Here is a 57,671-nt window from a genome sequence, read left to right as displayed (position 1 = left end):
GCTTTCTCATAGTCTCCTTGTTTGTAATAAGCATAGCCTAATTGATAGTAATCGGTATTGTTCCATTTGCCACGCTTCCCTCGGTATTCTTTCAAATACGGAATAGCTTGCTCGTATTGCTCTAAGTTGAAATAACTTTCTCCAATGATCTTATTTAATTCTGAACGCTCTAAAGCATTGGATTTATCAAGTTGTTCTTTCCCTAATTTAATAGCTTCTTCGAACTTGCCCAATTTAAAATTCATGTCTGCTTGAAAATAGGAAAGATTGCGGTTGTAACGGTTATTATCTTTTACCTCATCAAACATTTCATTGGCCTCTTCATAATCATCGCCTTCGTAAGCAATAAAACCTAAATAATATTTAGCTTGTGAACCGTATTCTTTAGAATCGCGAACACGGTTGAAGTATTTTTTAGCCTCATCTTTTCTTCCGGCTTTAAAAAATGCGTAGCCATTGTTAAAGTAAAACTCTTCGAGTTCCTTTCTGGATAAATTGCTTTGGTCTACTTCTTTGTACCATTTACGAGCATAGTTATAGTCACCGTTTTCAAAATAATAATTGGCCACGTTGATGTAAGCTGAATTGCGTTTGGTACTTGTTGGATAATTTTGCACAAAATCTTCCATCAATTCATCGGCATTCGATTGGTTTAAGCGTACGGCACAATTGGCAATGTAATAGGCACAATCTGATTCTAACGAAATAGTTTTCGCTTCATCTTGAACCTCCTTAAAAAGTTTTTGTGCGGCTTTGTATTGGTGGTTATTATATAAATCGATTGCTTTATTATACGCTGCGAAATCGTTGGTATAAACTGCCGATTGCTGTGCAGTACCCAAGAATCCCAGTAAAATAATAGCGAAGAAACCAAGAATTTGTTTATAATTCATTAGGACAATATTTTATAGCTAGTTGGTTCAAAGATAATTTAAACTACATTTTTAAAACGCATAAAAAATGCTTTAATTATGTTAATGTTAAAAAAGATGGAACTGAGCTTTATTCTACTAATTTCTAGTGCTAGCATACTTTTTTAAAAGAAAATGAGTTGTAATTCTAGAGAAAAATTTACCTTTAAAGCCTAAAGCAAAGTTTATGGCCGAGACTATTCTAGAACTTCGAAATGCTGCGATATACCAACGGGAAAATTTAATTTTATCGGAGGTTGATGTTGAAATTAACCAAGGTGATTTTGTGTATTTAATTGGTAAAACCGGAACCGGAAAAAGTAGTTTTATGAAAACGCTTTACGGTGATTTACCCTTAACAGAAGGAGAAGGAAGTATTGTAGGCTTTAATTTGCGTAAATTAAAACAAAAGCAAATTCCGTTTTTACGAAGAAAACTGGGCGTAGTTTTTCAGGATTTCAAATTATTGAATGACCGTACGATAAAAGACAACCTTCTTTTTGTTCTAAAAGCTACCGGTTGGAAAGAAAAACGGGCCATGGAAAGCAAGATTGATGAAGTGCTGGACAAAGTGGGAATGAAAACCAAAAACTTTAAATACCCCTATCAACTTTCTGGTGGGGAGCAACAACGTATAGCAATTGCCAGGGCATTATTAAATGATCCTGAATTAATCTTAGCCGATGAGCCTACGGGAAACTTAGACCCGCAAACTTCTGTAGAAGTCATGGAAGTTCTCAAAGACATTAATAAAAATGGTAGGACTATTTTAATGGCAACACACGATTATGCACTTCTCCTTAAATATCCATCTAAAACTTTAAAATGTGATGGACAAAAAGTGTTTGAAGTGGTACAGAAGAGTGCTTAAATTTTATCGAGAATAAATGATTTCAATATTAATCCCTACATACAATTGTATTGCTGTAAACTTAATTAAGGAGTTACATTCACAATGCCTCCAATTAGAAATAGATTTTGAAATTATTTGCTTAGATGATGCTTCTCATAAAACTGATACTATTATTGCCAATAGAGAAATAAACACTCTCCATTCTGTAGTTTTTGAAGAATTACCTCAAAATATAGGAAGAAGCGCCATAAGAAATAAACTTGCAGAAAAAGCTAAATATCCATGGCTTCTATACTTAGATGCAGATGTTATTCCTATACAGAAAAATTTTATTTCAAATTATAATCTAGCTATAAAAAATAATAACAACGTTAAAGTGGTTTACGGAGGCAGAAAACACTTACCTCGTCATAATTCGAATCAAAAACTTCGATGGAAATACGGCTTTTACAAAGAAGACAAAACAAAAGAAGAGAGAAATAGAAATCCTTATATATCGATTATCACAAATAATTTACTGGTTAAAAAAGATATTTTTCATAAAATTAAGTTCGACGAATCTTTAAAAAATTATGGACACGAAGACACTTTATTTTCTTATCACTTAAAAAAAGAAAACGTTGAAGTTTTGCATATTGATAATTATGTTAACCATCAAGAAATAGATTCTAATCAAGAATTTATAACTAAAACAGAGTTTGGATTACAAAATCTACATTACTTATGCAAAAATGGAAACTTACCTTATAAGTATGCAAAAATCACTTCTTATTATCAAGTAATTAGAAAGTTTCACTTAAATTATATTTTCATTTGGAGCTATAAAATTTTTATGTCGAAAATGAAAAAAAACTTACTTTCTAAATCCCCATCACTAAAAGTTTTTAATATCTATAAATTTTGCTATTTCTGTAACTTAAACCAACTATGAATACATTCTTTTCCGTTGTTATTCCCTTATATAATAAAGAAAACTATATTTCAAAAACTATAGAAAGTGTACTAGCTCAAAACTTTAATGAGTTTGAAATTATTATAGTAGATGATGGTTCTACAGATAACAGCTATAATAGAATTAAAAAGTATAAAAAAAACGAAAAACTCACTATTATTCAAAAAGAAAATGGCGGAGTATCATCTGCGAGAAATCTTGGGATAAATCAGGCTAAAGGAAAATATATTGCCTTAATTGATGCAGACGATTACTGGTACCCTAATCATTTAAATAATATTTATGAGACCATACAAAAATTCCCCAATGCAGGTGTGTATGGTACAGGCTATGAAATTTTAATTAATAATTCAAAAGTTGAAAAAGCGGTTTTTAAAAATTTTCAGCCTAATAAAATACAGCTAGTTCCTAATTATTTTGAAGCGAGTACAATTAACGCTGTTATTTGGACATCTGCTTCTGCATTTTCTAAAGAAAATTTTTATAAAATAGGAGAATTCAATTTGAAATTGAGAACCGCACAAGATCTAGATTTTTTTGTAAGAGCAGCTTTAAAATTCGATATTGCTATTCATCCTAATGTTACTATGCGTTACCATCAAAAAAGTGAAAACAATCTGGCCCTATCACATTATAATGAAGACAGAGAGTATTTTATAGATAAATTTAGTAAAGAAGAAAAAAACAATTTATCGTTAAAAAAATACTTGGATATTAATAGGTATGCATTAGTTATTCGATGCAAAATGATTGATGATCCTAGATGGAAAAGAATCATTAAAGCTATTGATATGAAAAATCTCACAGGCAAACAACGTTTTCTTATTGGTTTGCCAAAACATTTTTTAAAGGTCCTTAAAAAGTTACAATTATTTCTACTAAAACAAAATATATACTTAACCGCATTTAAAGGTTAAAATTATATATAAATCACTTTATAATGATAAAACTTCTTTCCATTGTTTTGCTATAAACCGCATACTTAGATGCTCAACACTACTACAAGCATTTTTCTTACATTTCGCATATAGTTCTTCATCTTCATACATTCTATTAAAAGCTAAAGCTAATTCAGAGGGATTATGATTCTCTACCAGTAAACCATTCTTTTCATGGTGAACTATTTCTGAAGGACCACTGTTACAATTTACAGAAACTACAGGAGTTCCTACTGAAAGTGATTCTATTAAAACCCTAGGAAAACCTTCATATCTGCTAGTTAAAACGGTAAATTTTGCCTGACTCAAAAAGTTTCCAACTTCAGGAGTATAGGGAATAAAACTCACATATTGTAAAAGGTTAATATTTTTCACTTTTTTCTTTAAAAATAAAATATCCGGACCAACACCTAAAATTTTCAAATGAATATTATATTTAGGTAAATTAGATTTCGCATAAGCTTCAATCAATAAACTGATATTTTTAACTTCGTCTACCAATCTTCCCAAAAACAAAATATATTTTTCTTTGAACTTTTCACTATTAACACTAAGCTCTTCAATTGGATTATAGATTGTATATACTTTACTTGAATTAAATTTTTTCTCTACTTTTTTTTGAATAAATTTTGAAACAGTTACAATTTTATGAACTCGCTCAATTATTCTCTTAGAGGTATATTTTGCTAGATAAGTATTTCTACCAGGAAAGTAATTTTCTAAATAAGCACTTCTTACTACATAAATAAGTTTTTGATTTTGATAAATATAATTAAGGTAAAAAAGTTCTTTTAATGAATTGTTTTTGACTCTGTTATCAATGATATAATCAAATTTATGTTGAACAATATATTTCTTAAACCTTCTAAACCTTAATAATCTACTAAAGAAAGTATTTGTCTCTCTTTTCTTTAAACCAAGATTAAATAAGGTGCCTTCATACCCATAAGAGATATCATCGGTTAAAATCACTAAATGAACTTGATAGCCCAAGCTATTTAACATTTGAGAAAGTAACGCCGTAGAGCGTTCTGCACCTCCTTTACCTAAAGAAATAGAAACAATACACACCTTTTTATCAAGCACTGAATATGCCATTAACTTTATGATATAATCTTTATCTTGCCAAAGATAAAATATTTATATGAGGATTTTATTAGTTGGTGAATATAGTAGGCTACACAACTCTTTAAAAGAAGGTTTACAGCAATTAGGTCATGAAGTTACAATTATTGCTACAGGGGATTATTTTAAAAATTTCCCAGCAGATATAAAATTAACAAGAAAATACGATCAGGGGATTCTAAGGAAATTTAAAATTACTATTTACTTAATTTTCAGAAAAGATATCACCCAAATAAGTATTACAAAACAATTTTTCAAACACAAAAAAAAATTAATGAACTATGATATTGTTCAACTTATTAATGAAAGACCTTTTTCTATCAAAGGAAAAAATGCGTTGAAAATTATAGATTTTTTAAAACAAAATAATAAGAAACTCCATCTTCTGGCTTGTGGTACTGATTATATTAGTGTAAAATATGCTGCCGATAAAAAATTCAGGTATTCAATTTTATCTCCACTTTTTGAAAAAAAAATCAATAAGAAAAAATACCTGCATATTATCGATTATATATCTAAGAGAAGTTATCAATATCATCAAAAAGTATTTAGAAAAATTAGCTCTATTTCCGCTTCTGATATAGATTACGTTTTACCATACCAAAACCACCCATATTTCAAAGGCTTAATTCCTAATCCTATCAATACTAAAAAGCTCACGTATCGAGAGTTTGAAAAATATAGTCCAATTGTTATTTTTCATGGTATTAATAAAACCAATTACTATAAAAAAGGAAATGATATTTTTGATGCCTCTTTAAAAATAATCCAAAAAAAATATAAAAATAAAGTTGATATAATTACGGTTAGCAATCTTCCGTACATAGAATATATCGAAAAATATAATTCTGCTCATATTTTACTAGATCAAATTTACGCGTACGATCAAGGTTATAATGCTTTAGAAGCAATGGCTAAAGGGAAAGTAGTATTTACAGGTGCCGAAAAAGAGTTTTTAGAATACTATAATTTACAAGAAGATGAAGTTTGTATCAATGCACTACCAGACGTCAATTATTTAGTAGAAAAATTATCTTGGTTAATTGAGAACCCTTCTAAAATTCAAGAGATAGGAAAAAATGCTAGAAGTTTTATTGAAGAACATCACGACTATAAAAAAGTTGCTCAAGAATATATAAAAGTATACGAAACAAATTAACTTTTAGAATTTAGAAAATCCTGATAATCTCGAATATAATCTTCTTCTTTATAAATATCTGAAACTATAGCCAAACAAACCGCTCCAGAAGAAAAATTTTCTAGTTCACGCCAAATTCCTTTAGGTATATAAAGAGCCTTATTCGGCTTATTTAAGGTTAATATTGTTCGATTCTTTCCATCATCCACCACTACATCAAAACTTCCGCTGAGCGCTATTAATGATTGCTGGAGTTGAATATGAGCGTGACCACCTCGAGTAGAATCACTAGGAACATCATACAAATAATAAATCCTTTCAACTTTATAAGGAAGTATATTTTTCTCAATCACAGAAAGATTACCTCTTCCATCAGGATCCGATATCTTTGGAATTTCTATGAAATGAATATCACTTAATTTTGAATCCATAAGCAAACCTTAACGTTAGATTTTAAAACAAACCTAATAATTTTATATAATTAATTGTATTCTTTCCTATTTAAATATCTCATCACCAAAAAGAAAACAACCAATCCGTAAATAATATACCTTACTAAATGTGCTATGACTACGCCTTTAATACCGAAAACAGGAATTAGATAAAATGAAAAACCATAAAAAAGAGCTAACGATAAAATTTCAGTCATTATAAAATTACTAACTTTCTCGCTAGAAACTGATGCGCCAAAACTATAGAAGCAAGCTTTACAAAATCACCTATTAATTGCCATTTAAAAAGCAGTGAAAGGCCTTCAAAATTTGGATAAATTAAATTTACGATCCACTCTCTACAAAAGTACACTAACAACATTCCTATTCCGAAAAGTGGCAATAAAGTCTTATAGATATATATTAACTCTTTTGTAAACTCTTTCTTTAGCTTTATGCGAGAAAATTTTGGTAAAACATACATCGAAAAAATAGCTTCAAAAAAAACCATGTAATTTTTAGATATATTAGTCATTGCAGTCCAAACTCCGGCATCATACTCTGAAATTTGTTTGAATAATGTTGATCTAATACTAATTTCAACATAATTCAATAGAATCGTAGAGCAAAACGACATCATGGTAAGAGCGAGTAAACTTATAGAAAAAAGAGTAATTAAATTTTAAGGAAGAAAACTTCATATATTCTTTTAAAACACCATCTAAATTGTACTTAAATAGAAAAACAAACTACTAACTCAATAACTTATTAGCTCAATTTTAGCCAATTTTTTGTAAGATGACAATCCATTTATTACGCCATTCAAAATTCGCTGAATACCTATAAAAGCGACACAGACGGAAAGCAATTTCATTAAATAATTAAAATCATCAGTAGCAAATAAATATTCACTTATGATTGATGCTCCGAAGAAAAGAACATACACTAACAACTAAAACGAATAAAAATGAAGTTGAAAATAAATTTTGAAGTTGTTTTTCATATTCTTTCTGATCTTGGTAATCAAGTGAACCCCATCCACAAAGATTTTTTTAAAGAGATCTTTGCCTATATACCCTTTGTTCCCATAGAGTTTGCCCATTATCTTCTTATGGAAATTATCACTTTTTAAATGTGCCCTTACATAGAAAAGGTAAAAGTGCTTCAGGTTTTTGAAATTCCCGAAATGGAAAAGTACCAGTAAGGTCATTACTTCACTATTGGAGAGCTTGGATTTCTATTCCTGCTTTTGATAGAGCAATCAGCTGATAGAGCAATCAGCTCCAAGAAGTAGTTTGCTGCGCTTGTTCAAATTCTTGATAAAATTCATCAAAAAAAGAAAACTTCAGTAATTTTATCGGTAGAAATGATAAGCAGAATATTAGTTAAATATTTGAACTTTATATAATTAAATACACTGATTTTCTGTTTTTTTCTTTGTTATCTACAATTCCTCTTTTTTTACTTTTCTTATATCGAACTCACGTTAAACCATATTTTTAAAACGCATAAAAAATGCTTTAATCATGTTAATGTTAAAAAGGAAACCGTTCAGCTTAATTCTACTAATTTCTAGTGTTTACATACTTTTTTAAGAGAAAATGAGTTATAATTCTAGAGAAAAATTTACCTTTAAAGCCTAAAGTAAAGTTTATGTCCGAGACTATTCTAGAGCTTCGAAATGCTGCGATTTACCAACGTTAAAATTTAATTTTATCGGGGGTTGATGTGGAAATCAACAAAGTTGATTTTGTCTATTTAATTGGTAAAACCGGAACGGGAAAAAGTAGTTATATGAAAACGCTTTATGGCGATTTACCTTTATCTGGAGGTGAAGAAAGTATTGTAGGCTTTAACTTACGTAAACTGAAACAAAAACAAATTCTGTTTTTACGAAGAAAACTGGGCGTAGTTTTTCAAGATTTTAAGTTATTGAATGACCGCACGATAAAAGATAATCTCCTTTTTGTGCTAAAAGCTACCAGTTGGAAAGAAAAACGAGTGATGGAAAGCAAGATTGATAAAGTATTGGATTAAAGTGGGTATGAAAACCAAAAACTTTAAATACCCTTATCAACTTTCAGGTGGAGAGCAACAACGGATAGCGATTGCTAGGGCTTTATTAAACGATCCTGAATTAATTTTAGCCGATGAGCCTACGGAAAACCTAGCCCCAAAAACTTCTGTGGAAGTCACGGAAGTATTGAAAGAAATTAATAAAAATGATCGTACTATTTTAATAGCCACACACGATTATGCGCTTTTACTTAAATATCCATCCAAAACTTTAAAATGCGACGGGCAAAAGGTATTTGAGGTGGTACAGAAGAGTGCTTAGATTTATGTACCTTTTTTTACAAATACAATGAGAATGCATCAAAAAGACTTAATTTATTTACAGGAAAACTCTTTTAAATACCTGTATTGGGTTTTACTTCTTTTCTACATTGTAATGTACACTACTTTTGGTTTTGAAGATGGGGATATGGGTACTATTTTCAGTATTTCTTGGAGTATGTACAATGGTTATTTCCCATATACAGATTTCACTTACATTAAACCTCCTTTTTCACCTTATTTCCACTCTTTATTTCTGTACATAACCGAAGATTACGCCTATCTAATCAATAGAGGCTTTTATTATATACAGGTTTTTTTGTACTCCTATTTTGCAGCAAAACTACTTTGCAAAATATTTAAAATAAACTCTAAAAACACTGTTTATTTTATTGCGATACTAGGTGCATTAATAAGTATACACAATTACCCCCCAATGCCTTGGAATACGGTAGACGGTATTTTCTTTTCTATTTTAGGTACCTATTTTTTGCTGCATAGAAAAGAAAAAATATGGCAAATTATTTTAGGGACTTTTTTAATCTCACTAGGTGTTTTATGCAAGCAATCTTTCTTCTTCTTTCCTGTATTTTTAACCGCTTATCTAATACTGCTAAAGAATTATAAAAAAGCTACTATTTTTGTAATTAGTGGATTAGTTACTGCCATACTATTCATTATTATTTTATTTTTAAATGATGCTTGGGATGCATTTTATAATCAAATTTTCAGCTTTACACCTGCCTCTAGTTTTATTAATACCGCAATAAAAGTATATTATTTAGCATTTAAGTTTAATTACTTATTAATAATAGGATTATTGTCAGTTTTCTTTTTAGTAAAAAAATACCTTCCTAATCATGTTACTTTTCTGTATGCAATTACAAGCATTGCGGTTCTATTTTTATACTTCTACTTGCACAAAGACAGTTACCATACAGTAAAAAATGCTTTAATGCAATCGCTACTAGTTATTTCAGCTTTATATGCATTATACTTCGCAAAGAAAGATAAAAGATATTGGTTTTTATTACTCCTTTTAAGTCTCAGTTGGTGTGCTGCTATTAGCAATGGTTTTAATACACCAATTCATTTTTCAACCCCAATTGTGTTTACTTTTTTTATAATGAGCTATGATTTAAAAACCTTTGCATTTTCAAAATTAGTCGGGTCAATAAGTGTTTTATGTTTTGTAATTGTTTTTTATGTAGGCTATCAAAACGTTTATATGGACTCCAATCGAAAAGAACTAACTTATAACATGGGAGCTATTTATCCGCAACTTAGTTGTATAAAAAGCGACAAACCTACTTACGAAAAGTATTTAGAGTTAAAAAAATTATCACAAAACTATACCAATTATACCATATTGCCCTCTGTAACCCTTGGACATTATTTAACCAAAACAAAAAACCCAATTGGTGTTGACTGGGTTTTTAACCATCACTTAGCCGATCAAATTCAACTATATATTGACAAGCTAGAGACTAAAAATGTAACCGTTTTTCTTGAAAATTTTGAAAATAACATCAATAATTATGAAGAAACTTCTTTACTCACAGTGTATGTGAAAAATAATTGGAAATTAGTTGAAAAGAGAAACTATTTTAGGGTTTATAAAAAATCCCAATAAAACATCATTTGCTTATGACTTCTTCAAGTTTTTTATCTATCATAATTCCAGTTTATAATGAGGATGAAAATGTTTTACCCTTAACAAAAAAAATTGAAACAGCATTAATCAACTATAAATTTGAAATCATATATATAGATGATTTTAGCACAGATAATACGGTAAAAAACATTAAGTCTTTACAAAATCCAAACATAAAATTAATTGAGTTAAAAAAAAATTACGGACAAAGTTTAGCTTTAGCCGCTGGGATTGACAATGCCTTGGGAGATTTTATTATTTCACTAGACGGAGATATGCAAAATGATCCAAATGATATCCCAAATATGCTTAAACTACTAATCGAAGAAGATATTGACCTTGTAACGGGTATAAGAGTCAATAGAAAAGACTCTTTCTTTAAAAAAATTCCTTCAAAAATAGCAAATTATATTATTCGAAAAACAACCAAATTAAACATTCAAGACCAAGGATGTGCCTTAAAAGTTTTTAGAAAAGAAACAGCTAAAGAACTGAATCTATATGGTGAAATGCATCGTTTTATAGCCCTTTTAGCCTTTTTAAATGGTACCAGAATTAAAGAAGTTCCCGTAAAGCACCACCCCAGAAAGTTTGGAAAATCTAAATATGGATTAGGGAGAACCTTTAAGGTTATAAATGACCTTTTGCTAATACTTTTTCAACGTAATTACCTACAAAAACCTTTGTATTTATTTGGAAATATTGGCCTGTTTTTTTTCTCTTTAGGATTACTCATTAACATATACCTTTTAATAGAAAAAATACTTGGATTTGACATTTGGGGAAGACCCATTTTAATTGTAGGGGTGTTATTTGTTCTGTTGGGTATTCAGCTTTTTACCATCGGTATTGTTATTGATTTACAAATGCGAACCTATTACGAATCGCAAGATAAACGCCCTTATATAATACGAAAAATAACCTTACCTACTGAAAAAGATAAAAAATAATTGATTATCCGCAATTAGTTATATCCTGCAATTCCTGCTATAACGAGACTATCGAAGAGCTTTTCTCCAAAATATCTCCTGTTGAGTTTATGGATAAATTCATTCAGGTATAGCCGTAGTTACTTTCCCTTGATCTTGTTATAGTTGCCCACGAAGTTCTTCTTCGCATTACTGATGGTAATGTGCACCCACCGCAATGTCTCTTTGCTAAGCCCTTCACTGGATTTTTCGAAGATATGTAGCTCCACATAGTCCGATATATCAACATATGACGTACTATCATCACTAAGGACATGATTTTTTTGTAAAGCGTTAGCTATACTTCAACAAAAATATAAAAGGAAAATAGAAGTTATTACTGTTGAAAACCTTCCTTACCAAGAATAAATCACCAAATACGACAGTACACATATTATTTTAGATATGGTTTTATGCACACGACCAAGGTTTTAACGCTTTGGAAGCGATGGCAAAAGAGAAAGTGGTTTTTACGGGAACCGAAAAGAATTTTTATACTATTATGGTTTAAAAGAAAATCAAGTTTGCGGAAATGCCTTACCCGATGTAAATTACTTAGTTAAAAAACTTTTGTAGCTCATAGATAACCCACAAAAAATTGAAGAAATAGGAAAAAATGCCCTCGATTTTGTAGAACAAGAACACGAATACCTTGCGATTGCTCAAAAATATATAACCACTTGAAAGTCTAATTTATAGAATTTGAAGCTTAAATAGTATTAGTTTTTCTTAAAGTAGTGTATTATTAAAAATAAAACCAATAAAAAATACAAACAATAACGAATTAAGTTGGCTATTACTACACCTTCTACCCCATAAATATCAGTTAGAAAATAAGCTAAACCGAAAAATAAAGCTAAAGAGACAATCTCTGAAAAAATAAAGCTTTTTACCATTTTTTTTGCTAAAAATTGATGAGCTAATATGATGGAAGCTAATTTCACAAAATCTGCCATTAATTGCCATTTGAATAATGGAGCAAGTCCTATAAAGTCTGGATATACAAGTTGTATTAATAAATTTCTAGCAAAATAAATAATAATCATTCCCAAGCCAAAAAGAGGTAATAAAGTAGTATATATTGAATATAATTCTTTTTTAAAATCTCTTATCTTGTGTATTCCTGCAAACTTAGGCAGCACATATAAAGAAAATAAAGCATTAGAAAAGACCATATAATTTTTGGAGATGTTTAACATAGCGGTCCATATTCCTGCATCAATTTCGGATATTTTTCTTATAAGCATAGACCGTATACCTATTTCTACGTAATTAAATAAAACAATAGAAAAAAAAGACATCAGCGAAAAAGTAAGTAAGTCTTTTGCAAATGGAATTTTGAATGATAATTCAGAAAAATGTATATACTCTTTTAGGGTTTTAATAAAAATAAATAACAAAATAAGCAATTGAATGACAGGTGTAACTGCTATGGCTATTAAGACGCCATCAATAGAATATTGAAAAAGAAAAAATATGGTCAGTGCCGAACTAACTAAATAACCTACTAAATCAATTAAAGCAAATTTCTTGTATTTAGATAACCCATTTACAACGGCATTAAATATTTGTTGAATAGCTATAAATGGAACTACTACAGCCATTAACTTTATAAGGTAGGCATATTCTGCAGTGCTAAATAAATAATGACTAACCTGTCTTGAAGCTAGCAATAGAAAAGTTGCCGTAGTGAATGAACCTATTAAAATAAAAACAAATGAGGTAGAAAAAAGCTTTTGTAACTGCTTTTCATCTTCTTTATATTGTGCAATATACTTTACAACACCACTAAAAATACCTAGTGAAGAAATCGATGTTAGTATTTGGGTAATGTTTCGTAATTGCCCAATTTTAGCTATTCCGGCTTCCCCAACCATTTCTGCCAAAATACGTTGTATAAACATTGATACACAAAGTCTAACGCTAATAGATAATGCGTTTAAAGAAGTTATCTTTAGCAATAAATTTTCGCGTACAAATTTAGGAGTTTTCAAATAGCTTGTATTTTATAACAATTTAATCATATAATGCCATATTCCTTAACATCTTTTTTCCCTCAATTATTTCGTATAAAAACTTATCTATCTATTTTCTTTAGTGTTTTATTTTAAAAGATATAAATTTTAATAAGCATTCAAAACCTGAATGACCCTAGAGACCTCATCTTCTTCCATTACCGGACTTAAGGGAATACTCACTACTTGCTGATGAATTTTTTCTGTAATTAGAAATGATAATTTAGAAAACTCTGAAAAAGCTGCTTGCTGATGTGGTGGCAGCGGATAATGAATAAGATAACCTACCTCGTTCTTTTCTAAAAACTCAGCAAACTTTTTTCTATTTTCTACTTGAACTACAAATAAATGAAAAACATGATTGGCACTTCCGTCCCAATAGGGAAGATTAATTTTCTCATTGTTGATTTCATTTAAATATCTTGAAGCTACTAGTTTCCTGTTACTATTAGCATCATCCAAATCTTTTAGCTTATCCAATAAAAAATAGGCTTGTAATTCGTCTAAACGAGAATTGAAACCAATATATTCATTGATATATTTTGACGAAGTTCCGTAATTTCTAAGTTGAGAAACAACCTTTGCTAAATCTTTATCACTTGTAGTCACAGCGCCTCCATCCCCTAACGCTCCCAAATTTTTACTGGGATAAAAACTAAAACCGGTAGCATCGGCTAAACTTCCAGCTTTATTTCCATTTTTATCTTCTGCTCCATGAGCTTGAGCTGCATCAGCAATTAATAGTAAATTATTTTCATTAGCTATTTTTTGTAAACTTTTCATATCGGATAATTGACCGTATAAATGTGTCACCAAAATAGCTTTGACAGATGTAGTTAAATATTCTTCAACCTCTAGCGGATCTAAATTAAAAGTTTCTTCATCCGGTTCTACCAATACTGGTTCCAGTCCAGCATGTTTAATGGCTAGGATAGTAGCTATATAGGTATTGGCGGCAACAATAACTTTATCTCCTTCTTGTAACTTTCCTAATTCTATATAAGCTTTTAAAATTAAAGTCAAGGCATCTAACCCATTTCCTACACCTATACAATGATTCACTCCGCAATACTTAGCAAAAGCTTTCTCAAATTCTTTTACAGCATTCCCCAATACATAGTAACCAGAATCTAAAAATCTTTGAAAACTTTCTTTAAAAGCTTTTTCGTAAGGTTGATTAATTTTCTTTAAATCTAAAAATGTTATCATTATATAAAAATATGATTTAAATCTTCATAAGTACCTGTCTTCAATCTATAGAATTCATGAGCTATACTTCTTGCTCCGAAGCACTCTTTCCAATATACTAAGCCTTTATTTAACTTTAAGCCATGTTGCTCATTAGAAGTACCAAAATCAAAATACTTTTTATGACTAAACTCACGTTCTATTAAATGCTGAAACAAAAAATCTAAGGTTCCTAATTGTTGTTTTTGATCATTTGCAGAAATATATTGAACATGCGCTACTGTTTCTGTTTCAAAAATCGTAGCTCCCCCTACAATTTCATTTTTCAAATAAACATTGAACTGATGAATTTGATTTGGAAATTTTTTTGCTAAAAACTCTATTTCTTTAACCGAGTGAACGGGCTTTGCGTTATGGGTTTGCTTTAAATTTGGCATTAAAATCTCTTGCCAAAAACTATAAAAATCATTTTCTTTTTTTATCTCTAAAAGCTTTTTATTTGCTTTTTTTACCCCTTCTAATCGATTTGACTGAATTTTTAAGGGATTATCCAAATGTATAGTAGCAGAAACATCACATCGAATTTTTTCAGCTTTTAATAAAAAAAGTAAATAATCTATTTCATCTGAAGGATAAGTATGGTAAATTTTAGGTACTAATTTTAATTGAAGTTTTAAAATATTTTTTTGCTTTAAATATTTAAGGCTCTCTTTTACCACTTCAAGAACTTTTTCAAACTTGATTTTTTTTGAAAGTATAACTCCGCCATAAGTCAGTCCTTGATGTGAAAAAATTTCATCTTCCACTCTATTTGCCGGTAAAACAGCAAGTAGTTTTTGTTTTTCGTATACCATTAACGAAAAGTCTTCAAACCGATCGCTATGGTATTCCATAAAATCACGGTAAAACAAAAAAGTTCCGTTTTTAGAATTCTTAATGAATTGATCCCAATCAGCTTTTAAAGAAGAATGGTAAGGTTTAACTTCTAACAAGTATTTCGTTTTTTAGTTGCTAAACGAAAATACAATTTTCTATCGATATTTCTTGTTGAAGCGATAGAAGTGGTATCCTTTTTTATTTATCAAGACTTCTCCGCTTTAGTTGATCTTCAAAGAAAAACAAAAGTTTAAAAGTGACAGACAAAAAAGACCTATGCCGACAGAAAGGTAGAAAGAATACTATGCTACACAAAGGACAACACCTTCAATAAAAAAACCCTTTATCTAGAAAGAAAAAGGGTTTTTATAATATATTATGTTATCTACTTCTTACATAATTTTATTTCGTTTACGCTCGTTTTCAGTTAAGAAAATTTTACGTAATCTTAAGTGGTTGGGGGTCACCTCAACATATTCATCCTTCTGAATATATTCTAAAGCTTCTTCCAAGCTAAACTTAATCGCAGGAACGATTTTCGCTTTTTCATCGGCTCCTGAAGAACGTACATTCGAAAGTTTTTTGGTTTTGGTGATATTTACAGTCATATCATCTTGACGTGAATTTTCTCCAATTACCTGACCTTCATAAATATCTTCTCCCGGATCTACAAAGAAACGACCTCTATCCTGAAGTTTATCGATAGAATAAGGAATAGCTGTTCCTTTTTCCATAGAAACCAATGAACCATTCAAACGCTCCGGAATACCTCCTTTTAACGGCTGATATTCTTTAAAACGGTGCGCCATAATCGCTTCACCAGCAGTTGCGGTTAACAATTGGTTACGTAAACCAATGATACCACGAGATGGAATCATAAATTCACAAACCATACGGTCACCTTTAGCTTCCATACTTAACATCTCACCTTTACGAAGGGTTACAAACTCTACCGCTTTTCCAGAAACAGATTCCGGTAAATCAATAGTTAACTCTTCTACCGGTTCACATTTCACACCATCAATTTCTTTGATGATAACTTGTGGCTGACCAATTTGTAACTCATAGCCTTCACGACGCATGGTTTCAATAAGAACTGATAAATGCAGAACTCCACGACCATACACCATAAACTTATCGGCACTATCGGTTTCTTGTACACGAAGAGCTAAGTTTTTCTCCAACTCTTTCATTAAACGATCCTTAATGTGTCTAGAAGTCACAAACTTTCCATCTTTTCCGAAGAAAGGAGAATCGTTAATGGTAAACAACATACTCATTGTTGGCTCATCAATAGCGATGGTTTTTAAGCCTTCAGGATTTTCAAGATCAGCAATGGTATCACCAATATCAAAACCTTCCAAACCAACTACAGCACAAATATCTCCCGCTACTACTTCTTCTATTTTTCTACGGCCTAAACCTTCAAACGTATGTAGTTCTTTTATTTTAGCTTTTTTAATGCTTCCATCACGCTTCACTAAAGAAACCTGCATTCCTTCTTTTAAAACACCACGTTGTAAACGTCCAATCGCAATTCTTCCGGTAAAAGAAGAGAAATCTAACGAAGTAATCAACATTTGTGGCGTTCCTTCTTTATCTACTTTTGGTCCAGGAATATGTTCCATAACCATATCTAATAAAGGTTCAATATTATCGGTTTCCTTTTTCCAGTCATCGCTCATCCAGTTATTCTTAGCAGAACCATAAACGGTAGGAAAATCTAATTGCCACTCTTCTGCACCCAATTCAAACATCAAATCGAACACTTTTTCGTGTACTTCGTCTGGGGTACAGTTTTCTTTATCTACCTTATTCACAACCACACAAGGTTTCAAACCAAGGTCAATTGCTTTTTGAAGTACAAAACGTGTTTGTGGCATTGGTCCTTCAAAAGCATCTACCAACAAAAGTACGCCATCTGCCATATTCAAGACACGCTCAACTTCACCACCAAAATCGGCGTGACCAGGGGTATCTATAATATTAATTTTGGTATCTTTATAAGTAACTGAAACGTTTTTAGAGGTAATGGTAATCCCACGTTCTCTTTCTAAATCGTTGTTATCTAAGATAAGATCACCTGTATTTTCATTTTCACGAAAAAGACTACAGTGATACATAATTTTATCAACCAAAGTAGTTTTACCGTGGTCAACGTGTGCAATAATTGCAATATTTCTAATTGCTGTCATAAAAGCCTCTTTTAAAAGGCTGCAAATGTAAACTTAATTTTCTGGAAATAAAGCAATAAACGTAAAATTATACAGCTATTTAATAGAATGTTGAAATTAGAGTCGCAAAGTCTTAACTTTGAAGCAAATCGATCTTTTACAATAGTAGTATTAAACCGGATTCAATACCTCTGAATTTAAACTTTAACTACTGAATAATTATTTACCTTTGCATTAAAATTCAGATAATGAAATTAGAGAACATTCCAAATATAAAACATACCGATAAAGACAACTTTTTCTTATTAGCTGGTCCTTGCGCAATTGAAGGCGAAGAAATGGCTTTACGTATTGCAGAAAAAGTAGTTCATATTACCGATAAATTAGGCATCCCTTATGTATTTAAAGGAAGTTTCAAAAAAGCTAACCGAAGTAGAATTGACAGCTTCACCGGAATTGGTGATGAAAAAGCTTTAAAAATTCTTCGTAAAGTTTCAGAGACTTTTAATGTTCCTACCGTTACCGATATTCACGAAATTACCGATGCTCAAAAAGCTGCTGAATATGTAGATGTTCTTCAAATTCCGGCATTTCTCGTACGTCAAACCGATTTGGTCGTTGCTGCAGCAGAAACCGGAAAAGTCGTCAACCTAAAGAAAGGACAGTTTATGAGTCCGGAAAGTATGCAACATGCCGTTACTAAAGTAAGTGATTGTAATAATGAGCAAGTAATGGTAACTGATCGCGGAACAATGTTTGGCTATCAGGATTTAATTGTTGATTTCCGTGGAATCCCAACCATGCGTAAATTTGCCCCTACCGTTTTAGACGTGACGCATTCCCTTCAGCAACCTAACCAAAGTAGTGGTGTGACCGGCGGAAGACCAGATATGATTGAAACAATCGCCCGGGCCGGAGTGGTTAACCATGTGGACGGACTTTTTATAGAAACGCATTTTGATCCTGCGAATGCAAAAAGTGATGGTGCCAATATGCTCGATCTTCAATACCTAGAACAACTATTATCAAATCTGGTTCAAATCAGACAAACCATCAATAAGTTTTAAAATATTATTAATATTCAGCTTTTCTGAAGAAGTTCTAGAATTTTCGTCTTAATTTCCCGAATTACCAATCTCAAAATTAAGTGTATTGAAGATTCTAAAACTTTCGTATTTCGTAAAGCTGTCTATTTTTTTAATATTACCCTTTTTATGTTTTGGCCAAGAAAAAGAACAAAAAGAAAAGCCAGAGCTTGACCTAGGCGGAGCTTTACGCTTCAACTATATTTATTCTTCCTGGAAAGAAGAACAAAAAACAAAAGGCGGTGAATTTGGTTATGATATGTTTCGTATTAATGCCAAAGCTTCCTACAAAGGTATTTTCCTTAACGCTGAATATCGATTATATTCTGAAGCTTTTGGAGGTGGTTTTCTTAAACAAGGCTGGATTGGTTACAAGTTCAACGAGAAAAACCAATTTCATGTAGGATTGGTTTACGTTCCCTTTGGTATTAAACAATATAATTCCCACAATTGGTTTTTCAACATCACCTATTATGTTGGTTTAGAGGACGATCATGATATGGGGTTCAAGTACCTTCATGAAGATGAAAAATGGGAATATGCTTTTGCTTTCTTAAAAAATGCTGAAGAATTGAATTTTGGCGGAGATACCGAGAACAATTCCAGCAGGTATTCTTATGATGTAGTGGGAAGAAACAAAGAAACCAATCAGTTTAATGCTAAAATTGTTCGTAAACTAGGCGATAGCATTCAACATCGAATAGGATTTTCAGGACAATATGGAAGTCTCTATAATATCGACACTAATAAAAATGGAAACCATTATGCACTGGCTCTCCATTATGAATTGAATTGGAACAAATGGAATCTTAAAACCGAAATAATCACTGTTTCCCATTCTCCCGAAAATAAAGAAGGACAATCTAATAAAATTATAAAAATGGGCGCTTATGGAGCTCCTTATGAAATTGCAGCCGATTTTAATATGTATACGATTGGGCTTTCTAAAAAAATTTCCGTAGCATGGGGACCAGTTTCAGAAATCGAAGTTTATAATGATTTCGGTTATATGCAGAAAAAGGAAAAAGAATTCACCGATTCTTTTATGAATGTAACCGGTTTACTCCTTACCGCAGGACAAGTTTATACCTATATTGACTATGCCGCAGGATATAATCATTCTTGGTTGGGCGGAAACTTTGAAGACGATTTTTCAACCGGAAATCCCGATGCAAATTGGGAAGCACGGTTTAACATTAATATTGGATACTACTTTTAATCAAAAAATAATTTATGGCTAAAAAAGTTACTCGAAGCGACGAAAAAAAATCAATTTTTGGACTGGACGTCAATGGTCCTGTTTTTTTCACTTCTTCCATTTTCATCATTATAAGTATTACACTCACTTTAATTTTTGAAAAGCAAGCAGAAAAAGCATTTAAGAATATCCAACATGCAGTAGCTGAAAATGCTGACTGGTTCTTCATATTATGCATTAATTTATTCTTGGTATTCTTAGTTTACCTCGCTGCAGGAAAATATGGAAAGCTGAGGATTGGTGGCCAAAAAGCCAAACCAGAATTTAAAACCATGTCTTGGTTTGCTATGCTCTTTAGTGCCGGAATGGGAATTGGACTACTCTTTTTTAGCGTTGCCGAACCCATAAAACACCTGATTAAACCGGCAACCGCTGAACCGAATACAATTGCTGCCGCTCAAGAAGCGATGAATTTCACTTTTTTGCATTGGGGTTTCCACGCTTGGGCCGTTTATGCGCTAGTAGGATTAGCGCTTTCTTATTTTACATATTCTAGAGGATTACCGCTTACCATTAGGTCTATTTTTTATCCATTTTTGGGTGACAAAATTCACGGTAGAATTGGAGATGCCATCGATATTTTTGCCGTGCTCGCAACGCTTTTTGGCTTAGCTACTTCTTTAGGGTTTGGGGTGCAACAAATTGCCAGCGGACTTAATCATGTTTTCGGGCTTCCTGATGGTATTCTTACCCAAGTGCTATTAATCGCAGGGATTACTTTAATAGCGACAACTTCGGTAGTATTAGGAGTTGATAAAGGTGTCAAATTTTTAAGTGAATGGAATATGCGGGTAGCCGTAGTGTTATTATTACTGGCATTAATTTTAGGCCCTACCCTATTTATTTTCCGTTCGTTTGTAGAAAACACCGGAAGTTATTTATTTAATTTCTTAAAAATTTCTACTTGGAGCGAAACCTATAGTGGAAAATCCTGGCAAAACGATTGGACCGTATTCTATTGGGGCTGGTGGATTGGTTGGTCTCCATTTGTAGGAATGTTTATCGCTAGAATTTCTAAAGGGCGAACCATTCGGGAGTTTATTTTAGGCGTTTTATTAGTTCCTTCCCTAGTAACCTTTTTCTGGATGTCGGCTTTTGGTAGTGTTTCTATTCAGCAAGCATTAAGTGGCGATAGCACTATTGTTACAGCAGTTGAAGACAATATTTCTACGGCTCTATTCGTGTTTTTTCAAGATTATCCATTTGCGATGGTCATTAATGTAGTAGCCGTGATTCTTATCGCCGGGTTCTTTATTACCTCATCAGATTCCGGTTCCTTAGTGGTTGATAGTTTAACTTCTGGAGGAAAAATTGACGCTCCGGTAGGACAGCGTATTTTCTGGGCTGTCACCGAAGGTTCCGTAGCCGCTGTTCTTTTAATTGGGGGTGGTTTAGAAGCTTTGCAAACCGCCACCATTGTTACAGGACTTCCCTTTGCCGTCATCTTGCTCATTATGTGCTATTCACTCTACAAGGGCTTGAAGGAAGACCTGCAAAAACTGGAAAAGAAAAAATCTGAAAAACAAATGGACGACTATGAAGAAGTCGTTAAAGAAATTGTAGAACGAAGAAATAAAAAAGACCAATAATAATGGAAACTGTAAAAAATATTTTAGTCGCCTTAGACCTCTCTTCAATAGATAATCACCTTATTGAATATAGCTCTTTTCTTGCTGAAAAATTAGAAGCTGAAAATGTTTATTTTGTTCATAACATCAAAAAATATGAGATTTCTGAACTTTTTGAAGAAGAACTCAACAAAATTAATTTAGATCAACTTATAGGTGATGAACTCAATGAAAAAATAGAACAAAGATTTACGGCAAAAGTGAATTGGGAAGTGCTCATTTCTGAAGATTCCAATACAGAATCCCTTATCGATTATGTAGCTAACAAATATAGGATTAACCTTACCATTGTTGGAAACAAAGAACCCAAAGCAGGTACTGGTGTGCTTACAGGAAAGTTGTTGCGACTTCTTAAATCCCATATAATTACTGTTCCTCAAACAGCAAGTATAAAACTAGATGAAGTATGGATAGGAACCGATTTTTCAGGGCCCTCAAAAAAGTCATTCCAATTTATAGAGCCCATTAGAAACAAAATTAAATTTCAATTAAACTCACTTCACATTTATCACGTGCCCATTCAGTTTTCGCCCTATGTTCCAAAAGATGATGCTGTAGGGAAAATAGAAAAGCACTTACAGCAAAAATCATCAAAGTTTTTCAAGAAATTTTTAATCAACACCCCAGATAAAAATGAAATGATTTATGCTAAAGATAAAAGTGTAAGTGAAAGATTTTTATTTGAAATTGAAAAACGTCATCCAGATTTAGTGGTACTTTCAGACAAAGGCGGAAATAATATCTCTTCGCTTCTTATAGGAAGTTTAACCGAAGAGTTATTCAATGAGAGTTTAAAAAGCCCCTTATTGATAGTTAAATAAATACTTTTTACGTCCATCTTTTTATATAACAAAAGCCTTCCATTGAAGGCTTTTGTTATTTTAGTAACCTAATTATTTAATGTATCTATTTACAAATTTATTTGAAATGAAAATCAATCCTATTTTTCAAGTCAAACTATTGTTTGTTTTTGTTTTATTTTTTAATTCAGCAACTTTTGGTCAAATTCCTTTATTAAACAAAAGCAATTCAAAAGAAACTATTGATGAACCTGTATTAAACGATCCTTGGGGAAGAAATACACCAAGAGGAAGTGTTAGAGGGTTTATTGAATCCATTGCTGCTAAAAACTATCAGAAAGCGTCTCATTACCTTCATTATCCATCAGACATCGATGAAGCAGAAGAAAGAGAAAACATTGTTCTTGTCTTAAAACATTTATTTGATAAGAAAGGAACAATCTTCCCTTATTCAAGCATTAGTAATCAACCCGAAGGGAAACTCGATGACAACCTTGCTCAAAATTTTGAAAAAGTTGGGATGATCAATACCGATGAAAAGGCGATAGATGTATTGCTTAATAGGGAAAAAACTGAAAATGAAGAGTTGATTTGGTTATTTTCAGAGGCTACCCTCGATGCTATACAAGAAGTAAGTTTAGAATATGATGCTTGGATAGATTATATAATTCCGCCAAAATTAAACCATTATTTATGGGCTGGTGTCCCTGCTGCACAGTGGATCATAGCGGTATTAATATTTGCTTTAAGTTTTGTAATTACGCACATCATTATCTTTTTACTTGTACAATTATTAAGGCTATTTTGGAAAAAATCTCGTCAAGAACCTATTTCTGGAATTATTGATGCCCTCAGATTACCGGCAAAACTTTACTTTTCTGTATTTCTTTTTATTGAATTTAGTCAAAGAGCAGGCCTTTCCATCATTTTACGCCAATATTTTAGTACGATTACATTAATTATTGGCATTACAGCTATTTTAATTTTACTATGGCGCCTTATTGATTATATCGGCGATTTTTCTAAAAAACAAATGGAATTAAGGAGTAACCCATCAGGATTATCAGTGATCTTATTTTTAGAAAGAGCAGCAAAAATAGCTTTAGTGATCTTTGGTATAATTGCGATTTTAAGCACCTTTGGAATCGATATCACCACCGGTCTTGCTGCTTTAGGAATAGGCGGTATTGCTTTGGCGCTAGGAGCTCAAAAAACAGTTGAAAACTTTGTAGGAAGTGTAACTCTTATTGCCGATCGTCCTATTCGAGTGGGTGATTTTTGCCGTGTAGGGCAAATTACAGGAACTATCGAAAAAATTGGAATTCGCTCTACCAATATTAGAACCCTAGACCGAACTTTGGTTACTATTCCTAACGGTTTATTTTCTTCAGAAACGATTGAAAATTTTGCATTTAGAGATAAGTTTAGAATGATATCAACCCTTAATTTCAGGTACGAGTCTTCCCCAGATCAAATTCGGTATTTATTAGCTGAGTTTCGTAAAATACTCTATTCTCACCCTAAAGTATACGAAGAACCTTCAAGAGTTCGCTTTGTGAATTTTGGAGCGCATTCGTTGGATATTGAAATTTTCGCTTATATCGTTGCTGATAATAACAATGAATTTTTAGAGATTCGAGAGGATATTATGCTTCGAATTATGGAAGTAGTGAAGCAAAGCGGAACCGGATTTGCTTTCCCTTCACAAACTCTCTATTTTGCAAAAGACGATGGTTTAGATAAAGAAAATTCTAAAAGTACAGACGAAACAGTAGAACAATGGAGAGTCAAAAAAGAAATGCCTCTCCCCCGTTTTACAGAAGAACAAATTGATAATCTCAAAAATAAAATAGACTACCCGCCCGAGGGGTCAAGCAGTAAATTATAAATCTTTTAAGCCTCTCTAATTTGGAGAGGCTTTTTTTATTTTTCATTTGCATAAATCAATTTTTTAATTTTACTTTGTTTTTCAAAGTACTTTAAATATGCAAAAAGATTATTTTAAAGACATTTCAGAAATTAAAGACTTAATGAATAAATCCTCAAGGTTTATCTCATTAAGTGGTCTTTCAGGAATTTTAGCCGGGTGTTATGCCCTTATAGGAGCGGCCATCGCTTACATCTATTTTCTTCCGAAACAGTTTGACTATTCATCTAAAAGTACTCTAAAACTTGAATATATCATTTTAGACCTGGTACTCATTGCGACTTTGAGTATCGTAACAGCCATTATCCTAACGATAAAAAAGGCCAAAAGCAACGGAGAAAAAATTTGGGATGCGACCACCCAACGATTATTAGTCAATTTTCTAATTCCATTGGTCGCTGGCGGAATTTATATTTTAATTCAGGCATACCAACAACACTATGGTATGGGAGCGTCACTAATGCTTATTTTTTATGGACTGGCTTTAATAAATGCTTCCAAATTCACCATTGGCAATGTAAAATATTTAGGTTGCGCTGAACTAATTTTAGGGCTCATTTGTGCTGCACTTCCGGGTTTTGGTTTATATTTTTGGGCTTTAGGTTTTGGCGTGCTTCACATCGTTTACGGGGCCTTAATGTTAAGAGAAGAAAAAAGACAGTAACTTGAGTATTATAGACAACATTAATAAACTTTTTGATCACCGAATTCGTTTGGGAATTATGTCGATTTTGATGGTGAATGAAAAAGTGAATTTTAAACGGTTAAAAGAATTGCTTGAAGTAACCGATGGTAATCTTGCCAGTCACATAAAAGCATTAGAAAAAGCCGAATATATTATCGTAGAAAAATCGTTTATCGATCGTAAACCCAATACGCAATACATTGCTACTAAATTGGGAAGAGCAGAGTTTAAAAAACATATTGAAGCTTTAGAAAAGATCATTAAAAAGCAAATGAAGTAAATCTATATTTTTTTACATATCTACTTTGAATTTCAAAGTGAAATAAAAATTACTTACTATGAAAACATACTTCGTCCAAAAAAATTCTATCGTACGGCAAATTTGGGGAAAAGCAGATACGGTGATGTTTATTTTTGCCGGAGCGGCTGCTGAATTTGCCTTAAATAAAGCAGTAGATTGGTTGTACTTTACCGGGAAATTGCCGGCAGATCCTCTAGGTAGGTTATTTTCTACTGTGAATTATGCCAAGCTAATTGTGTTTGCTGAAGAGGAAGCAGCTATCCAAGCCATCCAGCAGATGAATTATATTCACACAAAAGTTGAAGAAAAACGCGGTTTTAATATTCCCGATTGGGCCTATCGCGATGTATTATTTATGTTGATTGATTATTCGATTCGTGCTTACGAAAGTTTAGAACGAAAACTAACTTCTAAAGAAAAAAATGAAGCCTTTGAAGTTTTCAATCGTGTAGGAAAATTAATGCAAATTCCCGAATTACCAAATAGTTTTGGTGATTGGGAAGAACAGCGAAAACTTCAACTTCAAGAAAATTTTGCCTACAGTAAATATACGCAAGATTTATTCCTTCAGTATAAAAAGCACTTAGGTTATTTCCGCTATCAATTGGTATTGGAAGCACAAACCTTAATGGCTCCGCCCCCTATCAAAAAGCTGTTGAATTTCAGAAAGCATTCATTACTAAAACCAATTATCCCCATTTATAAATTAAGTCAATTGGTAAAAGCCGATGTTTTTCTTAAAGCACTTATTTTACCCAATGCCTATAAATCCGAAATCAAAGCCTTAGACCGTCAACCTAACTAATCTATTTTTTTACCTATAAACTTTGCGATTCAAAGTACTTTAAAATTAATCATTATGCGAAAAAAACTTGTCGTCTTTCTATTTGAAATTTCCAAAAGCCTTTACACTAAATTTTTCAAAAAGAACCATATTCCTTGGGAAGTCACTACAGAAGATCTACTACAATTTCCTACAGAAACTTTTGGCTTTCATTTAGGTGAATTCTTACAGAAGAACAATTTTCAGCTCATTCCAAAAGTTGAGCGTCACGACGCTTACCATACACTCACTAATTATGGAACTCGCGTAGAAGAAGAAATTGGTCTGCAATACTTGTGCATGGGCAATGGTAAAAAAAGTCCGTATATGTACGGAGCAATTTTGTTGGGGACACTCATTTTGCCGGAATATATTTCATTCTATCTACAATCTTATCAAATCGGGAAACAGGCTCATCCTTTTCATCATTTTGATTATGAACAGGTTTTACACCTTGATTATAAAGTATTTCAATCGATGGTTTTTAGCAAAGCCACTATTACAAATCAGCTTCAATTCAACATTAATATAAATCAATCATTATGGAAAATCAAAAAGGAAAATTTGGAAATTGGTTAAGAAACTCCATCACCGCCAAAATGCTCATTGTAGGTATTTTAGCCTTAGCCTTGCTCATACCGCTTAGTTTTGTTAAAAATATTATTTATGAACGCTCCAATCGGCAATCGCAAGTGATTTCAGAGATCAACCAAAAATGGGGAAACGAAGTTTTGCTCTCCGGTCCTATTTTAAAAATCCCCTATCATTATTATACAGAAATAAAAGAATACGATAAAAAACGGGAAGAAATGCTCACCAAAAAAGAAGAACACCTCTCCTATTTGTACTACTTCCCGGACGAATTAATTATCGATGCTAATGTAAAAACCAAACCTTTGGAACGTAGTATTTACAAGTCGGTTGTTTATCATTCTCAAATAAATTTAAAAGGATTTTTCCCTAAAATTTCTACGGAAGAATTTGAAATTCCTACAGAAAATGTGCTATGGGAAAAAGCCAGTATATTGGTTAAAACTTCGAATCTAAAAGGAATTAAAAATCAGTTAGAAATACAATTAGCTTCGCTTTCTTCTCCATTAATGCCTATTTACAATCAAGAGAACTTAAAGACCTTACAATCGGAAGCGATTTCTAAATTCGCAGAGGTGAAAGATGAAAAGATTCCTTTTCAACTAAACATTGATATCAATGGAAGTGAACGATTAAAATTTATCCCGATAGGAAAAACTACAGAAGCGAAAATGATTTCCAATTGGGCTTCACCTAGTTTTGATGGTAACTTTTTACCGGAAGATGGTTCCCGCGAAATCACCGAAAATGGATTTAAAGCAGAATGGAAAATCTTACAAATTAACCGGCAATTTGAGCAATCGTTTAAAGGAAATTTACCCGACCTCACGCAATTTGCTTTCGGCACCAATTTAATTATTCCTGTTGATGATTATCAGAAAAATGAACGTACTGCCAAATATGGTTTTATGGTGATTAGCTTAACGTTAATTGTTTTCTTCTTGATTCAATTAGTGAGCAAAATTTACATCCATCCATTTCAATATTTAATGATTGGTTTGGCCTTAGTGATGTTTTACAGTTTACTCATTTCCATTTCTGAACATGCTACCTATTTTAAAGCTTATCTCATCGCCGGTAGTTCGGTCTTGGTGTTAATAGGGATTTACTCCCGGTTCATTTTTAAAAATATCAAATTCCCGTTACTCATTAGTTTCTCTTTGGCAGGAGTGTACAGTTTTATTTACGTTATTATTCAACTTGAAAATTATGCTTTATTAATAGGAAGTATTGGGTTATTTATGATTCTAGCAATCATCATGTTTGCTTCCCGAAAAATAGATTGGAGTTCAGCTTCTTAAAAACAAAAAAGCAGGCTCTTCAGCCTGCTTTTTTGTTTGTTATTCTTTTATAAATTTCCGCTGAAATACTTTTCCATTTGCATAAACTTTTAAAAAATAAATACCTGAACTTAATCGATCTATTTGAATAGAACTAGCTTGTTGAATGGTTCCTGAGATCTGTCTTTGTCCTGTAATAGAGAATACTTCGTATTTCTCACCTTCAATATTAAAAGCCGAATTGATATGTATCACCTCTGTGGCAGGGTTAGGATATAAACTCAAGTTTTTGTATGCCGTTTTATTTACAGAAAGGAAAGATCCTTCCTCTACCACAAGGGTTTTATTAAAATCTGGGTTACTTATTTCATCAACAATTCCTGAAGGCCATTTCACAATGACTTTGGAAATTTCTGTATCTTCTCCTATACCAAAATGGGTATTTAAACTATTCATATATCTAAAACCAATACCGGCTTTCACATCTCTAATTTGTTTACCCAGCGCACTGATCACTTCAATTCTCGCTCCAATTCCATTGATATTACTTTCTGTACCGACAAGTGCTACTTTTAGCCAGTTGTTTCCGTTGGGTTGGTTGTATTGAATTTTATCGTAATCGATAATATCTAAAAATCCATCGTTATTAAAATCGCCCACAGGTCCATTAGGGATATCGATTTGTGCGTCAGTGAAAGTCATATCACCATTATTAATCAAGATTCTCCCTCCGATTCCATAAATATCCACATAGCCATCATTATTAAAATCATAGGCTACATTTTCTGTTCCCATAGACATCATATTTTCTATGCCTGTTCCTGTAGTAAAATCGGTAAATGTGCCATCACCGTTATTATACATGAGCTTATGACTTCCATCCTCAAACGAACTTGCTCCTACAAAAACATCCATAAAACCATTGTTATCAAAATCTGCCCAAGCAGAAGACCAAGTTTGAATAGGGTCTGCCAATCCAATTTCTTCCGCTACTTCAGAAAAGGTACCGTCCCCATTATTTCTATGCATTTGGTTTATTTTAATTTCAGTATTACCACCTCTACATTTTGCTATAAATAAATCTAAATCGCCATCATTATCATAATCTACCCAGATAGACCCATAATTACCTCCTTGTTCTGAATCTCCTAAACCGCCTTGATTAAAAACTAAATTACCAAAACCATCATTTAAATAATACACATTGGGTTCCCAATCGTGACAAACAAATGCATCTAAATGTCCATCTTTATTAATATCTACAAAATTTGAACGTTGTGAAAACACAAATTGATCATCGCTAATTTCTGTAAAACTTGTTCCATCACTAGAAGCTTTCATAAAAGTTACTCCAGCCCCCCCCCCATACAACAAATCATTAAAACCATTTCTATCAAAGTCGGCTACCGCAAAACTCCAAGAAGGAATAAATGGTGCATTAGAGGTGGGTATATTAATTTCATTAAAAGTACCAGGAGTGGTTTGTTCTAGAATATTTACATTATCTGCGGCTATAGAAACAATGTCATCTAAAAAATCTCCTGTCATATCTACTGCTCCTAAGGTATTTCCAGGAGGCATTGGATTGATAACGGAAGCTTCAAAAGCTATTAAAGTTTCAGGTGCTACATATTCAGAAATTTCGAAATCAAAACCTTCACTGGACCATTTGTTATCAAACACTATAAAATAAGTGGTTCCTTGAGTAGCATTAAAATGGAATTTAGATAAAAGATTGTTACCGGAATCTTCATCCCCCCCTAAGCAAGTCAAGTCATCACAGTTTCCTACATACACATGAAAACGTGTATCTTTCCCCGTATTCACTGCTAAATCTGTACTAATTTCAAGGTAATAATCTTGTTGGGGTACAAATTTGTACCATTCGCCCGCTTCTCCATTATTAAAAAGGTTAATACAGTTTTCTGGTGCGGGTTCTCCATCGATCCCACCTACCGAATAGGTTCCAAAATCAACTCCTAGAGCTTCTTCACAAAGATCTTGAGCCATACACAAGCTTATACTTGCGATACATAAGGTAAAAAAAGTAATTTTTTTCATTGGTTTAAGTTTAAGGTTATTGGCAATTATTTTCTAAAGAATTAATCCACTCTTCAAGCAATTCAACATACTCTCGATGTACAATTGTTCTGCCCAACAAAGGCATTCTTGAAGCTTCATCTTCGCTATTTAAACGGTAATACATATTAGACCGCTCTTTGTTATTTCCCATAATTATATAAAGCAAACCAGGAGCTATATATTCTTCAGGTTCTATACAAACTCCCATATGTTCTAAGCTTTCAGATTCTGAATAAGCTAATCGTAATGATCTATAGGAGCAATGGGCATTTTCAGAATGACAGTGGGCACAATTAATATCAAAATAAGACCTTACCCGTTGTTCTAAAGGTTGAGATTCGTCTGTCCAATCTTTTACAGTTACAATTTCTTTAGGAAAACTCTCTAAAAAACCTTTGTCTACCCATTTTTGAAGCTGATGCTGTTCTCCATCTGTATAATTGTAGAGTCTATTTAGGTTTTGAGGTTTTGGCCCTATGGGGATTGGCATCTCATTTGTTTTATGACAGGTTACGCATTCATTTTCTGAAGGAATTCGATAATCTGTACTTTTTATCTCCCCGTTCTCTTCCCATTCTAACGCAACGTAACTCCCTTCTAAATCGAGATAAGCTTCTGTTTGTTCATCATTCCAAACATAATCGGCAAATTCCCAATTTCCGTTTCTTTTAAATAGTAAACGGGTTTCTATAATTTTTTGTTCATTTTCGGGCAGGACCTTCTCGTAATAAAAATTTTTTATTAAAACTGTACTGTTAGGAAAGTTAAAAATCTCTTTATCGGCTACAAACAAAGCTTTTTCTGTGGCCGGCATCCATATAAATCGCTTTTTCTTAGCGTAATCTGTAAAAAGTGGAGTTATCAATTCGTACGGTAAGACAGTGCTTACCGGTTCCATAGCTTTCAACTCTCCATCATAAAAATTATAATCGGATAATTTTGAATAGGGAACAGCTTCTAAATCGAAGCTTACCATTTCTTCTTTAGGGGTTTCCCCCGGAGGATATTCATCGCTAATTTCAGAGTAGCCTTCGTCATCGCTACATGAGATTAAGAAAATAGCAGATAAAACTAAAAAATAATAATTTATTCGCATTAAAAAAGTGTTAAGTAATTTCGATTAAAACAAACTTAACACTTTAATTGCTAATTAAATAATTTTAATTTAATATAAATTTAACAAAAACAGGTAGATGGTCGGAAGCATACCTACCTTCTTCGTTATCGCTTAAAACTGCATAGGTTTTAATTTTAACATCCTTGGAATGAAATACATAATCAATCCTACGGGTAACGGGTCTTGAAAAATCGTACCCGTTAAATGTTCCCGATGGTCCTAGTTTTATTTCTGCGGAAGCATCTTTAGAATCATCCAAATAAGATTTAATATATTGAATGGCTTCCGTGTCCGGTTCTAGATTAAAATCACCTGTTAACAGTATGGGATAATGTTTAGCATTTATTTCTTTTATTTTTTGAATGATTAATCGAGCACTGTTTTTTCGAGCTTCATCTCCTTGATGATCAAAATGGGTATTGAAGAAATAAAATTTATCTCCGCTTTCTTTGTCTTTCACTAACACATACGTACAAATTCTATTTAAACTCGCATCCCATCCTTTGGAGATTTCATTAGGAGTTTCTGAAAGCCAAAACGTATTGCTTTCTAAGACTTTAAATTTAGTCGAATCATAAAAAATCGCACTAAACTCTCCTTGATCTCCTCCTTCCCTGCCTACACCTACGTGTTCATAATTGGGCAAAATCTCTTCGATAAAGTCTATTTGTGATTTTAACGCCTCCTGAACTCCAAAAATCTGTGGATGGTAAAATTTGAGTTGATTGGCAAAAAAGTCTTTACGCTTCGACCAACTGTTTTCTCCATCATTTTCATTAGCATATTTAATGTTATACGTCATTGCCGTAAATTCTTCCTGCGCTGAAAGACTTAAGGGCAAAATTACAAGCAAAACTACTATTATTAATACCTGTTTTTTCATGTGATTATTCGTTTTTATTATTCTTTACCGTCTACAAAATCTTGTAAATAAGCGAAACGTGGCGTTAACTTTCCTTGAAAAGTCATCTGGGCACGTTCTAAAATTCCATCTATGTCTTCATTAAAAAAGGCAGGAATCACATTTTCTAAAAACATTTCTCCAAAACCTTCACTTGCATCTTTGGGTAATTCGCAAGGTAAATTATCGACTGCCATGACCGTAATCGCTTCGGGATGGTTAAACTCGACTTCTTTTTCTGTCTCAGGATGGTAACCATAAAACGGATCGGCAATCGTAGAAGGTCTTAATGTACTCGCCACCGGACCATCAATATCGCAACTTACATCGGCGACCAACTTAATTTTAAAATCAGGGTGTTTGGCATCTTCCCGGCTAAACAAAAACGGAGCTCCATCGCCATAAAAATGCCCGGCGATAAATACATCACTCACTTTCGCAAAACGCATAAAATCTGATTCGTATTCATCGGGGTTGTTATAAAAATCGTAGCGGTCTAAGTTTTTGCCATCTTTTCGTTTATTGTAATCCATCACGTCGATTTGGCAGAACACCGGCTCTTCAAAATCATTCACCAAATAATCTTGAACATTGACTTCTTTTAAATGAAGGTGTTCGAGAATTTCCCGAGCGCCATTAGCCACTTTCCCTCCTCCGGTAAGTAGAATTTTTAAGTTGGGAAGTTGTACCTTCTTTAGTTCTTGTTGTACAGCTTTATAATCTGAGAGGTTTTCTACTTTTTCAAGCTGAAAAGCATTTTCCCGAATTCCAAAAGCACGAAAACCATTGTAAGCTCCTACAATTCCGGCATAACGACCAAAACCAATGAGACGGTTTCCTTTATGATCGGTAATGGTTTCGTGATCGTAAAGTTCTATGTTCTTTTCTAAAATAGCTTGTAATAAATCCCGATTGTAAGGCTGCTTTTTGATGGTATGTGAAAAGAAAAAATATTTTTTATTGGGAATTAAGGCTTCTATAGGAACTTCTTTAACGCCTAAAAGCACATCGCAATCAGATAAGTCTTCTGCCACTTCTATCTGGTGTTCTTGATAAGCAGCATCCGGGAAAACCCGAATAGATGAACTTTCTACTTTTAATTGGGTCTGTGGAAATTTTTCTTGAAGTTCTTTAAGTTTATCAGGTGAAAAAACAACTCTTCTATCGGGTGGTGTTTTTCGCTCTCTAATAATTCCTATTTTCATAAATTTTAATTTATATTGAAGTAAGCCTGACAAGGTTAGCTTGGCACAGGCTTTGCAATTTAATTGTTGTTGGGTAAATATATGATTTTATTGTATCTTTGCCAGCCTTACTTTAAAAGTTAATCGTTCTTTTACATATTATTTTTGCGTTAGGGATAACAGCCCTTCGGCTATGCTCAGGATAAATTTATCTTTTTTATTTTGTTTGTCGACTTCGCTCGAAATGAACAAATAAAAAGATCTAGTGGATAGCCCGCCAATTGCCGGAAAAGGCAAGCGGAACGCCCAAAAGACGTAAATTTTGCTATTAAATAAGGATACCAACTGGGGTCGACTGGTTTTGACAGCGAGTCTAATTGAGTAGTAAGCACGTCGAGCGCTGGGATACAGCTCGTAAATCTCATATTTCAAACTTTTTTAAACGGCGAAAATAATTACGCCTTAGCTGCGTAATCTGAACTAAAGTAAGATTACCTTAACCTATGCAAGGCATAGGGCTAAGATGTCTCTGGAAAGCCTTGATTTATGGCGTTCCAACTAGAGGCACCGATAAAGTAAATCTAGGTAGCTCGATACCTTTAAGGGCTATTGAAATCTTAAAGGTTAAGGAAAGATTGGGAGGTTTTCTGCCAGATCTTTCTCGAAAATTGAAGTGAAAAATAAGCGTGTAGAAAGCTATTGAATTGCTTGTTTGGACGGGAGTTCGAATCTCCCCGACTCCACTCTACAACCCCGTAAGCCCTGTGTTTACGGGGTTTATTTTTTATAGGTGACAAACACTTGAATTGACAGTATGTATTTTTAGGTCTTATTGAGAAAAAATATAATCTACGAGAAGTAAAAAGAAAGCTTGAAAGCACAAAAGGCATTTATTTCTAAAGCCTATCGAAGCATCAATATGAAAGAAGAAATTTACAAAGCTATAGACATTTCTGACTCTATTGATGATTTAGTTTTTAACCTTAAAAAGAATAAAATTCAAACTAAAATTGGTTGAGGAATTTCATTTATAGACAACCAAGGTGTCAGAAAAAAAGGTTCAGACATCAATAGAAATTTACACTAAAGGGAATAATAAATTATTGAGCTATAACAATCAGGATGATAAATTGAATCATATAAGGTCAAGATTAAAATAAAAAATAAATTCTTTAATTTTCTGATTAAAATTAATTGAACTAAAAACATCTATTGTGTATCTTACCTTTTCATTTTTTTTTAAAATAGCATGAATGAAACCGATTATTTAGCAAAACGCTTAGAGTATAATTATGCCAGTATAGAAGATAAACATTATTTTGGAGGATATTTTAACTTAGCTCAAAATAACATTAACGATCTTTCCAAGGCTTTTAAAGAAAAGTTTGGGATGAAACCAAAGTCTTGTATATTAGATTTTTTCACTCAAGACAAGGCTATAGCAGAATATCAATTAGGTGTCGAATTTCTACAAAAAAATTTACCTGTTATTCGATATTTATACTTACCTACATCCCATAAAAGGTTCGAAAATGTACCTAAAAACCAATTAATTTCTGAACAAAGAAATTACTTTAAGAATTCTCTCAAGGTACTCAAAAATTTAATCAGAGATTATCGTAATTTCTACACGCATCATTTCCACAAACCTATCCCTGTATTTCCTGAAACTTATAAATTATTAGACGATCTTTTTTTAGCAGTAGCTAATGATGTTAAAAAACATCGAATGAAAACTGATGCTTCCAAACAATTGCTAAAAAAAGGGTTGATTGAAGAATTAGCACAATTAGAAAAATTAAAATTAGAAGACCTTAAAAAGTTAAAAAGAGAAGGAAAAAAAGTTAATTTAAATGATAAAGAGGCTATCACCAACGCTATTTTGAATGACAGTTTTTCCCATCTTCTTCCTAAAGAAAACACTATAAGCAAATATTATAGTGCTGTCCCTACTGAAGATATCGATACTGAAAATGGTGTAACCATATCTGAAAGTGGGATTATTTTTCTTCTTGGACTTTTCCTTACCAAAAAGCAAAGTGAAGATCTAAGAAGCCGGGTAAAAGGTTTTAAAGCAAAACTGATTGTTAACCCAGAAAATCCTATAAATAAGAAAAATAATAGCTTAAAATATATGGCTACCCACTGGGTGTTTGGCTATTTAGGTTTTAAAGGTTTAAAAAACAGATTTACGACTACGTTCACAAAAGACACACTACTTGCGCAAATTGTAGATGAATTAAGCAAAGTCCCAGATGAGCTTTACCAGGTACTTCCTGAAGAATTAAAGAATGAATTTCTAGAAGATATGAATGAATATCTTAAAGAAGAAAATTCAGAAAGTTTAGATAAAGCCACCGTTATTCATCCTGTAATCCGTAAGCGCTATGAAAATAAATTCGCATATTTTGCATTACGATTTTTAGATGAATTTGTAGATTTTCCAACCCTACGGTTTCAACTTCATTTAGGAAATTATGTACACGATAAAAGGGAAAAGCCTATTGAAGGCACAAAATATGTAACTGAGAGAATCGTAAAAGAAAAAATTAAAGCATTCGCAAAACTTAGCGAGGCTGCTCAATTAAAACAAAAATATTTTGAAGAAAAAGAAAATCACCAAAGCATAGGACTACAACTATATCCTAATCCATCTTACAATTTCGTAGGAAACAACATTCCTATTCATCTCAATTTAAATGAACACTTTTTTCCTAAAGAGGTGAAAATTGTGGCAGGTCGTTTAAAAAAACGAAACTCTAGTTACAAATCGGATCATCCAGAAGAATATAAAGTTAGAACCGATAATAAAATAAAACCGGATGCTATTTTACAGGATTTGGGTAAACCTGAAAAACTGGCTCCAGTTGCAATGCTGTCTTTAAATGAGTTACCTGCGTTATTACACCTAGTTTTAACTAAAAAGACTCCAGAAGAAATTGAAATAATAATAGCTCAAAAGATTGCAGAACGCTATAATGTACTGACCAACTATAAAGCTGGTGACGATATTTCTAAAGGACAGATTACCAAAAACCTTCTAAAAGCTAAACAAAAAAAGGAAGTAAATCTGGACAAACTTCAACTCGCAATAGAAAAAGAAATAGCGGTTACCAATGACAAACTACAAACCATAGCTCTACATATTAAAGAACGAAACGATCCCAAACAAAAGCGAAAATATGTTTTTACCAATAAAGAAATAGGGCTACAAGTTACCTGGCTAGCTAATGATTTAAAGCGTTTTATGCCAAAAGGAAGTAGGCAAAATTGGCGAGGACAGCATCATAGCCAATTGCAAAAATCTTTGGCTTTCTATGATATTCAACCTAAAGAGCCCTTAAGCTTGCTCGAAGAGGTTTGGGATTTTAAGAACGAAGCTTATCTATGGAACAATGGGATTAGAAGATCATTTGATAAGCGAGATTTTATTTCATTCTATACCTCTTATTTAAACAACAGAAAAGAAACCTTCCAAAGATTCAAAGATCAGTTGAATGGAATTAGATCAAACAAAAAGATTTTAGATAAATTCATAAAACAACAACATCTATGGAATTTATTTCATAAGCGACTGTATGTTATTGATACTATAGAAGAACAGGTAGAAAAACTATTGGTTAAGCCCATGCAGTTTCCAAAAGGTGTTTTTGATCACAAACCTACTTATATCAAAGGTAAAAGTATACAGGAAAATCCGGAATGTTTTGCCGACTGGTATGTTGCCTGGAACCAACATACTGATTATCAAAAATTCTATAGTTGGGATCGAGATTATAAATCGGCTTATTTATCAGGTGAACAGGAAAAAACAGAAAAGCGATTTATTAGAGTTCAAGGATCTAAAATCAACAAAGTAAAACAACAAGATGTATTACTAGCTAAAATGGCCAGTATTATTTTTAATGAATTATACCTACCTGAGGATGCTGAACATTTAGATTTAAATCTCAGTGATATTTATAAAACACAAACAGAACGTAAAGCAGAAATCGAGGCTGCCTTAATCCAAAGCCATAAAACTACTGGTGATAATTCAGCAAACATCATTAAATCTACTTCTGCATGGACATTAACGGTACCTTATTGCAGTAAAAATATCTACGAACCCCAAGTTAAACTAAAAGAACTTGGAAAATTCAAAAAATTTATTGCTAGTCAAAAAGTACAAACCCTTTTTGAATATAAACCTCAGAAGATTTGGAATAAAACAGAGTTAGAAGAAGTTTTAGAACTAAAAGCAAATTCTTATGAGGTAATACGAAGAGATTATTTACTAAAAAGTATTCAGGAATTTGAAAAATATATGATCAAGAAATTACCCACATTAATTGATACTAATGAACATCCTAATTTTAATAAATATTTGACCACATTCCTTAAAAGCTTAGAATTAGTTTCTGAAGAAGACGCAAAATGGCTAATTTCCAAAAAAGATTTTGATACTACTCCTATAGATGAGTTGAAAAAACAATCAAAAATTATGGAAAAAGCTTTTTTATTAGTAATGATACGTAATAAGTTTTCACATAATCAATTACCAAGAAAAATTTATTACGATGAAATTTATAAAAATGTGCCTAATGCAGTGTCTATTAATTTTAATGAATTATTCCTAGAATATACAAATCAAACCATACTAGAATTTAAATAAGCATTATGATTTTAGCTTTGTAAAGCTCTTTGACATCATTTTATCTGAAGGTTTTTCAATAAACACATTAATTAACAATACCTTATATAAAATAGGTTGTAACAGCCTTTAGTTGGAAAGGTATTCACAACAAGTCGCTTGTTTGTGAAGAAAGATCGATGGTTGTAACAGCCTTTAGTTGGAAAGGTATTCACAACATCGTATTCAATAGGGATACCAAATTTTTTGTTGTAACAGCCTTTAGTTGGAAAGGTATTCACAACATACCGAAAAGCCTTGTGAGGAGTGTATTGGTTGTAACAGCCTTTAGTTGGAAAGGTATTCACAACTAGAATTCTTTTGTTATACAATCGTCACAAGTTGTAACAGCCTTTAGTTGGAAAGGTATTCACAACATAGTAACAGGGGTTAAAACATCTGGTAATGTTGTAACAGCCTTTAGTTTGAAAGGTATTCACAACGAGCGATCTCATCATAACCATATCCCGCAAGTTGTAACAGCCTTTAGTTTGAAAGGTATTCACAACCTATTTGTCTCCAATTGTCTTGAACGCCATGTTGTAACAGCCTTTAGTTGGAAAGGTATTCACAACCCGTCTTTTAATCTTTTGTCTAGCGATCTGGTTGTAACAGCCTTTAGTTGGAAAGGTATTCACAACAAGGCGGCATTCATCGCCCATACATTGTTGGTTGTAACAGCCTTTAGTTGGAAAGGTATTCACAACTAATTTTATAATACAATTGTTTGATTGAATGTTGTAACAGCCTTTAGTTGGAAAGGTATTCACAACACTTTCGTCTTTGTTATGTTTCCCTACCATGTTGTAACAGCCTTTAGTTGGAAAGGTATTCACAACAGGCAACTCCTTTTCAATGGTTTTGCAACCGTTGTAACAGCCTTTAGTTGGAAAGGTATTCACAACTTAAAGATATATTACCCTAACATTTAACACAATAAACAAGAAACAGGTAGATTACTTACCTGTTTCATCTCGTTAAGAATCAAAAAAAAGAATCTTTAGATTCTATAAAATATTAGTTAAAACTTCCGTATACAATATAAAATTTGCTTACTAGAATTTCTCCGAACTATTCAACATAAATTATTTTGATTTACAACTCATTTTCTTTCAAGAGAATTTCATACCTATTTTCTAATAATTTTATATAAGACTTCTGCATTTCTTCACTTAAAAACGAATTATGAATTAAGTCAATAGCTTTATTTTTAGACTTTTGAAATCTTTTAAAAACCCCGTTTATTTGTTTTGGGGTTAATTCTAAACCAAGACCAAAATCGACTAATAATTTTCTAGTTATTTTTTTCTTTTTCCCGGCAAGTGTTAAAGCCAGTTCTTCCTGATCGTCCGGATTTACAATAGAAATATTTAGCAGATCATAAGCTGGAGAAAGCGTCCATCCATAATCTGCTTTTATTAGGGAGAAGTTTTTTAAGTGCATATCGTTATTTCCCGTTAGATAACTAAAAACAGTTAATTCAAAAAGACGCAAAATATCTAATAGCGTATTTTCTGCATATTCAAGAACCGCCTTCCCTATACGTTCCATCGATCCTCGGTATTTATCAAATGCTTCTACGACCTGAAACATATCGATCATATGAATTTTACTTCCATCTTCTTTACGATCTATTCGTTTGGTGATATAAGATAATTCACCGGAAGAAAGCCTGATCAATGAATGTGGGACAACGGAAATATTAAATAATTCAGCCATTTTCATCGTGACATGTTCATTGGCAGGCATTTCAGGAAAATGTTCTGAAGGTGGTTTAAAAATATAATTTCCTCCTAATGCCCCTACCACGGTAAGCCTCTGATCGCTATTATTATCAAATATAGACATCGATATTTTTGGTTGCACCCCAGGAACAGCTATGCTACGTTCTACAACCTGTTTAGCTAATTCCTTCATTTCTTGAATAGAATGAGCAATTTTAGGAGGAGTTTTTGTTCCAAAAAACCTTAAACTACAAGCTTGATGAAAGTCACTTTCTCCCGAAACCTCTTTATAACAGTATAAACACTTACTCATCATCAGTTGCTATGGGGTGAACACTTACTGCTCCTATACAGTCTTTACAACAAGTCAACAATAATCCCATTCGGTCGTTTCTATTAACTTTCCAATTTTTGGAAGCAATATCCAATAGCCAACCTTCAGGAATTAAACCTTCAAAAAAGGCAAACAGGCGTTTTTCTTTATATTCTTTTTTACGAACAGGCATGGTAAAAGTGATAAATTGATTGGGATAGTCACGCACGTAATTTTCATCATATTTAAATACGAACTCTCCATCATTGGTCTCTGTTAGTTTACCACAATAAGCAGTATCGTAAAAAATCTTAGCTTGCCTCATTAACTTCTATATCTTTTAAACTAACCGGTACTAGTTGATGACCAAACATTTTTAACACCTGATTTACTTTATCCAGGTTCAAATTTGTTTGGTTTTGTTCTATCTTACGGATAACGGTTAATGCTACCCCTGCTCGATTTGCAAACTCTTCTTGGGTTAAGTTTACTTCTTTTCTTCGTGCTTTTACAAATGATGCTAATGATTCCATTATATGTTTTAACGTATAAATACAGTTAAATATACAAAATTATATGTGATTCCATATAATTAAAATACAAAACTAAATATTATATGTGTTTACATATAATTATATTTTCTAAAAGTTCTATTTACTGTACTAATTGTAGCCAAAAAATTTACTTGATAATATATTTAAAGCTCTTACTATTTCGATGCCCTGTAATACCAATAATTTTATAGGCAACTATAGAATTGCGAAAATCTTTTACCCTAGCGTTTGTTCCAGAAATACCTTGAAAATGATGATGAATTTTATTTTTTAATAGGCAACGGTTTAAGTTATAGTATATTTTGTAAATTAGTTGAGCGCTGATTTTATAAATCACAAACTCAATTTTTTAATAGAATCTTATTATTACAACCAATTATTATGAAACAGAAACTACTCTTTTTTATTGTTTTCATTACATTTTCCAGTATCAACTTAGCGCTGGTAAGTTCAGAAAAATCGGTATTTATCTGCGATAGTCAAACCGCTAAGAAATACCATTATACAAATGATTGCAGAGGGCTAAATGCCTGTAAAGCGTGTATTAAAAAGATAAGCTTAGAAGACGCTAAAAAACTAAAAAGAAGCCTTTGTGGTTGGGAAGATTGATGTTAAGACCTATAAAGTCTTCATTAATTCATCCAAGACAATCCCTAAAAAGGAAATACCTCCTAATATCATTATTACGTTAATCACAATATCCATAGGTTAAAATTTAATAATCTTATATCATGCACCTTAAAATAAAGATAATGTAAAGAAAACATAAATTTAATGATTTTTTAATATTTTTTTATTGAAAATAAAATTCTTATTTACCTACAACTACCTTGGATATTCATTAGTTTTTAAAGATAAAATACCGATCATAGAAATAGTAAACTGTATTTCATACAAAAGTTTTCTAGGTACTTTAGACTAATTATTGAATTTCCCCGGAAATTTTATCCCCTAATTTCATTCAACGTTAAACTTTAATAAAAGCTTTTATAGTCATAGGATAAAAAAAACCTACAAAGTCAAACAAAAAAGACCTTGTAGGTTTTTAACAGTAAAGCTCATACCAAATTTCCATTCAGGATTTGAGCTATTTCTCTATTCAATTCTGGTTTATTTATAAGCGAACTATTTCATAAAACCTTGCTCCAAAACTCGTTTAATGCCTTCTAGATTATCTGTGAAGGCCACCATTTGGTTCAATACCTGAGCCATTTCATTTTTATTGCCTAAGCCTTTCAGTTTATTGTTTTTCAGAAAGGTTTCTTTAATCACATTCCAACGTTCATTTTCTTGGGCAGTCAAATTTTGTTGAAGCTCTTTAAACTTTAATAAATTCGCTTCTGCAGAAGTGGTGAGCGTTTGCGATTCACTTTCATAATGAGACAGTAATAAAGTAGCAAGTTCTTCTTTATTCATAATCGGCACGACTTTACCGATCAGTTTATTCATATCACGATAAGAACCTTGTAATTTAAATGCCGGTTCTGTTCTATATTCATCTTCCATCGCAGCCGATTTGATGTAGGTTTCGTTCACCCTCAACACAGTATCTCTAATCGTAATTACTTTCTCTAAAACCGAAACATAGTCCTGCACTTCTTGTGGCGTATGATTACCTTCCAGCTGAATTTCAGGATTTTGATTTTCCACACGATCAATCAGTCGATAAATATCATCAAAATGTTTACTGCTTAATTGCTGTAAAGTCGGGTTAGAGGTGAGTGCATTTTCGATTAAACTTAATTTGAATAAATGTGCGGTATCACCAATAATATCTCCTAAGTTGTAAATATCGGCTCGGTTGGCCAACATATCGGGAATCCTAAACTTTTCTCCACTTTCGGTATATGGGTTTCCTGCCATAATCACACAAAACTTCTTTCCGCGTAAATCGTAGGTTTTTGATTTCTCTTTATAAACCCCTTCTATTTTTCGGGTTCCATCAGAGAGCGAAATAAATTTCTGTAAAAATTCAGGATGGCAATGCTGAATATCATCTAAGTACAACATGACATTATTGCCCATTTCAAAAGCCAAATTCAGTCGCTTTAGTTCTTCTCGCGCTGCCGAGTTGTTGGCTGCCGCCGGATCTACCGAAGTGACTTCGTGTCCTATCGCAGGACCATTGATTTTCATAAATACCAATCCTAACCGATTGGCAATATATTCCATTAGAGTGGTTTTTCCGTAACCCGGTGGCGAAATGAGCAGCAACATTCCCATTCTGTCGGTGCGTTTGTAATCGCCCACAGTTCCTAACTGCTTCGATAAATTATCTCCAAAAAGCGGTAAATACACTTCGTTGATGAGCTTGTTTCTCACAAAAGAAGTCAACACCCTTGGTTTCAATTCTTCCAGTTTTAAATCTTCTTTTAAACTTTCAGTAACTTCTTGTTTTGCTTTTTTAAACGCTTGGTAAGCCGGTACAATTTCTTCATTATATGCGGCTAAAGCAGCAATAAACTCATGATAGTTAAATTGAAACTCCCCTTCTTTTAAAGTCGGGTGATCGCCTTTTAAATCTTGAATGGTTTCCCTTGCCGAAATATGCTTAACTTTCTCAACAGAATCATCGCTAAACAAGATGATAGCCACTACCTCATCTACATAGACTTCCTCATAATTAGCAGAAGATGTTCTTAGGAAAGAATTTACCCATTGCCGAATTAGCTGAATTTTAGCTTCAAGCTCGTCTAATTTTTCATAGCTGTTCTTAAATTTTAAATCGGCTTGCTTTTCCTGAAGCGTCTTCAAGAAACCTTCTTTGATCTTCAAAGCATCTCCACTTATTTGAAACTGATCGTCGCCCTGCAATTCTTCAAACAAGTAATTGGCCATCGCTTTGCTATTTGACGTAGAAAGTAAGACCGAGTTTTCTGCCACTTGAAAAATAGCACTTTCTAATTGCTGAATTAAAAAATCGTATTCTTTCGTATCAGGAAAAAAGCTCAAAACTTCTCCGGAAGATTTTAAAACTTCATTAAATTTCTGTTGAAGTTCTTCTGGTAAACTATGCCAAAAAAACTGAGCTTTAGCCCTGGTTTTAGGCGAATAGCGAAGTAAACCCAGTTCTTGATGTTTACGTACCAAGACTTCTAAAATATCAGCCGCATCTCTGTCGTGAACTCCTTTTACATAACCTTCGGCATAATTGCTACTACTTTCTTCTTGAACAGTTTTTAATAGTTCTTCTGAATTGGCATTTGCTAGCTTTGAAAAAGGAAGACTGCTGAATAATTTATAAGCCAAATAGGCACTTCGATACACCTGTTCATTTTCAGAAATATATTCTTGATCCCAAAGGCTTCTTGAATTTAATAAGATGGGATTGGTCACTTCTTCATAAAAATCGGTTCCCGTTAAATGGTATTGAAGTTGATGATTACGATAAACAATTGTTAAATCAAGCGTTTGCTTATTCACGCCAAATTTGTGCTTCCCAAACTTGATGACGTTATCGCCATCTTCGTATAATTCTAGCTTATCTTTTAGCTTACGTAAGGCATCTTCCCGAGCGACTTTTAGCTTGGTTTCTAGCTCTTCTGCTCGCCCGGAATTGTCCAAATCTTTTAATTGCTGAATAATATCCCGAAGTTTATTCACCATTAGATCGGAAGCAAAATACCCATTGATCTCGGTAGCAGAACCTAAATTTAACGCACGCTTATCCACACCTTTTAGAATGCGATCGGCGGCATTTTCTAAAGCTAAGCTTCGCTTGTTTCGCTTTTCGGTAATAGCATTTTTCCGCGCTTCAAAGGCATTGTAAACTTCCTCCCGCTTTTCAATGATTTGGCTGATAAACTCTTCAAAATCGGCAAACTTTCCTTCTAACTCTTCTAACTGAATTGAAATTTTAGTTTGAAAATCTTCGGTTTTCTCGGTCGTGTCAGCAATATCCAAATAATTGATAATGCTCTGATCAATCAATTTTAATTGGGCTGCAAAATCGGCTTTAGCTTCTTTGCTCCCTAGACTTTTCCGCTTATTTTTAATCGCCGCTTTTAATTGATTCAGCGTAGCGAAAATCAACGAAATATTATCGATGATCTTGGTAGAGTGCGAAGTATCTTCAATATCAAGATTCGAAACAATCTCGATAAGCATTTCTAAGTCTTGTGCAATTTGGTTGACTTCTTCTTCCAGATTTTTCGCTTCGATAACTTTTTCAATTTTATCGAGCGCTATCTTTTTTTCTTCGACCTTCTCATGATACGGAGCCAAAGCTTTTTCATCTAACAAAAACTGAACGCATCGTTGAGAAATCTTTTCGGTAAATTCAGCAATTTCTTCTTCTATCGATTTGATCAGGGTTTCATCAACATACCTGATTTCATATAGACCAATCGCTTCCCCACGTAAGGTTCGCATTTGGTTTAAAAGCTTTACAAAATCTTCAATCGATTTAAAGGAAGTGCTTTTTACTTTTGAAAAAACCTCTTCTGCTTTCTTGGTAAATTTCTCTGTTTCTTGCTTGGCATTCCGCTTAAGCTGAACTACTTTTTCAAACTCATCAATAGCAGCATTGGCTGCTTTATTAATTTCTGATAACGGAAGGTTCAACTGCTGGGTTTCTTCTTCAGACAGCCAATAATAAGTATCTAAAATATCTTTAGAAAGTTTGGCTACATCATCATAAAGTCCGCTATAATTATCTTCTTTGCTTAATAAATTAATGAGCTCTTGGGCCTCTGCCATCGCGCGAACAATATCCTTATTCCCTATCTTATACAACATCGTATCTTGATGTTGCGAAGGCATGATATCTCCTTTTAAAAATGGGGTTTGCCAAATTTGTACCATATGGTGTTTGGTTTGCTCCTCTTCACCTTTAAAATAGCATAACTCACCATTGGGCTGAACGGTATAACCATTACAAATAATTGGCGTTTGTACCGTTTGCTCAATCACGTTGTAAGACATTAACACATACATCCCGCGATCTTGCGCGTAAAACACAAAAAGGTAATCTTCCCCGTTAGGTGAAGCAATTCTCTTTTGAAATTTTAAATTGCGGGTATCACTATCAAAAATTTGATATTCCCCAGTTTGCAAATAGTAACCATTCGGAAAAATGATGCCTTGTTCATCGGGTAGCAACACTGCAGCATCTTTTATGCTATCTATTTTTTGAACCTCTTGTAGTTTATGGTTGTAAACAAAATAACGTGCCTCTTCCTGAAAAGGTTTAATCTCTAACACAATGAGGTTTCCTAAATTGGCAAATCTAAACTGACCGTCATCCAAGGTTTGATCTTGGTATTCAACCGGTTCGTTATAGATCCCTTTCCCATCGTGAGTGTTGTCTTCAATTTTTATCGTGAGATCGCCACCAATAGTTTCTACAAAAACCTTATCTAAAATAGAAATATGTGAATGTTCCCCGTGACGCTGTTCATCTCTTCCGGCTTGTTGCCAATTGAACTCGTGCTGCTGCGGAAATTTATATTCGTGTTCACTTCGATTGTCAATATAGCTTAGCTTGCCATCATTGATCAACCACTTGAAGGTTTTTATATCGGTGACGCTATCACTCAGCTGAAAAACCATATGTAAGTAATTACCGATGATGGCAAACTTGGAAAAAATGGTATTTCTGTAATATTTGTAAAGGTTGGTAAAATCGGTCTGAAAAGTACTATCTTCAATAAGCGCTAAAGAAACCGGTTCAAACTGCTGATCTTTATATTCGTAAATACTAAATACATCATCTAGCGTAATTTCGGTACGTAAACCAAAATGAACATTGTATCCAAAGATGCAAAGCTTATCGATAGAAACAATATCTCTAGCAATACAATTATTCTCGGTATTGATGCGATTATTGGCAATGAGTTTGGTTTCTAAAGAACCGAAAACTTCTTTTCTGCTTTCGTTAAGTTGTTGCAAACGCTGCTGAAGCTCTTGCTTCTGCTTTTGCAATCGGCTCTTTATAATCTCATAGGTACCACCATCTAAGGTCTGATTGTTTTGTTCTTGTTGTTCTTCTTGCATAAGTAATTTTTGAACAAGCGGTTAATTAATTCTTTTTGAATTTTAAAAAGAAATGATTGTGGTTAAAATTAACGTCATGCTGAGCCTGACCACCCGGCAGGCAAGCTTGACTCAGCATCACATCTTCATTTTGAAATCATCTGAATGAGCCCCTAAAACAAGTTCAGGGTAACGCTCAATTTTAGGTGCTATATAGTTCTTGACTAAGCCTGTATTGAGCTTCGCTGAAAGTCTCAAACTGACAGCAGATGACAATCCTAAATCTATGATCAAACCTACAAGGTTTGTAAAACCTTGTAGGTTAATAATAGTTTAGCTTAAACGCTCTCTTCCTACGGCACCAATGGTCTTGTCTGACAATCCTAAACCTTTAGCCAGGTTCAATAGGTTACTAAACATCGTATGTTCTTTATCACTATTGGTTTTGCTTTTTAAATCGATTAATAGATTGGCGATCGTTAAGTTTTTGAGATCTTCGGTAGAAATACCATATTTAGCAGCAAATTCTCGAACGCGTTCTAATAGATTTCCTTGAATATCATCGCTCCCCAAAATAGAATCTTTCACTTGCTGAATATTCTCACTGTTTTGAACTAACCTGTCGATACCTTTACCGCGACTAATTTGCGATACAATATTATCGAAGAACATAGTTTCACCTCCAACAATATCAATCTTCGCTTGTTTTAAAGCATCACCTAGAACTTGCGCTTGTGCATCGGCAATATCTTTTTGGATATTGATATGTGCCAAATCAATTTGTAATTCTTTATCTAAACGAAGTTTAAACTCTTCGTGGTCTTTACCAACACCATCCAACTTCTTCATGGCCGCAGCTTTTTCTTCAATTCCGGCAGCATCGGCAAGGGCTTTCTCTTTAATCACTTCTGCTTCTGCTTTACCTTCTTTTCGAGAAGCTTCTGCCTTGGCTTCAATCCCTGCAGCTTCTGCTTTCGCTTTTTTCTCGATAATGGAAGCATCTACAATACCTTGACGCTCGTTAGCATCTGCTTTCGCATGCATTACTTGTGCTTCAGACATACCAATAATGGCTTCTTCTTTAGCTTGAGCTTCTGCTAATGTCTTTCTAGCTTCGGCTTCTTTTTCACTCGCTTCTTTACGAGCCATCGCTTCTATATTAATTTCTTCTGCTTTCTGTTTGGCAGCTTCTTTTTGAGCTTCTGCAGCTTTAATGGTTTTAATTAATTCTTCTTGAGCGTTTGCTTCCGCATTGGTTACTTTTACTTTCTTCTCACGGTCGGCAGTTTTAAAGGCTTCAATATCTTTCATATTTTCTTGCTCTTCTACCACTCCTTTTTCTAACATGACACGATCTCTAATCACATCTTGTATGTTTTTCTTCTCTACTTCAACTACTTTTTCTTTTTCTATTTGAGCTAAAGTGACTACGCGCTCTCTCTCTGTAGCTTCCAACAAACGATCTTTTTCTACTCGTTCTGTTTCCACAGCCTCGGTACGTAGTTTATTCTTTTCAGCTACAATAATTTGACGGTTCATATTCTCTTCGGCAACCTTCACTTTTTCTTCAGTAGCAATACGAGCAGTTTCAGACTTTAAGCGCTCTTCTTCAGCAACCTTTAAAATTTCTGAACCTTCTCTAGCTTTAATATTAGCGATTTCTCGTTTTTGAGATTCTTCTTTTTCTGCTAATTGCTTATCTAATTCTAGAATGGCTTCACGTGCTTCTACATCTTGTTTACGGATGGTTTTTTCTTCATCACGCTTAATTAAGTTGGCTTTAATATTTTGAGCAGCCGTAAGATCGGTGATCTTCTTAATCCCTTCAGCATCTAAAATATTATCCGGTTTTAGATGTTGTACCGGAGTTTGCTCCAAGAAATCGATCGCACAATCTTCTAGGGTATAACCGTTAAGATCGGTACCGATAATATTTACAATCTCGTCCCTAAACTCTCTACGGGCTTCATAAAGCTCAATAAATTCGAACTTTTTACCCACGGTTTTTAAAGCTTCAGAAAATTTGGCTTCAAATAAATCTTCTAAGGTTTCAATACGAGAAGCTCGTGCTACTCCTATAGTTTGTGCTACTTTTTTTATGTAACTCACGTCGTTATTAACCCGAACGAAAAAAGCAACTTTTATATCGGCACGCATATTGTCTTTACAAATAAGACCTTCATGAGCTTGACGCTCGATTTGAATTTTCTTTACCGATACGTCCATAATTTCGACACGGTGAAATACCGGCACGACATACAGCCCTTTATCGGTAGCTACTTTTGTACCTCCAAAACCGGTACGGATAAGTGCTTGGCCTTGATGCACTTTTTTGTAAAACATTGCAATAATCGCAAAGTATATCACGATTAAAAATACCAATCCTATAAGCGGTATTGCTATCCACTGTAAAACATCTCCCATAATAATTTAAGTTAAGTTAGTTATAGATTTGTACTAAAAAATAATTGTTGTCTTTCGACTTATTGATGATTAAAATTTCTTGATGATAAGCTATGGTCGAACCGTCTAGCGACTTCACGTAAATATTGTATGAATTACCATCGATGACGACTTCTGCATTTCCCATTTTTTCTTCGGAAACTGTTGAAAGCATAACGCCACGCCTCCCGATATAATCGACTGCCTTATCTCCATCTTTATTCAGATTTTTGAAAAAATTCTTGAATGGTGTCGTGATCACCTTAGTAATAATAAGCGCCGGAATAAAGGCTAAAATCATAATTAAAAATCCGAAACTGGAGTCGTAACTATGTGTAAGGCTTGTGGTAAATACAGTAATAAACCACCAGACAAAAACCCAACAGGTAAAAGTGAACATAAAGGGCAAGCCTACGAAATTGAAATAAATTAAAAATACTTGCCACCATTTTAGGGGCTGACGTCGTTTACCAACAACCGTATCTTTATCTACTTCGGCATTCGAGACGTCTTGAAAATCCATATTCCCACCTTCGATCCCGGCATCGGCATCTACGTCTACATCAATATCCACATCAACATCCAGGTCAAAGTCAATTCCGCTAACCATCGTTAATATCCAATAAACGACTAATAAAAGAAGTAAACAGGTAAGTACAAGGTTTACTTCAGAAAATATGATGTTGATCAAGTCGTTCAAGGTTATGCGTCTTTATTGTTAAGTCCTAATTGTTCTTTAAGTTTAGATAAATCGTCATCGGCTTTTGCTTCTGAAGTATCTGCGGCTTTTTCAAGTTCTTCGTCTATAGATTTAGAAGCATTGGCTATATCGCCATAAGCTTCAGCCAAAGCTTCTTCTTGGGCTACTTTCTCTTTCATACGCTCTAGCATAGAAACGGTACTTGAGCTATCAATCTCTGCCATTTGTTTATTCAAATTCTTGGTAGCATTAGAAACCTTCACCCGAGCTTTTAGCGTTTTTAGTTCGTTCTCCCAATTGCTAATATTCGCTTTTATATTTTGAATATTATTTTCTAATTGAGCGATCGATTCATTAAACTTTTTCACCTCTTCTTTAGAACGGCTAACGTGTTGCTGCGCTTCTTCTTTTTTTACCAAAGCTTGTTTAGCTAAACGATCTGCTTCCTCTTTTTCCATTTGTCCTTTTTCAGCTTTTTTCAAAATTAAAATCGCTTTATTGTGGTAATCTTCAGCTTTATCCTGATGTTCTTCCTGTTCGTTTTTAGCACGAATTGCTAAAGCTTTCACTTGCGCTAAAGCTTCCAGGCTTTTTTCTAAATCTTGCTTCATATCCCTAATTCCTTGTTCTGTCATTTTAATGGGATCTTCCATTTTATCGATAGCAGAATTGGCTTCTGACTCTCCTATTTTAAATAATCGTCTAAATATGTTCATAATAATGGTTTTTAATATTTTGAAAATTCTATGATGTTGTCTGAGTATTCACTCATTAATAAGCTCAATGAGTTTAACGAACCTTCGAGTTCATTAAGGTCTAAATTTTCTATTTGGAGTGTATCCCTAAAAATTACACGAGTTCCAGATTCGTCTAACACAAAAGCGCCATGAATAATATCCCGATTTTTCTGCAATAGACTTCTAAAGACTTTTTCTGATTGATTGCTGATATTAAATATGAATTGCTCCATAATTAATATAGGCGGTGAAACTCCTAGAATTAAATTTTTAATGCCGAAGTTTTCCTTTTGTACCACTATAACTTCGTCTTTTTGATTCTCATAAGTAATATTGAAATTAAGCTCCAATAAAAAGTTTTTGGTAATTTGAAAATGATCTTTCATTCAAATATTGGTTTTTCGCTGGTTTATAGTAATAGTTCACATAACATTCCACTTTGCTCCAAAAAGCAATACAAATGGGGATAAGTTATTAAAATTAAAGATAACATAAGGCTTCGTTTTTTTAAAATTTAATTAACATTTAATGCTAATTATTTTAGTCTAATTTTAAATTCAGACTATTTAATTAGCAATTTAATTGTATATTAGCTAATAATCTTAGATAAAGATACAAATAAAATTTAATATTGCAAATATAATTAGCAAAATATGTCTCTTTTTGGTAAAAACATTAGAAAAATAAGAAATGTAAGAAATATGAGTCAGCAGGCCTTTGCAGACTTATTTGACTTAAAACGTGGAACTTTAGGAGCTTATGAGGAAGGAAGAAGTGAACCCAAAATTGAAACGATCCTTAAAATAGCTAATTATTTTAGCATCACCATTGATGATTTGCTCACTAAAGAACTTACCGTAAATCATCTATTAAAGTTTAAAGGTGATCTTTCGTTAAAAGTAGAAGAAAGGATGAAGGAGAGTTTTGCTTCTATCCCGTGTATTACAGAACAAAACACAAAAGATTACCTACTTCAATTTGAAGATGATCAATTTATTGCAGGATTACCTACACTTCAACTTCCTATAAATACCGAAAAAAAGTTTAGGGCCTATACGGTTTCAAATTTAGAAATGACCGACCACGACCAAGGTCTCTACCCGAAAGATGTAGTGATTGGTGAATATGTACCGAGCAGTGTTTATAAAAAATTAAACAACGGGAATATTGTACTAGCGCTTGTGAAAGACGAACTTATTTTACGCAGGCTCTATATTGCGAAGAATAAATTAACGCTAAGAGCAGATCATAAAAGTGTGGATGATCTAACTTTTGATTTGAATGAAATTAAAGAACTCTGGAAAGTAAGATATGTATTTTTTAAACGTATCCCTGAGCAAAATTCAGGAAAAAATGTAGAGGAAAAACTGAATTTTCTGGAACAGGAATTTTTAAAACTGAAAAATAAACTCTAGATAGAGTTTATTTTTCAGTTTCTTTTTGGTCGTATTTCCATTGAGTGATGCCGCCCTTGAGATCATAAACTTTCACAAAACCGGAATCTTTTAATAGTTGAGCACTTTTTTCACTTCTCCTTCCCGATTTGCAATATACGACGACAGGCTTGCTTTTGTCTAAACCTTTAATTTTATCGGAGAAATTTTCATCGTAAACAATATTCTGGGCATTCTTGATATGTTCTGTAATAAACTCTTCTTCAGTACGAACATCAAGAACTTCCACATCATCCATTTTAGAAAGTTTTTCCATTTCTTCCGAAGTAACCATCTCTATAGTGTTTTCTTCCTTTGCTACCCCTTCTTTGCAGGATATGAAAAAATTGAATGAAATCACTAAAATACTGAGGTATAAAATACTTTTCTTCAACAAACAAATAATTAATTAGAATTAGTCTCTCCTTTCCATTCCATAATACCGCCTTGAAGGTTATAGGTATTGGCTACACCGGCTTGATCTAAAATCTGACATGCTTGCGCACTTCTTTTACCCGATCTACAATAAACATAGTAGTTTTTAGATTTATCAAACTCGTTTACTTCCTCCATAAACTTCTGAGCTTGAAAAATATCAAGTTGAGTTGAATTGGGAATATGTTTTTCATCATATTCTTCATCGGTACGAACATCTAATAAAAACGAGTTTTCATCATTTTCATATTGTTTTTTCCAATCTTCTTGAGATAATTCTTTCATAGATAATTTATATTTTCAACAAAAGTAAAACTTTATTTAATACCACAACCAATAGCTTTGGTGGTTGTTAGGGAAACTTTTTCTCCAGCCAGTAATTCATCGATAGCATTTTCTACAAATTTTTCATTAACTGCCTCTGTATCTTGATAATTATCATCAATTGCCCCTATGTACCGTACTATATTTTTTCCTGCTTCTTTCTGTAAAATATAAACGTGTGGGGTTTTAGTAGCTCCGTAAACCGGGTAGATTTTTTGGCCTTCATCTAATAAATAGGGAAAAGTAAAACCTTTTTGTTTAGCTCTTAATTGCATATTTTCAAAACTATCCTGCTCATTTTTAGAAGGATCATTAGGATTTATCGCTATCACAGGATATCCTTTCAGCTTATATTTTTTGTCCAAAGCTACAATCCTATCTTCATAAGCTTTGGCATACGGACAATGATTTGTCGTAAAAATGAGGATAAAGCCTTTTGCTTTTTCAAAATCAGCTAAAGAAACCATCTTTCCGTCTATGTTTTTTAATTCAAAATCGGTAGCGGTATCTCCTATATGGTAACCTTTTTCAGATGAATTTGAAGATTCTTCACTATCAACAACATTGTTTACAGCAAAAGCAGAAACAGCAATGATAGCGGCAGAAACGGTTAAGATTTTAAAAGTTCTCATAATTATATTTTAATTGACATTTTCAAATTTTTGAACTTCGTCAAGCAATTCTTGATAAGTGTCAAATTTTTTGGGGTAAAACTTTTTCTTTTTAGAATTATAAATTAAAGTGGCGGGAATAGCACCATCCCAATTCTCATCTATTTTGGGAATCCATTTATTACTGTAGGGATCGTCCAATAACATCACCTTAGATTTAATTTTATTCTTTTCTACAAAAGGCTTTAAATGAGTATCTTTCATCTTAGGCATATCCAAACTCACTAAAATCACCTCTACCTCTTTCTCTTTTTCATCCAACATCGTCAAAAATGGCAGCTCTTCTACACAAGGAGCACACCAAGTAGCCCAAAAATTTACTACATAAACCTTATCATCTGTTTGTGGAAGCTGTTTTTCGAGCTCTTCAAAATTATAGGTAGGGATGTCTTTTGCCTGAAAATTTTCTTCGGTTTTAGAAGAATTATTCTCTTTACAACCCAAAAAAATAATCCCTATAAAAAATAAAAAAATTTTCTTCATACTCATATTCACCTATAGCCTATAAAATTAGAATATTTTGTTATTCACCTCATCTGAATTAACAATAGTTTAATGCCAATTTTTGGCTAAAGCTAAAACTTCAACCACAGGAAGAGCCTAAATATGCTAAATTTTAACATTCTATTAATAAAATATCCATCAAACAATCATACATTTGTACATACAAATATTGTCGATACAATGAAAGTTGAAGAAATTTTAAAAACAAAAGCGAAGCTCTCTATTCATAAAAAGGTGCTTATCAACTTGCAGCTAACTAGTGCTCAAGCAAGTAATGAAATGATGTGCTTACTTAAAAATTATGGAATTTCTGTTCCTCAATTCAATGTATTAAGAATTTTACGCGGCCAAGGAAATAAACCTGCTAACCTTAGCACTATTCAAGACAGGATGGTAAATAAAATGAGTAATACCACTCGATTGGTAGATAAGCTTATTGATAAAAAATTGGCAGACCGCTGTATTTGTGAAGAAAACAGACGTAAAGTCGAAATTTTAATTACTCAAGAAGGATTAAATCTTTTAAAAGAATTAGATCCAAAAGTAGAAGAATCGGAAAAAGAAGCTACTAAAAACTTGAGCAAACAAGAATTAGAACAACTCAATGGATTACTTGAAAAATTAAGATCATAACTCAAAAAAATTTAATTAAACATTTGTACATACAACAATCATGAAAACACACTTAGAAAATTTAAATTGGAGATACGCCACCAAACGTTTTGACGAAAATAAAAAAATCTCTGCTGAAGACCTTTCAGCGCTAAAAGAAGCTGTTCGCTTAAGCGCTTCTTCTTATGGACTTCAACCTTACCAAGTATTGGTAATTGAAGATGAAAAGACAAAGGAAAAACTAAGAGCAGCAGCCTTTAATCAACCTCAACTTACCGAGGCATCTCAAGTATTTGTTTTTGCTTCTTATACAGAAGTAAAAGAAGAATACATTCAAGATTACATGAAAAATGTGGCTGAAACTAGAGGGATGGATCTTTCTGAATTAGATCAATTTGCAGAAATGATTAAAGGCGCATCGATGAGCTTACCAAAAGACCAACAAGCAGTTTGGACGGCTAAACAAACCTATATAGCCTTAGGCTTTTTATTAAATGCTGCTGCCACATTAAAAATAGATACTTGCCCGATGGAAGGCTTTAATGCGGAAGAATTTGATGAAATTCTAGGTTTAAAAGAAAAAGGCTTGACTACCGCTGTAATTGCAACGGCAGGTTACAGAAGTGAAGAGGATATTACCCAAAACTATAAGAAAGTTAGAAAATCTAACGAAGATTTATTTATCAATATTTAACTATAAACACTTTAATTATCAAAAAGATGAACACAAAAATTTTAAAATCTGCTGGGCTTTTAGCCATGGTATTCACAATGATTTCTTTTACCACAAATCCTATTAAAAAGAAAACTTTAAATACAAAAGAAAGTAAAATTGAATGGGAAGGTGAAAAACTAACCGGTTCTCACGAAGGAACAATCATGTTCAAAGAAGGTTACTTAACTATGGATGGTGATAAAATTACCGGAGGTGAGTTTATCGTAGATATGACTTCTATCGCTGCTACTGACCTGGAAGGGGAAGGAAAACAAAAATTAGAAGGTCACTTAAAATCTGATGACTTTTTTGGAGTTGCCAATCATCCAACCGCTAAATTAGTGATTAAAAACGCTACTAAAAAAGGAGATGCTTACGGTATAATTGCAGACCTTACCATTAAAGGAAAAACAAATCCGGTAACTTTTGATTTAGAAATGAATGGAGATACCGCAACTGCAGATTTAACCATAGACAGAACGAAATATGATGTAAAATACGGATCAGGAAGTATCTTTGACGGTTTAGGTGACAAAGTGATCTATGATGAATTTAAATTAGACGTAAAACTTAAATTCTAACTAAAAGATTTGGAAATTTCAATTTCCTACTTATCTTTGAACTAATGAAAATTTTAACTGTACATACTTGGTGGTGGAATAACTTACGAAAAACGTCGTGAGCTAACACCGCTTTGTATATTTACCATATCCAAAAAGGCTTGTCATCACGACAAGCCTTTTTTTATTGAATGAATTTTAAAACAAGATCATGTACACCCTTACAACCGAATCCAAAAAAATTATCGCAGATACCATCACACCGGTGAGTATTTACCTTAAACTACGTGATCAATTTCCGCATAGTTTATTATTAGAAAGTAGCGACTATCACGCCAATAAAAACAGCTTTTCGTACATCTGTTGCAATCCAATTGCTTCCATAAAAGCTAAAAACAATACGCTTTTGGTTAGTTACCCTGACGGAAAAAAAATTGAAAAAAAAATCACCCCAGAAGTTCATATTCCTTCAGAAATAGAAAATTTTGCTCAACAATTTAAAACCGAAGAAACCAATTATAAATTCATTCACAACGGTATTTTTGGCTACACCGGTTATGATGCTGTAAAATATTTTGAAAGTATTGAACTTCGAGAAAAAGAAGACAAACTTGATATACCAGATTTTTATTACGCCGTGTATCAAAACATTATTGCCATTAATCATTTTAACAATGAAGCTTATTTATTTTCGCACAACTACAATTCAGAAAGCAATTTAGATTCACTTTTAGCTATACTGCAAACCAAGAATTTTGCGCAATTCAATTTTACAACCGACGGAGAAATCATCTCGAATATAGAAGATGAAGTTTACAAACAAAACGTAGAAAAAGCAAAGCAACATTGTGCACGTGGTGACGTTTTTCAACTGGTACTATCGAAGCGTTTCACTCAGAAATTCAAAGGAGACGATTTTAATGTTTATCGTGCTTTACGAAGTGTAAACCCCTCTCCTTACCTTTTTTATTTTGACTACGGAAATTTTAAAATCTTCGGAAGCTCTCCAGAAGCACAACTGGTTGTCGAGAACGAAATAGCAGAAATTCATCCCATTGCCGGCACCATCAAACGCTCCGGAAATGATGAACGGGATGCAGAACTTGCCAAACAACTCGCTTCAGATGCCAAAGAAAACTCAGAACACGTGATGCTCGTAGATTTGGCGCGAAACGATTTAAGTAGGAACTGTGCTGAAGTAAACGTGGAAACCTATCGTGAAATTCAGTTTTTCTCACACGTGATCCACTTGGTTAGCAAAGTCACCGGAAAAAAGAAAAACAACATCAACACCATGCAGTTAGTGGCAGACACCTTTCCTGCAGGAACTTTAAGTGGAGCTCCAAAATATAAAGCGTTAGAGTTAATAGAGAAATATGAAACGGTCAACAGAACGTTTTATGGAGGTGCCATAGGAGTGATGGATTTTAAAGGAAACTTTAACCATGCTATAATGATTAGAACATTTTTAAGTAAAGATCATCAACTTCATTGGCAAGCCGGCGCCGGAATTGTAACCGACTCTAAACCTGAAAACGAATTGCAAGAAGTCTATAATAAACTAGGAGCACTTACCAAAGCCCTTGAAATAGCTAAAGAATTATAAAATGAAACTATGCGTCAACCTGAACTTGATTCAGGTTCTCATCCAACTTGTAAAATTGATGATGAGATGCTGAAATAAAATCAGCATGACTAAAGAGTTCATTAATTAGAATATGAAATCTCATAAAAATGAAAAAGATATTAGTCATCGATAATTACGATAGTTTTGTATACAACTTGGTTCACTACTTAGAAGATCTCGATTGTGAAGTCATCGTAAGAAGAAATAACGAAATTGATTTAGATGAAATTGAAGTCTTCGATAGAATCTTACTTTCCCCGGGACCTGGCATTCCCTCAGAAGCAGGATTACTGAACAAGATTGTAAGTACTTATGCGCCTACTAAAAGTATTTTAGGCGTTTGCTTAGGGCAACAAGCCATAGGTGAAGTTTTTGGAGGAAAACTCAACAATTTAAATCAGGTTTTTCATGGAGTTGCTACCCCAATTCAAATTATTGACCATGAGGAGACGC

The 57,671-nt window shown here is 33.1% G+C and carries 49 protein-coding genes, 1 other RNA gene, 3 pseudogenes and 1 CRISPR repeat array (2 of these 54 cut by a window edge); of the genes and pseudogenes, 27 read left to right on the top strand and 26 right to left on the bottom strand.

Annotated elements, in window-relative coordinates; genetic code table 11:
• On the bottom strand, positions 1-893 hold the start of the coding sequence (locus tag FVB9532_RS12320; protein WP_150545480.1) for a tetratricopeptide repeat protein. It extends 2,143 nt beyond the left edge of the window; the window shows 893 of its 3,036 coding nt (coding positions 1-893); the start codon lies at positions 891-893; its stop codon lies beyond the left edge, outside the window.
• Positions 894-1,098: 205 nt separating this feature from the next.
• Here FVB9532_RS12320 and FVB9532_RS12315 point away from each other — a divergent pair, with 205 nt between their 5' ends.
• Genes FVB9532_RS12315 through FVB9532_RS12305 form a run of 3 tightly spaced genes read left to right on the top strand, consistent with a single transcriptional unit; the run spans position 1,099 to position 3,633 of the window.
• Positions 1,099-1,782 (top strand): cell division ATP-binding protein FtsE, encoded by a 684-nt coding sequence (locus FVB9532_RS12315; protein ID WP_150545479.1) that lies wholly within the window; start codon positions 1,099-1,101, stop codon positions 1,780-1,782.
• A 16-nt stretch (positions 1,783-1,798) separates the two neighbouring features.
• Entirely contained in the window at positions 1,799-2,695 is an 897-nt protein-coding gene (locus FVB9532_RS12310; RefSeq protein WP_150545478.1) for a glycosyltransferase family 2 protein, read from the top strand.
• Positions 2,692-3,633 carry a glycosyltransferase family 2 protein gene (locus tag FVB9532_RS12305; protein ID WP_150545477.1) on the top strand — a complete coding sequence of 314 codons (942 nt, stop codon included), beginning with the start codon at positions 2,692-2,694 and terminating at the stop codon, positions 3,631-3,633. Before FVB9532_RS12310 ends, FVB9532_RS12305 begins: the two co-directional genes overlap by 4 nt.
• Before the next feature lie 18 nt (positions 3,634-3,651).
• Here FVB9532_RS12305 and FVB9532_RS12300 read toward each other — a convergent pair whose 3' ends face one another.
• Positions 3,652-4,752: a glycosyltransferase gene (locus FVB9532_RS12300; protein ID WP_150545476.1), complete on the bottom strand. Its 1,101-nt coding sequence runs from the start codon at positions 4,750-4,752 to the stop codon at positions 3,652-3,654.
• Between the two features lie 46 nt (positions 4,753-4,798).
• Between FVB9532_RS12300 and FVB9532_RS12295 the strand changes: the two genes are divergently transcribed.
• Positions 4,799-5,938 carry a glycosyltransferase gene (locus tag FVB9532_RS12295; RefSeq protein WP_150545475.1) on the top strand — a complete coding sequence of 380 codons (1,140 nt, stop codon included), beginning with the start codon at positions 4,799-4,801 and terminating at the stop codon, positions 5,936-5,938.
• Here the strand turns inward: FVB9532_RS12295 and FVB9532_RS12290 are convergent.
• From FVB9532_RS12290 to FVB9532_RS20090, 3 genes and pseudogenes are all read right to left on the bottom strand, one after another.
• Entirely contained in the window at positions 5,935-6,348 is a 414-nt protein-coding gene (locus FVB9532_RS12290) for a sugar 3,4-ketoisomerase (RefSeq protein ID WP_150545474.1), read from the bottom strand. The two genes, FVB9532_RS12295 and FVB9532_RS12290, sit on opposite strands and share 4 nt — an antisense overlap.
• Before the next feature lie 217 nt (positions 6,349-6,565).
• Complete coding sequence (locus FVB9532_RS12285) at positions 6,566-6,988, bottom strand: MATE family efflux transporter (protein ID WP_150545473.1); 423 nt, start codon at positions 6,986-6,988, stop codon at positions 6,566-6,568.
• Between the two features lie 351 nt (positions 6,989-7,339).
• Positions 7,340-7,719: pseudogene (locus FVB9532_RS20090) on the bottom strand (transposase); the annotation flags it as partial.
• A 339-nt stretch (positions 7,720-8,058) separates the two neighbouring features.
• On the opposite strand from FVB9532_RS20090, the pseudogene FVB9532_RS19985 reads away from it, so the two are divergent.
• From FVB9532_RS19985 to FVB9532_RS12265, 3 genes and pseudogenes are all read left to right on the top strand, one after another.
• Positions 8,059-8,686, top strand: a pseudogene (locus FVB9532_RS19985) (cell division ATP-binding protein FtsE).
• 33 nt (positions 8,687-8,719) lie between these two features.
• On the top strand, positions 8,720-10,318 hold the full coding sequence (locus FVB9532_RS12270) for a hypothetical protein (protein ID WP_150545471.1): 1,599 nt from the start codon (positions 8,720-8,722) through the stop codon (positions 10,316-10,318).
• Positions 10,319-10,332: 14 nt separating this feature from the next.
• Positions 10,333-11,289, top strand: coding sequence for a glycosyltransferase family 2 protein (locus tag FVB9532_RS12265; protein WP_150545470.1), 957 nt, complete (start codon positions 10,333-10,335; stop codon positions 11,287-11,289).
• A gap of 14 nt (positions 11,290-11,303) precedes the next feature.
• On the opposite strand, the pseudogene FVB9532_RS12260 reads toward FVB9532_RS12265, so the two are convergent.
• The 5 genes and pseudogenes from FVB9532_RS12260 to typA form a co-directional block, all read right to left on the bottom strand.
• Positions 11,304-11,582: pseudogene (locus tag FVB9532_RS12260) on the bottom strand (transposase); the annotation flags it as partial.
• A 444-nt stretch (positions 11,583-12,026) separates the two neighbouring features.
• On the bottom strand, positions 12,027-13,301 hold the full coding sequence (locus FVB9532_RS12255) for an O-antigen translocase (RefSeq protein WP_150545469.1): 1,275 nt from the start codon (positions 13,299-13,301) through the stop codon (positions 12,027-12,029).
• Positions 13,302-13,430: 129 nt separating this feature from the next.
• Positions 13,431-14,531 carry a DegT/DnrJ/EryC1/StrS family aminotransferase gene (locus FVB9532_RS12250; RefSeq protein ID WP_150545468.1) on the bottom strand — a complete coding sequence of 367 codons (1,101 nt, stop codon included), beginning with the start codon at positions 14,529-14,531 and terminating at the stop codon, positions 13,431-13,433.
• Complete coding sequence (locus FVB9532_RS12245) at positions 14,531-15,502, bottom strand: GNAT family N-acetyltransferase (RefSeq protein ID WP_150545467.1); 972 nt, start codon at positions 15,500-15,502, stop codon at positions 14,531-14,533. Before FVB9532_RS12245 ends, FVB9532_RS12250 begins: the two co-directional genes overlap by 1 nt.
• A gap of 276 nt (positions 15,503-15,778) precedes the next feature.
• Positions 15,779-17,581 carry a translational GTPase TypA gene (typA, locus tag FVB9532_RS12240; RefSeq protein WP_150545466.1) on the bottom strand — a complete coding sequence of 601 codons (1,803 nt, stop codon included), beginning with the start codon at positions 17,579-17,581 and terminating at the stop codon, positions 15,779-15,781.
• A 227-nt stretch (positions 17,582-17,808) separates the two neighbouring features.
• Between typA and kdsA the strand changes: the two genes are divergently transcribed.
• From kdsA to creD, 10 genes are all read left to right on the top strand, one after another.
• Positions 17,809-18,627 (top strand): 3-deoxy-8-phosphooctulonate synthase, encoded by an 819-nt coding sequence (gene kdsA / locus FVB9532_RS12235; protein ID WP_150545465.1) that lies wholly within the window; start codon positions 17,809-17,811, stop codon positions 18,625-18,627.
• Between the two features lie 85 nt (positions 18,628-18,712).
• Entirely contained in the window at positions 18,713-19,864 is a 1,152-nt protein-coding gene (locus FVB9532_RS12230) for a hypothetical protein (protein ID WP_394349657.1), read from the top strand.
• A gap of 14 nt (positions 19,865-19,878) precedes the next feature.
• A complete protein-coding gene (locus FVB9532_RS12225) occupies positions 19,879-21,492 on the top strand; it encodes a BCCT family transporter (protein ID WP_150545464.1) in 1,614 nt (537 codons plus the stop codon).
• Positions 21,493-21,494: 2 nt separating this feature from the next.
• On the top strand, positions 21,495-22,352 hold the full coding sequence (locus FVB9532_RS12220; RefSeq protein WP_150545463.1) for a universal stress protein: 858 nt from the start codon (positions 21,495-21,497) through the stop codon (positions 22,350-22,352).
• Between the two features lie 106 nt (positions 22,353-22,458).
• Entirely contained in the window at positions 22,459-24,219 is a 1,761-nt protein-coding gene (locus tag FVB9532_RS12215) for a mechanosensitive ion channel family protein (RefSeq protein WP_194716547.1), read from the top strand.
• A gap of 97 nt (positions 24,220-24,316) precedes the next feature.
• Positions 24,317-24,922, top strand: a complete 606-nt coding sequence (locus FVB9532_RS12210; protein ID WP_150545461.1) for a hypothetical protein — start codon at positions 24,317-24,319, stop codon at positions 24,920-24,922.
• Position 24,923: 1 nt separating this feature from the next.
• Positions 24,924-25,223 carry a winged helix-turn-helix domain-containing protein gene (locus FVB9532_RS12205; protein WP_150545460.1) on the top strand — a complete coding sequence of 100 codons (300 nt, stop codon included), beginning with the start codon at positions 24,924-24,926 and terminating at the stop codon, positions 25,221-25,223.
• 58 nt (positions 25,224-25,281) lie between these two features.
• Positions 25,282-26,049, top strand: a complete 768-nt coding sequence (locus FVB9532_RS12200) for an oxygenase MpaB family protein (RefSeq protein ID WP_150545459.1) — start codon at positions 25,282-25,284, stop codon at positions 26,047-26,049.
• A 54-nt stretch (positions 26,050-26,103) separates the two neighbouring features.
• A complete protein-coding gene (locus tag FVB9532_RS12195; RefSeq protein ID WP_150545458.1) occupies positions 26,104-26,646 on the top strand; it encodes a hypothetical protein in 543 nt (180 codons plus the stop codon).
• Positions 26,610-27,959 (top strand): cell envelope integrity protein CreD, encoded by a 1,350-nt coding sequence (gene creD / locus FVB9532_RS12190; protein ID WP_150545457.1) that lies wholly within the window; start codon positions 26,610-26,612, stop codon positions 27,957-27,959. The genes FVB9532_RS12195 and creD overlap by 37 nt, the downstream gene beginning before the upstream one ends.
• Before the next feature lie 39 nt (positions 27,960-27,998).
• Here the strand turns inward: creD and FVB9532_RS12185 are convergent, their stop codons facing one another.
• The 4 genes from FVB9532_RS12185 to FVB9532_RS12170 form a co-directional block, all read right to left on the bottom strand.
• The gene (locus FVB9532_RS12185; RefSeq protein ID WP_150545456.1) at positions 27,999-29,999 is read right to left on the bottom strand and encodes an FG-GAP-like repeat-containing protein; all 2,001 of its coding nucleotides are present in this window, start codon (positions 29,997-29,999) and stop codon (positions 27,999-28,001) included.
• Between the two features lie 16 nt (positions 30,000-30,015).
• A complete protein-coding gene (locus tag FVB9532_RS12180) occupies positions 30,016-31,116 on the bottom strand; it encodes a hypothetical protein (RefSeq protein ID WP_150545455.1) in 1,101 nt (366 codons plus the stop codon).
• A gap of 64 nt (positions 31,117-31,180) precedes the next feature.
• Positions 31,181-32,020: an endonuclease/exonuclease/phosphatase family protein gene (locus FVB9532_RS12175; RefSeq protein WP_150545454.1), complete on the bottom strand. Its 840-nt coding sequence runs from the start codon at positions 32,018-32,020 to the stop codon at positions 31,181-31,183.
• 17 nt (positions 32,021-32,037) lie between these two features.
• Entirely contained in the window at positions 32,038-33,243 is a 1,206-nt protein-coding gene (locus FVB9532_RS12170) for an NAD(P)-dependent oxidoreductase (RefSeq protein ID WP_150545453.1), read from the bottom strand.
• 326 nt (positions 33,244-33,569) lie between these two features.
• On the opposite strand from FVB9532_RS12170, the gene ssrA reads away from it, so the two are divergent.
• From ssrA to cas13b, 3 genes are all read left to right on the top strand, one after another.
• Positions 33,570-33,968, top strand: a transfer-messenger RNA (tmRNA) gene (gene ssrA / locus FVB9532_RS12165).
• Between the two features lie 125 nt (positions 33,969-34,093).
• Positions 34,094-34,240 carry a hypothetical protein gene (locus tag FVB9532_RS19515; RefSeq protein WP_194716546.1) on the top strand — a complete coding sequence of 49 codons (147 nt, stop codon included), beginning with the start codon at positions 34,094-34,096 and terminating at the stop codon, positions 34,238-34,240.
• 231 nt (positions 34,241-34,471) lie between these two features.
• Positions 34,472-37,876: a type VI-B CRISPR-associated RNA-guided ribonuclease Cas13b gene (gene cas13b, locus FVB9532_RS12160; protein WP_150545452.1), complete on the top strand. Its 3,405-nt coding sequence runs from the start codon at positions 34,472-34,474 to the stop codon at positions 37,874-37,876.
• Positions 37,877-37,971: 95 nt separating this feature from the next.
• A CRISPR array of direct repeats spans positions 37,972-38,799; the repeat unit is 36 nt; unit sequence GTTGTAACAGCCTTTAGTTGGAAAGGTATTCACAAC.
• 190 nt (positions 38,800-38,989) lie between these two features.
• Here cas13b and FVB9532_RS12155 read toward each other — a convergent pair.
• From FVB9532_RS12155 to FVB9532_RS12145, 3 genes are read right to left on the bottom strand one after another with little or no spacing between them, the layout of a single operon-like run.
• Positions 38,990-39,931 (bottom strand): HipA domain-containing protein, encoded by a 942-nt coding sequence (locus FVB9532_RS12155; protein WP_150545451.1) that lies wholly within the window; start codon positions 39,929-39,931, stop codon positions 38,990-38,992.
• Positions 39,924-40,256, bottom strand: a complete 333-nt coding sequence (locus FVB9532_RS12150) for a HipA N-terminal domain-containing protein (protein WP_150545450.1) — start codon at positions 40,254-40,256, stop codon at positions 39,924-39,926. Before FVB9532_RS12150 ends, FVB9532_RS12155 begins: the two co-directional genes overlap by 8 nt.
• On the bottom strand, positions 40,243-40,464 hold the full coding sequence (locus tag FVB9532_RS12145) for a helix-turn-helix domain-containing protein (protein ID WP_150545449.1): 222 nt from the start codon (positions 40,462-40,464) through the stop codon (positions 40,243-40,245). Before FVB9532_RS12145 ends, FVB9532_RS12150 begins: the two co-directional genes overlap by 14 nt.
• A 402-nt stretch (positions 40,465-40,866) precedes the next feature.
• Between FVB9532_RS12145 and FVB9532_RS12140 the strand changes: the two genes are divergently transcribed.
• Entirely contained in the window at positions 40,867-41,094 is a 228-nt protein-coding gene (locus FVB9532_RS12140) for a hypothetical protein (protein WP_228482330.1), read from the top strand.
• A 516-nt stretch (positions 41,095-41,610) separates the two neighbouring features.
• On the opposite strand, the gene FVB9532_RS12135 is transcribed toward FVB9532_RS12140, so the two are convergent.
• From FVB9532_RS12135 to FVB9532_RS12115, 5 genes are all read right to left on the bottom strand, one after another.
• A complete protein-coding gene (locus FVB9532_RS12135) occupies positions 41,611-46,479 on the bottom strand; it encodes a DNA repair ATPase (RefSeq protein WP_150545448.1) in 4,869 nt (1,622 codons plus the stop codon).
• Between the two features lie 312 nt (positions 46,480-46,791).
• Positions 46,792-48,882, bottom strand: a complete 2,091-nt coding sequence (locus tag FVB9532_RS12130; RefSeq protein WP_150545447.1) for a flotillin family protein — start codon at positions 48,880-48,882, stop codon at positions 46,792-46,794.
• A gap of 16 nt (positions 48,883-48,898) precedes the next feature.
• On the bottom strand, positions 48,899-49,600 hold the full coding sequence (locus FVB9532_RS12125) for an OB-fold-containig protein (protein ID WP_150545446.1): 702 nt from the start codon (positions 49,598-49,600) through the stop codon (positions 48,899-48,901).
• Between the two features lie 2 nt (positions 49,601-49,602).
• On the bottom strand, positions 49,603-50,316 hold the full coding sequence (locus FVB9532_RS12120) for a PspA/IM30 family protein (RefSeq protein ID WP_150545445.1): 714 nt from the start codon (positions 50,314-50,316) through the stop codon (positions 49,603-49,605).
• Between the two features lie 11 nt (positions 50,317-50,327).
• The gene (locus FVB9532_RS12115; RefSeq protein ID WP_150545444.1) at positions 50,328-50,723 is read right to left on the bottom strand and encodes a type III secretion system chaperone family protein; all 396 of its coding nucleotides are present in this window, start codon (positions 50,721-50,723) and stop codon (positions 50,328-50,330) included.
• Between the two features lie 267 nt (positions 50,724-50,990).
• On the opposite strand from FVB9532_RS12115, the gene FVB9532_RS12110 reads away from it, so the two are divergent.
• Entirely contained in the window at positions 50,991-51,752 is a 762-nt protein-coding gene (locus FVB9532_RS12110) for a helix-turn-helix domain-containing protein (RefSeq protein WP_150545443.1), read from the top strand.
• Between the two features lie 7 nt (positions 51,753-51,759).
• Here FVB9532_RS12110 and FVB9532_RS12105 read toward each other — a convergent pair whose 3' ends face one another.
• The 4 genes from FVB9532_RS12105 to FVB9532_RS12090 are packed head-to-tail and all read right to left on the bottom strand — an operon-like array spanning position 51,760 to position 53,683.
• Positions 51,760-52,164 carry a rhodanese-like domain-containing protein gene (locus FVB9532_RS12105; RefSeq protein WP_228482327.1) on the bottom strand — a complete coding sequence of 135 codons (405 nt, stop codon included), beginning with the start codon at positions 52,162-52,164 and terminating at the stop codon, positions 51,760-51,762.
• Between the two features lie 11 nt (positions 52,165-52,175).
• The gene (locus tag FVB9532_RS12100) at positions 52,176-52,490 is read right to left on the bottom strand and encodes a rhodanese-like domain-containing protein (protein ID WP_150545442.1); all 315 of its coding nucleotides are present in this window, start codon (positions 52,488-52,490) and stop codon (positions 52,176-52,178) included.
• Between the two features lie 32 nt (positions 52,491-52,522).
• Complete coding sequence (locus FVB9532_RS12095; protein ID WP_150545441.1) at positions 52,523-53,161, bottom strand: thioredoxin family protein; 639 nt, start codon at positions 53,159-53,161, stop codon at positions 52,523-52,525.
• Positions 53,162-53,170: 9 nt separating this feature from the next.
• Positions 53,171-53,683 (bottom strand): TlpA family protein disulfide reductase, encoded by a 513-nt coding sequence (locus FVB9532_RS12090; RefSeq protein ID WP_150545440.1) that lies wholly within the window; start codon positions 53,681-53,683, stop codon positions 53,171-53,173.
• 201 nt (positions 53,684-53,884) lie between these two features.
• Here FVB9532_RS12090 and FVB9532_RS12085 point away from each other — a divergent pair, with 201 nt between their 5' ends.
• From FVB9532_RS12085 to FVB9532_RS12065, 5 genes are all read left to right on the top strand, one after another.
• Positions 53,885-54,337 (top strand): MarR family winged helix-turn-helix transcriptional regulator, encoded by a 453-nt coding sequence (locus FVB9532_RS12085; RefSeq protein WP_150545439.1) that lies wholly within the window; start codon positions 53,885-53,887, stop codon positions 54,335-54,337.
• Positions 54,338-54,377: 40 nt separating this feature from the next.
• Complete coding sequence (locus tag FVB9532_RS12080; RefSeq protein ID WP_150545438.1) at positions 54,378-55,010, top strand: NAD(P)H-dependent oxidoreductase; 633 nt, start codon at positions 54,378-54,380, stop codon at positions 55,008-55,010.
• A 26-nt stretch (positions 55,011-55,036) separates the two neighbouring features.
• Complete coding sequence (locus FVB9532_RS12075; RefSeq protein WP_150545437.1) at positions 55,037-55,612, top strand: YceI family protein; 576 nt, start codon at positions 55,037-55,039, stop codon at positions 55,610-55,612.
• Positions 55,613-55,802: 190 nt separating this feature from the next.
• Positions 55,803-57,197 carry an anthranilate synthase component I family protein gene (locus FVB9532_RS12070; protein ID WP_150545436.1) on the top strand — a complete coding sequence of 465 codons (1,395 nt, stop codon included), beginning with the start codon at positions 55,803-55,805 and terminating at the stop codon, positions 57,195-57,197.
• A 128-nt stretch (positions 57,198-57,325) separates the two neighbouring features.
• Positions 57,326-57,671 carry the 5' portion of an anthranilate synthase component II gene (locus FVB9532_RS12065; RefSeq protein ID WP_150545435.1) on the top strand. The gene runs 248 nt beyond the window's last position, so the window shows 346 of its 594 coding nt (coding positions 1-346); its start codon is at positions 57,326-57,328; its stop codon lies beyond the right edge, outside the window.

The organism is Mesonia oceanica (assembly GCF_902499555.1).
Lineage (GTDB): Bacteria > Bacteroidota > Bacteroidia > Flavobacteriales > Flavobacteriaceae > Mesonia > Mesonia oceanica.
The sequence above is the reverse complement of the archived record's forward strand: the minus strand, read 5'-3'. Positions and strand labels throughout refer to the sequence as shown.

What these genes read in the sequence shown, in the direction of transcription:
- FVB9532_RS12315 (WP_150545479.1), top strand. Translation starts at nt 1,099, where the DNA reads ATGGCCGAGACTATTCTAGAACTTCGAAATGCTGCGATATACCAACGG.
- FVB9532_RS12310 (WP_150545478.1), top strand. Translation starts at nt 1,799, where the DNA reads ATGATTTCAATATTAATCCCTACATACAATTGTATTGCTGTAAACTTA.
- FVB9532_RS12305 (WP_150545477.1), top strand. Translation starts at nt 2,692, where the DNA reads ATGAATACATTCTTTTCCGTTGTTATTCCCTTATATAATAAAGAAAAC.
- FVB9532_RS12300 (WP_150545476.1), bottom strand. Translation starts at nt 4,752, where the DNA reads ATGGCATATTCAGTGCTTGATAAAAAGGTGTGTATTGTTTCTATTTCT.
- FVB9532_RS12295 (WP_150545475.1), top strand. Translation starts at nt 4,799, where the DNA reads ATGAGGATTTTATTAGTTGGTGAATATAGTAGGCTACACAACTCTTTA.
- FVB9532_RS12290 (WP_150545474.1), bottom strand. Translation starts at nt 6,348, where the DNA reads ATGGATTCAAAATTAAGTGATATTCATTTCATAGAAATTCCAAAGATA.
- FVB9532_RS12285 (WP_150545473.1), bottom strand. Translation starts at nt 6,988, where the DNA reads ATGATGTCGTTTTGCTCTACGATTCTATTGAATTATGTTGAAATTAGT.
- FVB9532_RS12270 (WP_150545471.1), top strand. Translation starts at nt 8,720, where the DNA reads ATGCATCAAAAAGACTTAATTTATTTACAGGAAAACTCTTTTAAATAC.
- FVB9532_RS12265 (WP_150545470.1), top strand. Translation starts at nt 10,333, where the DNA reads ATGACTTCTTCAAGTTTTTTATCTATCATAATTCCAGTTTATAATGAG.
- FVB9532_RS12250 (WP_150545468.1), bottom strand. Translation starts at nt 14,531, where the DNA reads ATGATAACATTTTTAGATTTAAAGAAAATTAATCAACCTTACGAAAAA.
- typA (WP_150545466.1), bottom strand. Translation starts at nt 17,581, where the DNA reads ATGACAGCAATTAGAAATATTGCAATTATTGCACACGTTGACCACGGT.
- kdsA (WP_150545465.1), top strand. Translation starts at nt 17,809, where the DNA reads ATGAAATTAGAGAACATTCCAAATATAAAACATACCGATAAAGACAAC.
- FVB9532_RS12225 (WP_150545464.1), top strand. Translation starts at nt 19,879, where the DNA reads ATGGCTAAAAAAGTTACTCGAAGCGACGAAAAAAAATCAATTTTTGGA.
- FVB9532_RS12220 (WP_150545463.1), top strand. Translation starts at nt 21,495, where the DNA reads ATGGAAACTGTAAAAAATATTTTAGTCGCCTTAGACCTCTCTTCAATA.
- FVB9532_RS12215 (WP_194716547.1), top strand. Translation starts at nt 22,459, where the DNA reads ATGAAAATCAATCCTATTTTTCAAGTCAAACTATTGTTTGTTTTTGTT.
- FVB9532_RS12210 (WP_150545461.1), top strand. Translation starts at nt 24,317, where the DNA reads ATGCAAAAAGATTATTTTAAAGACATTTCAGAAATTAAAGACTTAATG.
- FVB9532_RS12200 (WP_150545459.1), top strand. Translation starts at nt 25,282, where the DNA reads ATGAAAACATACTTCGTCCAAAAAAATTCTATCGTACGGCAAATTTGG.
- FVB9532_RS12195 (WP_150545458.1), top strand. Translation starts at nt 26,104, where the DNA reads ATGCGAAAAAAACTTGTCGTCTTTCTATTTGAAATTTCCAAAAGCCTT.
- creD (WP_150545457.1), top strand. Translation starts at nt 26,610, where the DNA reads ATGGAAAATCAAAAAGGAAAATTTGGAAATTGGTTAAGAAACTCCATC.
- FVB9532_RS12185 (WP_150545456.1), bottom strand. Translation starts at nt 29,999, where the DNA reads ATGAAAAAAATTACTTTTTTTACCTTATGTATCGCAAGTATAAGCTTG.
- FVB9532_RS12180 (WP_150545455.1), bottom strand. Translation starts at nt 31,116, where the DNA reads ATGCGAATAAATTATTATTTTTTAGTTTTATCTGCTATTTTCTTAATC.
- FVB9532_RS12175 (WP_150545454.1), bottom strand. Translation starts at nt 32,020, where the DNA reads ATGAAAAAACAGGTATTAATAATAGTAGTTTTGCTTGTAATTTTGCCC.
- FVB9532_RS12170 (WP_150545453.1), bottom strand. Translation starts at nt 33,243, where the DNA reads ATGAAAATAGGAATTATTAGAGAGCGAAAAACACCACCCGATAGAAGA.
- cas13b (WP_150545452.1), top strand. Translation starts at nt 34,472, where the DNA reads ATGAATGAAACCGATTATTTAGCAAAACGCTTAGAGTATAATTATGCC.
- FVB9532_RS12155 (WP_150545451.1), bottom strand. Translation starts at nt 39,931, where the DNA reads ATGAGTAAGTGTTTATACTGTTATAAAGAGGTTTCGGGAGAAAGTGAC.
- FVB9532_RS12150 (WP_150545450.1), bottom strand. Translation starts at nt 40,256, where the DNA reads ATGAGGCAAGCTAAGATTTTTTACGATACTGCTTATTGTGGTAAACTA.
- FVB9532_RS12145 (WP_150545449.1), bottom strand. Translation starts at nt 40,464, where the DNA reads ATGGAATCATTAGCATCATTTGTAAAAGCACGAAGAAAAGAAGTAAAC.
- FVB9532_RS12140 (WP_228482330.1), top strand. Translation starts at nt 40,867, where the DNA reads ATGAAACAGAAACTACTCTTTTTTATTGTTTTCATTACATTTTCCAGT.
- FVB9532_RS12135 (WP_150545448.1), bottom strand. Translation starts at nt 46,479, where the DNA reads ATGCAAGAAGAACAACAAGAACAAAACAATCAGACCTTAGATGGTGGT.
- FVB9532_RS12130 (WP_150545447.1), bottom strand. Translation starts at nt 48,882, where the DNA reads ATGGGAGATGTTTTACAGTGGATAGCAATACCGCTTATAGGATTGGTA.
- FVB9532_RS12120 (WP_150545445.1), bottom strand. Translation starts at nt 50,316, where the DNA reads ATGAACATATTTAGACGATTATTTAAAATAGGAGAGTCAGAAGCCAAT.
- FVB9532_RS12115 (WP_150545444.1), bottom strand. Translation starts at nt 50,723, where the DNA reads ATGAAAGATCATTTTCAAATTACCAAAAACTTTTTATTGGAGCTTAAT.
- FVB9532_RS12110 (WP_150545443.1), top strand. Translation starts at nt 50,991, where the DNA reads ATGTCTCTTTTTGGTAAAAACATTAGAAAAATAAGAAATGTAAGAAAT.
- FVB9532_RS12100 (WP_150545442.1), bottom strand. Translation starts at nt 52,490, where the DNA reads ATGAAAGAATTATCTCAAGAAGATTGGAAAAAACAATATGAAAATGAT.
- FVB9532_RS12095 (WP_150545441.1), bottom strand. Translation starts at nt 53,161, where the DNA reads ATGAGAACTTTTAAAATCTTAACCGTTTCTGCCGCTATCATTGCTGTT.
- FVB9532_RS12090 (WP_150545440.1), bottom strand. Translation starts at nt 53,683, where the DNA reads ATGAAGAAAATTTTTTTATTTTTTATAGGGATTATTTTTTTGGGTTGT.
- FVB9532_RS12085 (WP_150545439.1), top strand. Translation starts at nt 53,885, where the DNA reads ATGAAAGTTGAAGAAATTTTAAAAACAAAAGCGAAGCTCTCTATTCAT.
- FVB9532_RS12080 (WP_150545438.1), top strand. Translation starts at nt 54,378, where the DNA reads ATGAAAACACACTTAGAAAATTTAAATTGGAGATACGCCACCAAACGT.
- FVB9532_RS12075 (WP_150545437.1), top strand. Translation starts at nt 55,037, where the DNA reads ATGAACACAAAAATTTTAAAATCTGCTGGGCTTTTAGCCATGGTATTC.
- FVB9532_RS12070 (WP_150545436.1), top strand. Translation starts at nt 55,803, where the DNA reads ATGTACACCCTTACAACCGAATCCAAAAAAATTATCGCAGATACCATC.